Below are 48,219 nucleotides of genomic sequence, written 5' to 3'. Positions count from 1 at the left end.
CTCTGCGCCCACCGCGAACTTTGCGGGAGGAACATCCACACCGCAAATTCGCTCTGGTGCGGTTCATTTATCCCACTCCCCTCATCGCCAATAGCGCCGTCCCATAAGCCGCTTCCATATTCACAGACTGCACCATAGGAACTTGCAAAATCCGCTCCCTAATCGCCGTCCATGTAGGATTCACCGCACCACCACCAGCAGTATAAACTTGGGTTAATCGCTCAGCTCCCAATTCTTGCAATAATTCATACCCTCTGGCTTCTATCCGAGCAATGCTTTCTAGCAACCCATGCAAAAATTCTACGTTGCTAGTTGGACGCGGTTCCAGTCTTGGCAATAAATTTGAGTCATTTATCGGAAAGCGTTCCCCAGCTTTCAACAAGGGATAGTAATCTAACTCGCTAACTTTTGAGCTATCAATTTCACAACTCAAGCTTTCTAATTCGGCTTTAGTAAAAAATTGCTGTAGCACTGCACCTCCTGTATTGGAAGCACCGCCAGTCAGCCACAAATCCCCGAAGCGATGGCTATAAATCCCGTACCTCGAATCTTCCACGCGGGTATGACTCAACAGCTTCAGCACCAGTGTTGAACCAAGCGAAGTCACTGCTTCACCAGGGAGTTTGGCACCACTAGCAAGAAAAGCTGCAATACTGTCAGTTGTCCCAGCACACACCATGCAATCTCGACGAAACTCGAATTGATCTGCAATCTCAGAGCGTAATTCTGCAATCGGAGTTCCAGGAGTTATGACTTTTGGTAGATGAATTTTTATTTTTAAGTTTTCTAGCCATTCTGGGTATTTCAACTCTTCCACGTCATAACCCAGCTTTAAAGCATTGTGGTAGTCAGTAATACCCAACTGCCCATGCAGCAGAAATGCTAACCAGTCTGCTTGATGCAGGAAATATCTGGCTTGAGCAAAAGATGGCAATTGCGACATCCACAGAAGTTTAGCAAGACTAGAAGTAGCACTTAATACTGTATGATTTGCAGGTGCTATGCTTCTTAATTCCTCCATCACCACTGCTCCCCGTGCGTCGTTGTACATCAGCGGTGCGTCTACAGGTTTCCCCGCAGCATCACACAGTAGAACTGTGGAAGACGTACCGTTGATCGCAATTGCTCTTATTTCTCGCCGCAATTCTTGAGGAATTCGCTCAAGCAAGGTAAACAAAGCTTTCTGCCAAGAATTTGCCAACTCAGATACTTCTGACTTCTCAAAGGGAAATCGCCCCTCCGCTTGAATACAACCTTGCTCGTCAACAACCACCGCTCTTGCACCTGACGTGCCAAAGTCTATTCCCAAATAAAAATTCATTTTTTATAATTTTTGCTTATATTTTATTCTCACTAATGACTAATAACTAATGACCCTTACGGGTTCGCCCTATGGCTAACGCCACGCCTTACGGCGAACGCCAGTCGCCTGACGCCACATTCTTCAACGGGGGGAACCCTCCGCAGTCGCCACAACGGGGGGAACCCCCGCAAGGCGCTGCTCTCCGCACAGAAGTGGCTCCGGAGGGTTTCCCTCCCGCAGCGCTGGACTCACCAGTTCCCTACGGAGGGAAACCCTCCTGCAGTGCTGGCTCACTAATCACTAGTTATTGTTTCATCTTGTAACAACCTATTTCCTTATCTTGGCAAAACAGTGAAAAGTAGTAAACGAAATGTTCAATATCTTTTGAAATTGAGAGGTTTCAAACAATGTCTATTTCAGATACCCAAGTGTACATTGCTCTAGTTGTCGCGCTGATTCCAGGCATTCTGGCTTGGCGTTTGTGTACAACACTTTACAATTCATAAGACCCTGAAGAGCTGAGTAACCTGGTAGTACGGGGTACAGTTCTCGGACTTTTGCGGTATTGTCGTAAATTGTTCGAGACTGTATACGTATAAATGCCAGGTTTTTTACTTGACAGATGATCAGTGTACCAAGTCCGAAAAAATTGAAGTAATATGGCAGCTAAACAAAACTGCAAAAGACGCAGGTGTGCATTTGGCATGCGTCTACTCATTTAGCGAGGTTCTTTTTATCACCATGAACGCATTTCAACCCTCTAGACTTCCGGTACAACCACCACAACAGCGTCGAGTCACTCCTCGACGGAAGCGGCATCTTCGTCAACGCTCTTATCAAGTGATGGCACTGGAAACTACGGCAAAGATAGCTGTTAACGTTGTCATTTCAACAGCAGCAGTCTCTGCTCTCATGCAGCTTTTACCTTATCATTGGTCGCAGCAAGAAAAATTACGAACAATCCGCATTGATGTCAATCAGATGGAAGAACGTGTATATCAGTTGCAGGGAGAATTTAGTCGTAACTTCGATCCGCGCCAAGCTAAGATGATTATGCAAGAACAGGGCTATCGATTTGACCCTAATCAGCGTCAGGTCGTGTTCCCAAAAGATACTATAGAACATAAACAACCAGAATCAAACTAATTCCCTTCCTTGTAATTGTTATTCCATAAACAAATTTGGAATTTGGTAGTAAAGCTAAAAGCTGATAGTTCATAGCTAGTCGCTTACTATCTAGGAGCTTGACTAAATAGCCAAATACTTTACTAAACTTTTTCATAATTAGTCATAAAGAGAAGTTTGACACAGTTGTAGCTTTCTGATACTTTAGTGACAATGCTGAAAACCAAAGCCCAAAATCATCTGGTTTGTAAACCACAGCTGATTCAAAACTAGCAAGCCTGTAAAAAGGTCGAACTGGAGATCACGATTCGTTAAATTTGCTGAAAATAATGGATGAACAATAGCTAAAAGCTTCAAGAAAAATTGCTCGGAGTCAAAAAAAATAGGCTGGGCTACACCCGAATTTACGCCTGTAGGACGGCAGGTGCTACAACGGGGGGAACCCCCGCAACGCACTGCCTCACAAGAAGGAGCCGACTCCCTTGGTAGAAGCAGGAAGCAAACCCTCTAAAGTTTCCTTTAGTTGAATGACTAGGTTTGAAAAAGTTTAGTCAAGTTTTGTATAGCAGCTATATAGTTATCATCTATTAGCCATTACACCGTTATCAGGATGTTTCTCACTCTGTGTTTCATACAGAGGCTATGCCAGTGACGATGAATGCAATATCTACCAGGTAGGATGCTGCGTTGGTAGCAACTCGTGTAACCAATTTTCGACTTGTAAACGTAAGTGTGAACCGGACTCTCCCGTTTTGAAGCTAGGATAAGGCAGTTGAGTCAAGGCGCGACGATAATCGGCGATCGCACAATTCCAATCTCCCCAAAGATGATAAGTCCTACCTCGTTCTGCTAGAACATGACCTTCTAATTGATTAAACAGCAGAGCAACCTCAAAATTTTCAATTGCCTCTTCGTATTGCCCTAAATCACGCAAGGTTATACCTCGGTTTATCCACGCCCTAACGTGGCTTGGGTTGAGATCTAAAGCCCGATCATAATCAGCAATTGCTTCTGCTAACTCTCCACATGCGGCATAGTAATTTGCCCGGTTATTATAAGCACTGGCTAATTTCGGATTAAGTTGCAATGCTGTGTTATAATCGCAAAACGCTTTTTGCGTTTCACCACTTTGAAAATAAATTAGCCCTCGATTGTTGTAATCAATAGCGTTGTGCGGATGACGATGAATTAATTGATTCAACAGGGCGATCGCCTCAATGTAATGCCCTTGTTGGGCTTTTGTTATAGCATCCGAGCGCAAGTAGGTGTCCCCAAAAGATTTACTGCTACCGTTAGTCCCTTGCTCCTGTCGTACTTTTGTAGTGTGTGAGACACATGGGTTGCGGTGATTTTGTTCGCCACCAAATGGGAAAGATGAATGAGTGTTCATATATTACTACCTGAGCGGCTTGCTCTGTGAGATCAACTTATAAGGTTCCAAGCTTCTGTGGTTTTCTAACTGTGTCACTTGTTAAGGTGTCTATGAGTCATTCATAAGTAATGCCACAAGCCCTTATAGCATAAGAGTTTACGGCGACCAGAGCCAGAGGTTGCCTGATCTGTGTTTAACCAGATAAACGTAAAGCATACCCAATAGATGCTTGAATCTAATAATTGATACGTCTTCCCCAAGGCAAATTCCAGATAATATAAAGATTAATTTAGTAGACTATTCAAGTAGCGTAGGCAACAAATTGATAAAATGCCAGAATGCCCGCATAAAAAAAACTCCCCAACTCAAGTGTCAGAGCACAGAAGAACAAAAACACCTCTTATGCTGCGTTGCGGAATTTTAAATTCTCTCTGTTTTTGGAAGTTTTGATAAAATATTCTTATGACAACCGTTACCTCCTACTCCAATGCTCCTGATTTAGCAGCCGATGATTACATTGTGATCGGATTGGCAACTTGCTTTGTCAAAGAAGATGGAGAAGTATATCAGATCGAGGTTATAGAACCTATTGCCTCTGCATCACTGGAAACACTTGTTAAAGGTATTCCTACCTCCTTCAAGCTTGCTTGCGCCACAACTTTGGGATCTGTGCTGGACGAAGACAAATCTCAGATTCCTGCGGAATTTCCCCAGACTGCTCAATTTGGTGATGATTTTGTTGAACGGGCGATCGCCGCAGCTCGCACATACAAGCGTCGTGAAGCTGCTAAATCTCTGATACCTTTGGGCACAACTTATACAGATTTTAAATATTCTACTGAACGCAAGCGGGTGTTAAATGTCTCGCGAGTTGTCACCAAAGAAGATAACGTCAAACAGCACCCCAATACTCATAAAGTTCTTTAATCGGTTATTTACTTTCAGTCTCAGAAATCACAATATAATTACTGATGACTGATGGTTGTTAACTGTTTACTGATTTGCTCATGCTAAAACTTTATGGCGGCGCACGTAGTCGTGCATCAATTGCTCAGTGGTACTTAGAGGAACTAGAAATTCCCTATGAATTTGTCAAGCTTGATATGCAAGCAGGTGAGCATCGTCAGCCTGAGTATCTGGCAATTAACCCAATAGGCAAAGTCCCAGCAATTGTTGATGGAGATTTCCAGCTTTGGGAATCTGGGGCAATTTTGCTATATTTAGCAGACAAGTATGGTAAATCTGCCCACTCTCCAGAGGAACAAGCCCAATTAGCTCAATGGGTGTTGTTTGCCAATGCGACTTTGGGACCAGGAATTTTTGGGGAAGAAAACCGAGAACGAGAAATGCCGAACTTGATGACTGTTTTGAATGGAATTTTCGAGCATCAACCTTTTTTGCTGGGTAATGAATTCACAGTTGCTGACGTGGCTGTAGGTTCTATTCTCTCTTACATTCCCATCCTGCTCAAGTTAGATCTAAGCCCCTACCCGGCTGTATTAAACTACATGAAACAGATATCTGAACGTCCAGCTTTTAAAATAAGTATAGGTGGGCGTAAATAATCACTCGCTTACGCTCATATTCACTCATTAGCTGAGTCCAAAAAATAATGTGGAATCAGCTAATGAAGGGAAAGCGGATGGCTAACGATAATTTGTAAACTGCAAAGCAACCGGAAAATCTTCTTGCTTTAGGCGTTGGATGACAGCTTGTAAATCATCTTTATTTTTAGCAGTCACACGTACTGCGTCGCCTTGTATTGAAGGTTGTACTTTCTTAAATTCGTCACGAATCAACTTAGAAATTTGCTTAGCATTGTCCTGATCAATGCCTTTTTTAAGTTTGATTTCTTGACGAACCCGGTTTCCACTAGATGATTCTACTTTGCCAAAATCAAATATTTTCTGCGAAAGATTGCGCTTTGCTGCTTTTTCCCGCAGTATGTTGTGTACGGATTCTAAAGTAAAATCACTGTCGGTGTTCACCGTTATACTTTCTTCACCCAACTCAACAGTTGTTTGAGTATCTTTGAGGTCGTAGCGACTTTTAATATCTCGTACAGCTTGGTCAATAGTGTTGACCAATTCTTGTCTGTCAAAATCGCTCACAATGTCAAAGGAATACGTAGAAGCCATAGAAGATTCTAGATTTTAAATTTTGCATTTTGGATTGGTAATTGATTTTTATTAGTTGTTAGTGGTTATGGAATTTTTTACTAACCAATAAATGATTAACCACTAACTAATGCTCATTTGCTCATTAGCTATTTGCTTGAATGATGCTCAGGACAATAAGACTAGCAGATCCAAGGGAGCCGATGCCAAACATGAGCGAGCGTAAAACGGGTATATTCAAAATATAAAAAATGGAGTATAGCAACCTAGCTACAAGAAAAGCGATGGTAGCCGCTACAGCTAGGGGAGAAAAAACACCCGTTACGTATGCCATTAATGCTGCGGCCGAAAAAATCATAAACGCTTCATACGAGTTTTGGTGTGCCCAAGTTGCTCGTTGAGCGTATGGTGGTAGCTTATCAAACATGGCGCGGGGAGCAGACAAATCATACCCAACACGAACACGGGCATAAGCTACCACTAAAAACGGTAGATAGATGAGTGCTGCAGCAGCTGCAATAGAGTACAAAAAAATAGTCATTAGTCAAATACAAAAGTCAATGACACATGATTAATCAAAGTAGAATAATGTCACCACCTTTCTTTGTTCTTCTGCATCTTTACAAGTTTGCAGCAGGATGCCGCTGTCGTGAAATGCAAAACATATCAGTTGCTGGCAGCGGGAGACAATCTCCTTGTTGCACAAGTAACTGGCTTCGGCAAGAGACATATGATCCTTGCTAGCATTTTCCACTAGATGCATCACCTTTTCTAATTGCTGACGCGATTCATGAGGTTGGCGTTCTAAACTTTGAGGTAGAATCACCGTTAACAAATTCGGATCAGCCCGCATTGCTCCCCTAATAGCAGCTGAATTTGTACCCGTAGCGCCAGAGGTGATCATTCGATTACCGGATAAAACCAAGGCGTAGGTCATCATCTCAATTAGATTCTGATGGGTAATGGGGACATGACGGGAACCCAGCAAGGCAATTCGCTTAGAACCTGTTTGCTGGATTGTCGCCAGTTCTTGCGCTAATGTATCGACGTTGATAAGGTCTGTTGACTGACTCAAAGACGGACAAAATCAGATTAAACGACCTAGCTATTGTAACAGACGTAGGGGAGTTCTCTGTCAGCGATTTGTCATGTAGTCATGCTATTTTTCTATTTGCTTAACTTAATAGCCCAATTGCTTGTTCACACCAAGCAAGCCAATATGTTTCATAACTTATGCCATTGAGTAGAGTCAGGTACTGAAATTTTGCTTGTTCTGGCAGTTGTTGAGGATTTTTGAAGTATTGTTGCTCTAAAACTTTGTATGTAGACAATTTTTCTTGGTGGCTGTGACGATGACGCTCTAACTCTTCCAAAATTGTCTGCTTTTGAGCAACATAACCGCTAAAAATTTTCACCAGTAAATCGTCTTTTATTGGTGTGGGTTCACATGGCTGTGCAATCCACTTCTTAAGCTGCTGTTTACCCTCTTGTGTAACTTGGTAAAGCTTTTTATCTGGGCGTCCTTCTTGCGGTATTGTCTCGGAGGCAATCCAGCCTTGAGCTTCGAGTTTAGATAACTCCCGATAAATTTGCTGGTGACTTGCTGACCAGAAAAAGCCGACTGAACCATCAAATTGCTTGGCTAAATCATACCCACTACAGGAATGATCCACCAGAGATGCCAATATTGCGTGAGCTAAAGCCATAGGAATTCTCCTTGACATATGCAACTTTTTGAATATATTTTATTTATATGCAATTAGTTGCATATTTACAAGTTGCATACAAAGCTCCTCAAAACTCTCAACACAAAGGAAAAACGTCAAATGGTATTAGTTTCAGTCACACGCTTGCATCTGGTGTCACCTCGTTATTTTCCAGGCTTTTTATGGCACACTGCGCTTTCATCATGGCAAATCGTTAACATTCCTGGGTTTTTGGGCGGTCAACTTATAGGTGACAAGCAGGCAGGCGCTTGGACTGTGACGCTTTGGAAGGATGAGTCAGCAATGCGACAGTACCGTAACTCTGGGGCACATCGCCAAGCTATGCGATATCTGCCCCGTTGGTGTGATGAAGCCGCAGTTGTTCACTGGCAGCAAGAAGATACAACTTTACCTGAAGCCTCAGAAGCTTACCGCCGAATGGTGTCTGAGGGACACTTCACCAAAGTGCTTCAGCCATCAGATAATCAGCAAAAGCGGCAAATTCCAGAACCAGCATCACCAAAGGGAGTACCACTACATCCCAGAAAAAAAAGTAAGGGTACCGCATCCCAGTACGATACCCCTACTCTCGATCTTCATGACTGAATCGAACTTAGTGTTAAAAATTTTCAAGATATCGCCGCAGCTGGATTTAAATTCAGCAAAGCAAGCAAGCGATCAAGATCAAAATGTTGAGCCATGAGATGGCGAATGCACTCGACTTTTAGGGGTTCATGGACACGAACTGTACCAAAAGTGCGGTCAATAATTTCCACAGTTGTTAAGGTGTCTAAATCAACTGATAAGATTGGGATTTCAAGTTCTTCTGCTCGATTGAGGATGAAGGAGGGAGGAGGTAATTGTCCGGTGAGGATTAGGCATTGGGTGGAAGTTTCCAAAGCCGCTTGCTGAATTTCTACGCGATCGCCCCCTGTAACTACTGCCATATTCCGGCGCATAGCAAAATACTTTACTGCTGCATTCACATTCATCGCCCCAATTGCCAAACTTTCCACCATCAAATCCAGGCGATCGCCACAACAAAGAACTTCAGCCTTTAACTGGTTTACCAGTTCGCGCACGCTAACACTGCATAACAAAACACTTTTCGGTAACATCCCCAGCACAGGGATATCCTGCTGTTCTAAAAACGGACGAATAGTGGTGTTGACGGCTTGTAATTGTTCTGCAGGAATATCGTTGATCACAACACCAACTAAGCGATCGCCCAGACGCTGTTTAGCACACAACAGCGCTTCAACTAAAAGCAGCGATTTGTAGCGGGCTACCAAAAGTACCGCAGCATCCACCACTTCTGCTACTTGCAGCAAAGACAAATCAAACAAACTGCCTTCTTCTAAGTTACCTGGACCTTCTAGCAAAACCAAGTCGCCGACTTGTATTTCCGAATATTGCTGTGCTAGCAAGTTTTGGTAGTTGGTTTTGTCTAACCCTTGCAAACGTTTTTGCACGGCGACTTCATTTAAAGCCAGCATCGTGGGTGCAACGCGGTTTTTTGGTAAGTTGAGATTGTTAGCAATAAATTGAACATCCTCCTCAACCATCGTTCCTGCAGATTCACTTAAACAAGTACCTAGCGGTTTGCCATAGGCAATGTCCAGCCCGTTTTGTTGTAGTTGATAAGACAAACCTAGGACTGTTGCAGATTTACCACAGTAAGCCTCCGTAGATCCAATTAATAAATACTTAGCGGATTTTGGCACGCATGCACTCCTACTTTACAAAAGTTTAGGTAACTTTCAACATTTAGCAGTCAGTTTGATTTTAGCTGTAGATAGCCTATCCACAAAACTTACGGACACGCTGCTTTGGGATTCGCACAATTTTTCTATAGGAGGCACAAAAAAGCAAGGTATACGAGCTTTGCCGGTACCGCTCAAGGGAACTCCTACTCAACCATAGGAATGATTGCTCAACTTAAGGAAATGTTGATGCTTCTAACAACAGCTTTTTTTTACGGTAGCATAGCCAAAACCGACAATGATAGAATGACCTGGTCAAAATAGCGTATAATACTTCACTCAATACGCAGAAGTTTGCGGTAAAATACTTGAGAAAAATCAGTGACGTGATAGCGTTCGTAATTTTCTATGAATTCAATTAAAAAATTAATAAACTCAAAGCTTGCCATCATGACTTCATAACTCAACTCGGCGTTGCCATCAAACTGCATTCGGCAACGAGTTAAGTCTGAGGGCAGAGTCGCAACATTCCAAGTGGCGACAAAGGGAATGTTATCACTGCCTTCTATCTTGCGGTATCCCTCCAAAACACCCTTTTGATAAAGACTAATCGCATGAGCTAAGAAGTTACGCTTGTTACCCTGAATGTAGGGCAAGTAGACGCTTGCTTGTTGTTGAGTAGCGGGGTGCAATTGTTCAAATGACATTTTATAAATACTCCTTAAGTAAGTTGACTCTTTGCGTAGTTTAATGATTTGTGTCAATAGTATTCCTAAAAAATGTTTGTTTAGTATCCATTGAGGTGACGAGAATAATTTTTGTCTTTTGACTTTTCAGTTTTGACTTTTTGTTTAAAGATGTCCTAAATAACACTTAAGTGCTTTTACCCTATGGCTCCACTGGTTGCAAACTACTACTTAACCTACCGTTGTAATGCTAGATGTCATTTTTGTAATATTTGGTCACTCGAACCTGGAAAAGAAGCAGATTTTGAAACAATCAAGCACAATTTGAACGATTTACGCCGCTTGGGAGTCAAATATGTGGACTTTACAGGTGGTGAACCACTCCTGCGGAATGATGTGGGAGAAATTTATACAGAGGCGAAACGTCTGGGTTTTGCCACCAGTATGACAACAAACACCATTCTGTATCCGAAGAAAGCTAAGGAAATTCGGGGATTAATAGACTATTTAAATTTTTCCTTAGATGGTTCAGATGCTGAGACTCACGATCAATCTCGGGGAGTCAAAATTTTTGACAACTTGGTTGAGTCGGTGGCGATCGCCAAGTCTTTTGGAGAATACCCTGTACTCAACCACACTGTCACCGCTCAGAATTACCAGCGGATAGAAGAAATTGGAGAATTAGGCAAAAAACTTGGTGTTCGGGTTTGGCTAAATCCAGCCTTCACAGCATACGAACACTACAACTCGAACAAAAATCCGACACCAGAAATGGTAACGGCAATAGAAGTCACTGCGAAGAAATATAACAATGTCGGTTACAATAAGGCTGCACTAGCTTTTATTGAGGCTGGGGGCAATGATACAAAAAATCCCCGCTGTAAAGCGGTAGATGCTGTCATTGCTATTTCTCCTAACGACGAATTGCTGCTACCTTGCTACCACTTCGCTCAAAGTGGAGTTCCCATTAATGGGCGACTTTACGAACTGTATCGCGAGTCTGAGGAAGTTGAAAAATACCGCCAGTCTCAAGGTAAGCTCAAGGTATGTGAAGGATGCACAGTTTGGTGTTACCTAATACCCAGCTTCTTTATGGGTGTAGATAAATATTGGTGGTTAAATCAAGTAACCTATGCCAGCGAATTCCTGGCCCGAAAACGATTCTTACAACGAGCTTGATCCGCTCAATTCCCTATTATCTGATCTATCTGGTTCAGAGGAGTTGGAAGAGGAGACATCCGTAAGCGTGTTTCCTCCATCCCGGTTTCAAGGTCGTAGACGCAAAGCCGCTCTAGTTTTGACGATAGTCTGGAGTGGTACTATCGCTCTGCATTTAGTTTCTTGGGGGAGTTTGTTTGTATTGGGACTGACCACTATCATAGGATTTCATGCCTTTGTGGTAGTGTTCGCCCGATCAAAACCCCACCCAGAAGAAATGCAGGGAGATTTGCCATCTGTGTCTGTGTTGGTGGCAGCAAAAAATGAAGAAGCAGTTATAGGCAGATTAGTCAAAAATCTTTGTAATCTAGATTACCCAGAAGGGGAATACGAAGTCTGGATCATTGATGATAACAGCAGCGATAGGACGCCGCAGTTACTATCAGAACTAACCCAAGAATACGACCAACTCAAAGTACTGCGACGAAAGCCAGAAGCAGGAGGAGGAAAATCAGGAGCGTTGAATCAGGTGTTAGCGCTGACAAAAGGAGAAATTTTGGCGGTATTTGATGCCGATGCCCAAATTTCACCAGATTTGTTACAGCGTGTCATACCGTTGTTTCAACGAGAGAACGTAGGTGCCGTGCAGGTACGAAAGGCGATCGCCAATGCCAAAGAAAATTTCTGGACAAAAGGTCAAGCGTCAGAAATGGCATTTGATACATTCCTACAACACCAACGGACTACGAATGGTGGTATTGGCGAACTACGGGGTAACGGTCAATTTGTCCGGCGAAAAGCACTTTTGGGTTGCGGTGGCTGGAATGAAGAAACAATTACCGATGATTTGGATCTGACACTGCGCTTACATCTAGAAAAATGGGAAGTGAAGTGTGTATTCAACCCAACGGTAGAAGAGGAAGGTGTGACTAATGCGATCGCCCTTTGGCATCAACGTAACCGTTGGGCAGAAGGTGGATATCAGCGGTATCTGGATTACTGGGATTTGATTCTCAGAAATCGCATGGGTACGCGTAAAACCTGGGATCTATTCGTGTTTATGCTGATTCAGTACATTTTACCCACAGCAGCTGTGCCAGATTTATTGATGGCGATCGCACGACATCGTCCGCCCATTTTTAGTCCAGTGACAGGCTTGACAGTAACGATGTCAATGGCAGGTATGTTTGCTGGTCTAAGACGTATACGTCAAGACAATAAATTCCAAATATCTACTTATTTTCTGCTGCTCTTACAGGCATTGCGTGGCACATTTTACATGCTCCATTGGATAGTAGTCATAAGTAGCACAACCGCCCGGATGTCAGTACGTCCCAAGCGGTTGAAATGGGTAAAAACAGTACATCAAGGCAAAGATGAAGAATGAACGTACTGACCAGTTAGCAGTTAGCAGTTGTCAGTAGTTATCAAAAAGAACTCAGGAGGAGCGCTAGCCATGCAGGAGGTGAGTCCAGCGTGCTTTTGGTAGGGTTTCCAATGCCAGATACCTCTGTCGGGAAACAAGGACTATGGCACAAAATGCCACGCTGCTTTGAACAGTACTGGCTCCTCGTTCCGGCTCTGGCAAACCCGACTTAGGTGTCTGGCGTTCCGAAGAAATGAATATTACGAAAAAACTGGCTTCGTGAATAACTGACTCTTGAGTATAAATGTTTAAAACCCTCTCCGTGTGGGAGGGTTTTAATTTGGAAGAGGTCAAAATCCTGTCCCAAATGTTTTATTTTGACTTCTAAGTTGTGACTTCTTCTCCAATTTGTTCAGTGTTGACTGTTCACTGATTTAAAACTCATCATCAGCTTCTGGTTGATCTTCACACTCACTTGGGGTTGTTGAAGTTGAGCGTTCTGTGTCATGTGTCAATGGGATGACTTCTCCATAAAAGAACTGTGCCAGATTTTGTGCGGCGGCTGTGACTTCATCAACTTCCCAATCGGGTGTGGACGCGGATGGTTGAGTTGGGGACGGTGGATCACTGCGATGAGTTGTGTGTGAACTTTCCACCGCAGGAGTATTTGCTGGATTTGGGGATTTTGTTATCGGTGGTTTGGTTGATTTGGGAACTTCTGGAGAAGGCGCGGATGGAGGTTCATAACTCGGACGAGTCGTGGGCTTTTTTTGACGAGAAGTTTGAGGTCGGGCAGAAGTTGATGTCGTTGCTATTTCTAGGTTTATCTTGACTTCGCATTTAAAAGTTTTCTTAAATGCTGCTGCGATTATGGGAAGATCTAATTGTACTTTTTTATACCATGCTTTTGGAATAGCAACACGAGCTACAGTACCATCAAATTCTACAAGATAGCACATTTGACGAAATAGCTCTCGTGTTGAGATTGGTTCGAGATTACTCAGCACTTCTTGCCAAACCTGAGTTAAGTCTATTTCTGTGCTCTGACTAACTTCCTGTGTTTGGGATACTGAAATAGGTACTTCTATTTCAGGCTGTGGTTTTGGAGGATTAGGAGAAATCGGGGTTCGTTGTGGTGATGAGGGGGTAGCAGGAGTTTTTGGTAAGGTATGGGTTTGGTCAATTTTAACTGGTTCTACAGTTTTTGAATTGTTTTCTGGTGCTGATACTGAAGGTGGTTCACGGCTTGTAATTGAGTTTTGTTCACTTTTTCCTAAAGATGGTGAAACTGTAGGCAGCGAAATCGTTGGTACGGAAACTGCGCCTCTACCGTTTTGCGGAACTGAGATATGAGCTGAGGGTAACAATCCCAGCAACGTCACCTCTAACCACAAACGCGGTTGTGTGGTGTTTTTTAGTTGCACTTCAGCGGTTCGCAAGTGTTGCTGTCCCACCAAGATTGTGCTGATGTCAAAGTGTTGGGCAAAATCAATCAGTGCTTCCCAAGTTTGGGGAGTACAAGCAACTAAATCGTTGCGATTAGAGGCAGTTTTGGCGATGAGTAAATCTCGGTAAAATGCAGCGAGATTTTGGAGAATAATCAAAGGTTCTCGACCGCGATCTAAGATTTGACGAGCGCAATCTAAAACAGCTTCTGGGTTGTTAGAGGCGATCGCATTCAGCAAGAAAAGTAAATCGCGTTCGCTAACTGAACCAACCAAATCCCAAACTCGCTCAGGTATGATTTCACACGACAATAAACTTAACTGATCGAGCAGACTTTCTGCATCTCGCAATCCGCCTTGAGCAATTTGAGCTATTAAGGTTATCGCTTCGATAGTAATATCAATATTTTCTTTGTAAGCAATGTGACTCAAGTGTTTCGTCATCGCTTCTAAATCTATTCTGCGAAAGTCGAAGCGTTGACACCGAGAAATTATCGTAGGTAAGACTCGTTGCGCGTCAGTTGTTGCTAGTACAAAGACAACCTGTTTCGGTGGTTCTTCGAGTGTCTTTAGTAGCGCATTGAATGCTTGGGTACTGAGCATGTGACAGTTATGGACAAGTAACCCGTTAGCAACAAAGTTATGATTATCCTCAACTTCGATATCATAGACTCGCTCAATTTCACCCAGATGAACAGATTCAACAGTTTCTAAACTTGTAATCCATTGTGGGAATTGAATATCTTTGAAGGTCTGAGATCCATTTTTTACTGCTTGCACCCACGTTAATGTAGCAGTATGTCTTGTCTCCGTTACTTCTGCTGTAAACTTTTGTTGTTGAATACCCCATTGCTGCAAGCCAATCGCCAAGGATTTGATTTTCTTCGGGAGAAAATCCCTCTGTGTGTAATCTAATCCTTGGACTTCCTGAAGTGGTAAAACTGAGTGAGCCGTCGTCCATGTACCACCAAGCAAGTCCTTCTGGAGTAACTTGATTGAGCCACTCCATCGAAACCCGTTTTTTATCCCCACTGGGTTTGACGATATCAAAAACTTCCCTGAGTTGAGGATGGCAGGATGTGTTGCAATAGACCGCGATATTTCCAGAACCGTAGCCTCTGTTAGGTGCTGAGAAAAGTTTTGGTCGGAGTACTGCAAGGCGTTGGGCTTTGTATTCCAACCATTTTTGCTGCTGCTGTCCATGTCCGAAAGCCAATCTAGGGAATCTACTGAATTTATTTGGGTAAGTGACGGAGCAATCTCCCAGTAGCGTTCCGTAAATAAGTCCCAGTGTTTCTGGTTGGAGAACTTCGGCATTGGCAAGGAAATGTTCTGTTCTAAGTTCCCAAATTCCGTGCCCTTTCTTGTATGGATGTCTTTTCCAGTGAGACTGCATGCTGCCAAGTCCTCTACCTTTTTGTTGTAAAAAGGCAGGGATATCAAGTTTTTCTGTGCAACCACAGGCACATAAGGGACGGAGTAATTCAGCTTCTTTAAGGATGGATTCCAGATCGTATGTTTTTTGCCCGTAGGTATTACCTTTAAATTGGTGCCCAGGAACAAATCTCCGAATGCGTCCATCTGTGCCAAATTTGTAGATGAGAGTACCGCATCCACATTCACAGGGGATAGTATCCTCATTCCTTCTTTTACGTCTTTTGCTGGTATCCATCCCTGGTCTGTTTTAATTAAATGATTGCCCGTACATTTGATTTCTCGGTTAGTTGTTCTAATAACCAGAGTTTGACGTTCACCCTGATCTAGCCATCTCAGAACTTTCTTGAATTCCCACTTGAGGGATGAATCATTATAACTGAGAACCCTTTTACCTTTAATATTGGGATCATCAATTCTAACAAGTCCCCTATCAGTCAAGACCAAAGAGTCTCCAGTCAGGCACTCATCGATAACATAAACTTTGTACCGACACTGTACGGGAGCAAATTGCGCTCTTTCTATTATTTCGCGAATATTATCAACACCAGTGTTGCTGGCAGCGTCTATTTCAATAACATCTAAAGAATAGCCCTTAGTAATTCCCTGACAAACATCACACACACCACAGGGTTGAGGCGTGGGTTTGTCACTTTTGAGACAATTAAGCGATTTTGCCAAAATGCGAGCACTGGAAGTTTTCCCTGTACCCCTGGGACCGGTGAACAGGTAGGCAGGGGCTATTTTGGCGGCGCGGATAGCGTTTGTTAGGGTGGTAGCGATCGCCTCTTGTCCCACCAGTTCAGCAAAACTCTTTGGGCGATACTTGTGGTGCAGGGGTTCGTAAGACATAGATGAGGATGTCAATGCCTTTGATGGTTAATAACTAGCACCCATGACTTTGGGTTAGATCATTTTAAATTTATGACGTAACTTCAGGTATTGATGATTCTTTTTTATAGTACAAATATACCATACAGCCAAGAAAGTCTAGCTTGGGGATATCATCCGACTTGATGCTAATTTTCTTGACTAAAGTGAGCGAAAAATTTTGTGTCTGTATATTCTACTCGATATTCGTAAAACTTCAGAGTGTAGTTGACAAACGTCTAGCAGGTTGTCCTTAGACACCGCTACAATCTATGATGACCACCAACACTTACGGGTGCGGGAGATGCTCAAGCGGTTAATTCAATGGTTCAAAAAGTTTTTGCAACGTTTGTTTGGCTCAAATCAGAGTCCAGCTAAAACACGGGAAAACGTTCATAAAGAACCGCCTCCACCTTTAAGCGATACAGATTTGGAATTTCTGTTTACAGAACTATTAGAAGGTGTGTATCAAGCACGAGGACAAGCATGGGCGCAGAAATGGCTAAATAATATTGAACATCGCGTCCCAGAAGAACGTTGGGTGCAGTGGTTGGAACGTTTTGGTGCAAGATTGTTAGCATCACCCACACCCAATAACGAATTAGCTTCGCGAATGGTACAACTAGGTGAGTTGGAAATTGGAGAAGTGGGAAACGTCGCCTATGATATTGGGATGCAGTTGTTAACGCGCACAGCTGCCGAGCCAATCTGGGAGTATACTGGGCCAGATGCACTCAAGCAAACTCCTGTAACGACACAAACTCAAAATCAGCAACACGATGATATGGAAGAAGAAAATCTTCCAGAAGGAGAATACCAAAGTGTTACTTTAGATCAGTTATTTGTGCTGATACAGCAAGACGAGAATTTACGCAAGCAAATTTGCGAGCAATTAGGAATGGAGACAGACGATCCACAAATAATTATCCAAGCTTTGCTTGATCAATTCCAAGCGGCGAATGAATCTACTACAAATCAAGCTGAATCGTAATTCAATCCTTGACGATCAAAGTATTTTGTAGATGAAAATACCAGATTTTAGACATCTGGGTAAAATTTTGTGTACGAGTTTTTGACTTAAGTAAAAATACTTAAGTAGTAAACAATTTTCCTTATGTGAGTGTTAGTATGGTATGTTATATTTTCAACTGACTGTGCGATCGCTCATTCAATTGTTATAGGTTTTTAAGTCAACATAACTTTTTAACACTGTGCTCGCTAAAATCTGATGATGACCAATCTAATCTCCAATAATTGCCGAAATGCTCAAGTGGCTACTTAAGTGGATTAAGAAGTATTTGAAGTTCTTTTTCAAGAAAAAGCAGACTCGTTCTGTATATCGCGCAGAAGAACAAAAGATGACACCTCCACCCGCATTGACAAATGCGGATTTAGAATTTCTATTTACCCAACTGCTGGAAGGTGTGCATCAAGGAAGAGGGCAACAGTGGGCGATTAAATATCTACAAAGAATGGAAAAGCGTATCTCCAATGATCGCTGGATAGATTGGCTACTAGATTTTGGGGAAAGATTGTTAAAATCGCCAGCACCAAATAACCAATTAGCAGAACAAATGGTGCAACTAGGCGAGTTGGGTGTTGGGAAGGTTGGAGATTTATCTTACGACATTGGCATACGATTGTTGACGCGAAACTTAGACAATTCGTATTGGGAAAGTGATCAAACACAAGATACGCAAACCATAACTGATACAACAGTGCGAACCCAATTAGAACAGGGGTTGACACAAAACAAAAGCATAGAGGATTCAGACAATATTTCTGCAGCGATGCCTGCACCCTTTTTCAATCCTCCACAAGAAGAGTATATCAACAATCAAGAACAATTTATATGGCAATTTGATCAACCAGGTGTTGATTTGCTAATACCAGAATCTGCCTGGACTTCATCAGATGAGCAAAAGGAGGAAGAATCCTACTACTACGGGGTAGAACAAAGCGTGCAAGCAGGTTCACAAAGTCCTACAACCCAAGATTTTTCCGATCTTCAGTCACCAATTGCTGTCAGGCTGGATGAATTGCTAGTTAGGTTAGAGCAGAGTACAAGTTTAGTTGAGGAACTGGCTTCTGGGTTAGGCTCTCAAAGCGAAGCATCAATAAATACAACTTTACCAAAAAATCAACAAAAAACGACTTTAGAACAAGCAGAAGCTTGGTTTTACGAAGGTCTTAACCAAGCTAAAACAGGTGATTTATCAGGAGCAATTGTATCTTACAACAAAGCTATAGAAATTAATCCCAACTCGCAGGAATATTGGTTTAACCGAGGGCTAACACTATTTTATTTAGGAGAATTTAATGATGCGATCGGATCTTACGACGAAGCAATTGCACTTAAACCAGACTTTTATAAATGTTGGTATTACCGAGGCGGGGCATTAGGTGAACTAGAATGCTTTGAAGATGCAATTTTGTGCTTTGATAAAGCTATAGAAATTAAGTTTAATTACCCAGAAGCTTGGTCTGGCAGAGGTATAGCATTGCAGAGATTAGGGCGTCCATCGGAAGCCGTTGCCAGTTACGATAAAGCAACCATACTGCAACCACAAGACCAAGATAATTGGTATTATCGAGGTCTGGCATTGGCGCAGGATGGACGAAATAATGATGCGATTGCCTCATATGAGAAAGCTTTAGAAATAGAAAATGACTTTTACTTAGCTTGGTACAAACGAGGTGTGGAACTTTCTGATTTAGGAGAATTTGAAGATGCAATTGCCAGCTTAGAACAAGCAACAGAAATTCAAAGCGACTTCTCGGAAGCTTGGTACGCTTTGGCTGGTGCGTTGGAAAAAGTAGGAAAACATGAAGATGCGATCGCATCTTACGAACAAGCAGCTCAAATCAATCCAAACTCTCATGAAGTCTGGATTGATAAAGGTGTGGTACAGTTCAGTTTGGGACGCTGGGATGATGCCATTTCATCCTGGGAAAAAGCTTTAGAAATCAAACCCGACTACTATTTAGGCTGGTTCAACTGTGCTGTGGCGTTGGACAATCTCGGACAGCGTGAAGAGGCAATTGCTTGTTATGATAAAGCGATAGAATTTTATCCTCAGTTTGAATTAGCTTGGTACAACCGAGCTATGCTGCTATTTTCTTTGCAGAGATTTGAAGAAGCGATCGCCTCATATGATAGCGCTTTACAAATCAAACCTGAGTATTGGGAAGCCTGGATCGCCCGAGGGAATGCAGCAGAAAGTGTCGTTTCTAGGAATAATTCACACTTGAGTCCAGCACAGGTGTATGAACAAGGGCTTGAAGAGAAATTAGCAAGCTATGAACAAGGGCTGAAATATGTTGATCAAAATACACAGCCAGAAGGTTGGGGCAGATTGCATCTCGCGCTTGGCAATGCCTATTACGATCAAGGTAAGAGACATTCTACACCCTCCTATTATTGGCAACAAGCCGTCACTGCCTACAATCAGGCGCTTCATACTCTCACACCAGAACCCTTTGCTTTACTACACCTGGAGGTTTTGCAAAACCTGATAAAAACACTTGTAGCTTTGGGGCAAACTTCCCAAGCGCAAGATTTTCATCTATATGGAACAGATTTCGTACAATTCTTACTCAGCGAAACGACTCAATCTGATCAAGAGAAAAAACAGTTAGCACTCAAGTTTGCAGGTTTTGAACAGTTAGCAGTTGATATAGCTGTGCAGTCTGGTGAGATAGCGCAAGCTATAGAAATAGCCGAACGTGGTAAAAATGCTTGTTTAACTTGGCTTCTGTATGGTTGGACAGATGAAATCAAACCACTTAGCTATCAGTCAATTCAGCAGCTTCTTAATCCTACAACTGCAATTATTTACTGGCATATTAGCCCTTGCGCCTTACACACATTCATAATTAAATACAAGTCTCCAGAACCTATTCTCATTTTTAAACCCGTACTTGATAGGGTGATTGATGAAGTGCCTTTACCCGAGATGGTACAACGCTTGGTTGAATTTGAAGATTGGCTAAAAGATTGGAATCAACAATACAGCTCATATCAACAACTTCAAACTAACGACGCATCAGACAAAAGTGTCCATCCATGGCAAGCAGAAATGGATAGATGGTTATTGAATTTGAAACAAATCCTCAACATTTCTACAATTGTGAATGAGCTTGAGGACATCACCAATCTGATTTTAATTCCCCACCGCGACTTACACAGATTTCCTCTTCACGCCCTTTTCAATCTTTCCTCTGTTTGGGAAGAAGAATCCTCAAAGCAAAACAATTATACATGTACTTATCTACCTAGCATCCAAATCGGGTTTTCTTTCAAATCCCAACAACTCTTGCAGGTTCAAAACCAATCATTACTCATTGTGGAACCCCAAGAAAGCATAAATTATCCGACACCACAATTTGCTGAACTTGAATCTGAAGCTATTAGCCAGATGTTTACTTCTTGCAGACGCATTCAAGGCTTACAAGCTACAAAACAACAGATAGAAAATGCTCTATCTGAAAATTACAATATTTTTCACTTTACAGGCTATGTAACTGACAATTTAAATCAGCCGCACAAATCAGAATTTCTATTAGCAGGTGAAGAGAAATTAACTCTAGAGGAAATCTGCAAAAAGCCAATTGCAAGTTATAACCTTATGACTCTTTTAACTTGTGAAACAACCATGACTAGCAACCAGAATATCACGACTGAATATGTTGGAATAGTCACTGCTTTTCTTAGTCAAAGAGTTAATCATGTCTTGAGCACTGTGTGGACTGTGGAATCAGCTGCTACTACTTTGGTTATGATAGAGTTTTATCTGCGGCTTCAACAAAATAAATCAGCAGCCAAAGCATTGGCGGAAACAACCGCGTGGCTTAAGGAACTGACTGCTGGTGAACTGAAACAATGGTATGAAGAATTACTCAACCAACTACCTCAAGAAGGGCAAAAAATTAGGGCAAGTTTAACAACAGAATTACATAGAAGTCGTGAAATGTCAGCCGAAACCAAGCTCTATAATCACCCTTACTACTGGGCAGCTTTTAAAATTGCAGGTAAGTTTTCTTTTTAAACAGTTCCCCTCAATAGCGGAAACGATTCTGACGCTGCTTTTGCTTGGCAACTGCTTTGCGTTTACGTTTTTGAAGGGGTGTTTCAAAGTGACGGTGTTTCTTCACGTCCGGAAAAATTCCTGCCTTGGAAACTTCTCGCTTAAATCTGCGGAGGGCTGACTCAATTCCTTCATTTTCGCCAAGAATCACTTGGGTCATTATTATCTCCTCCTTAAATTGATTAAATGAATAAATGGTCGGATAAATTTGAGGAACGTAAGTTAAGCTGAAGCGCAAAAAAGGGCAGACTCTTTGTCTGCCCTTGAGACTTTAGAGTTAAATTCTTTATCGCAAAGCTTAATTAGTAGCCGCCGCGTCCGCGAGAAGAGTATCCTCCTCTATCTCTATCTCCACCGCCACCGCCACCGCCGTATCTACCACCACCGCCACCACCACCAGATGAGCCTCTGTTCTCTTTGGGCTTAGCCTTATTAACCTTGAGGTTACGACCCATCCACTCAGCGCCATCTAGAGCTTCTATTGCTGCAGTTTCATGTGCCTCTTCTGCCATTTCTATAAAAGCAAATCCTCGCACACGACCTGTTTCCCGGTCTACTGGCAATTGAACACTTTTCACCGTCCCATATTCTTCAAAAACCCGTCTGAGGTCATCTTGCTCAACTTGGTAAGATAAATTACCCACGTAAATCGACATGAAACATCTCCAGAATCAAATGTTGTAGAAAGTTAGATTCGGAGAGACGCTTGTAAATAGATAAACACAAACTACACAACCGAATATAATTCCTCGTTAGTAATGTTAGCATAAAATAACAAGATTCTGTTGCCCATATGAAAAAAGTTCAGAAATGTTCAAATTGATTAACAACACAAGCTCTTGGCTTCCCAAGCCCCTTGCTTTGCAGCAGATTTAGCACCTGATTGTTGTGACAATAGTTATCACAAATTTGCGGATCACTACTATACTAAAGGGTGTTAAGGTACACAAGCCACTTGCTCGATTCGATGAAAAAGTTCTACATTCAGCTTATACACAGCAGGATAGTAAAATTTAATTCTCTCAAGTGACGCAAAAATTGTGCTCGCGGGAGAAACTAAAATTTCTGTGAGTATGTCATTCAAAAAACTTTTTCTTTCTTGCTGTGAATCATAAAAATTAAAATAATCAGCTAAACAAAATGCAGCTAGTCTTTGGAATCCTTGATTGATGAGATAATCACGATTGAGATTTTCATATTGGTCAATAGCTGCAACGCTTTCCTCAACTTTTGTACAAATTTCTTGAATATCTAAATTATCTGGTTCTAGATCGGTAGCTGTTTTGAGGAATTGAAAAGCTGCTCTCCACATATCAAAGTTACTAGATTTTGCAGCAATGTTTGCGATTTCAATTCCCATGTTAGCAAATCTACTAGCAGCGTATTGTCGAATGTCTGACTTTTTCGGTAGTAAGGATATAATTCTCCTGCCTAAGATTTCTATTTTTTGTACTTCACCACTGTAAAAGTGAATGCGGCAGATAAAGAAAAGTGCTTCAAAGTCATTAGAATCAGCTTTCCCATCAGCACCAATAGCACGTTCTGCCCAAGTAAGTGCTTCAGAGTAATTTTTTTGGTCAAGATAAGTTTCCGCTATATCTAAATAGGGTGCAGAATTAAATGGTTCTAATTTGACTGCTTGCTCAAAGCAGTCACGAGCATTATGATAAATTGGAATTTTACTAAAATCTTCATTATCGGAACATTCAGCTTGCAGTTTGTAAGCAGAACCCAAGTTACTCCAATAAAGTGTCACGTCTGGATTAGTTTTCGTTAGTGCTGTGTAGATTTTCACAGCAAAATCCCAATTTTCAGTGTGAATGTAACAAAGTCCCAGTAGATGACGAGCTATGTCAATTCTTGGTGCTAATACAAGAACTTGCTTAAGTAAAGGAATGGCGTTTGACCACTCTTCTACCTGCATTTTATTTTGAGCTTGCGAAATCAGCTCTTTAACTTGTTCGCCATACTTCTGCATGGCGTCATAATTTTCTCGTGATTTTGAGTCGAAGAGCGTGTTATACGCTATCCGAATTTGTTGAAACCGTTCTGGATCTTTTTCTGGAGAATACTTACGAACTAACTGAAAATAAGCTCGTTTTATTTCATCAGCAGATGCCTGAGAGGAAATTTCCAGGATATGATAGAGTTCATATACCATCTATGATTATTCCATGTGATTTTCTAAATCAAACAATAAGTCCACAAGGCGATCGCCTGCTTTTTGAATTTCTTGAATATTGTCATTCATGAGAGCTTTTTTGAGTTCCATAACAATATCAGATAACGGCGATCTTTCTTGAGGAGGTATTCCAGCCATATACCTTTCTGCTTTATTAATAAGTCCTTCGTATTGTCTTGCTTTGGCATTTTGCTTCCACAGTTCTTTGAGACGAGAAGCAGCATCAGCTATATCTTTGTTAGCCATGCGCTTGGCTGAAGAACCGTAAGATAGCTCTACACTTTTATTAATATTAGGAATAGTCGCTTTCAATTTAGCTATCCCATTAATGTCATAAGAAAATTCCACTTGCACTGCATAGGGAATACCATCAACAGCTGGAGGAATATCTGTGATCTCTGCTTCTATTCCTGTGTCAATAGCTTCATTTGGTAGCTTTGCTCTCCCTGTGTTGTCTTGATAGAGACGAATTTTTAACCGCTTTTGATCTGGTTTCAAAAGAGTGTAAGTTTTCAGAGTAGAATAAGGAATCGTTGTATTGGGTTGGATCAAAGGTTCATAGGTAAGCATATACTGTCCGCCAACGTAACTCACCACTTCAATACCCAATCCAAAAGGAGCTACATCGGTGAGAATAACACCGGAATCCTCACAGAATAAACCTTTCGCAAGAGCAGCATGAATAGATGCACCAACACCCACAGCTAAGTCTGCACCAACATCAAGTGCTTTGCCTTGTTTACCAAACATCTCGACGACTAATTGGCGAACAGCAGGAATGTAAGTTGTTCCACCTACAAGTAACACTCGATTGATTGTACTGGGGTGCAGATTTTTGGCATTTAGTGCTTGATGGATGCAGTCTTGCGCCTTTTGCAGTAGAGGTGCGATCGCCTGCTCAAATTCTTGCTGCGTCACTTCCACCTCTAAGTCAATAAATTCACCATGACTTGCTGCAAAATACGGGATTCGTACATCATACGATTGTTGTGTAGAAAGAACTTTTTTAGCTTTTTCTGCAGCTTCTTTCAGTGCACCATGAGCTTTTTGAGAAATTTCTGCCTCAGGATTTTCTGTCTTAAATTTTCGATGAAGTAATCTTATCATTGCTTCATCGAAATCTTTACCCCCCAATTGAGGATTTCCGAAACTACACTTTACATCAAGAACACCTGCAACCATTTCCAGTACAGTGATATCTAATGTACCACCGCCAAAGTCAAAGACAACAAGCTGTTCTTCAACATCAATATTTTTGATTCCAAAAGCTAAAGCTGCTGCTGTTGGTTCATTTATCAGGCGAATAATTTTTAATCCTGCCAATTCACCTGCATTGAGTGTAGCTTGTCGAGCCGCATCTGGAAAGTTGGCTGGAACAGAAAGGACGACTTCTCGAATTTCTATTCCTAGTGCAACTTCCGCATTTTCCTTAAGTTGACGAAGAATTAAAGCAGAAATTTCTTCAGGTCGATACTCTTTCTCTAGCAGTTTTATTGTTTCTCCAGTTCCCATTTTCCGCTTGATTTCACGAGACCCTCGATTTGAGACATCAACCCAACTCCTGGCATTTTCTCCCACTAAGATTTCACCTTTTTTATTAATAGCAACAATTGAGGGAATAATCGCCATTTTTGTCACAGGATCAGGAATCGGAAATGACTCATTATTTCGGTAGACGCAAATTTCAGATGTCGATGTTCCTAAATCAATTCCGATAGCATAATTTTTTGTCATTGCCTAACTAATTCCTTTCTCACTGTAAAATTTATAAGCTGTCATGCTAAAACAAGTGCATACAGTCAACAGGCAGGATGTTTGATTAACAAGCTATGCACTTTTCTTTGTACCTCCTGCAAAAAAGTAACAGGCGCTCATCCAAAGCGTATGCCTAGAGCATATTTTGATTTTTTCCTGTTATGGTGCTAGTTATTTTGCTACAACAACCTTTGCTTTCTCAAGAACTTTGTCACCAATTTTGTAACCCCAACTGATACATCTAACGATATTGCCTGGTATTATATCTGATTCTTCCTCATCAATTGCTTCATGAAATTTTTCAGAAAGAGATTCTTTTTCTTGTGGAATGATACGCTCCATTCCTAAATTCATAAAAATTCCATTATAACCATCTAATATTCTATTGATTAACAGTTTGTGTTCATCTGTTTCGTAATCAACTGCCCTCTCTAATAACCGAAAAAACTCTATGGCTGACTGTTCCCAATAGTTAATCTTTCGTTGCAGTTCCCCATTCTTCTGACGCTGCTCCACAAGCATGTTTTCCACAGAGTTCTTAAAATCGTTCAGTTCTGCCAATGTGTATTCAAGTTTTTCATTTAATTCTTTAATCGCAGCAGTATTATCTAGAATTGCGTTAGTATTTGTGTAAGAAGCACGTTGTATTTTTATTTGTTCAGATACATATTCATTTAAAGATTCTTTGATAGATTTTTCTAGATTATTTTTCAAGAGATTATCTAAATAGCTCTGTAAATTATCATTGAGTAAGTTCTGTAAAATTTTCTCTAATTCTTGAAAATCTTTATTGTTATTGTGACTGAAGCTCATCTCATTTTACCAATAATAAAAATTATGTAAAGTTTCTAACTGTTCAATCAAATATATGCTAGTGCTAATATTAGCTAATTGATCACAATGATAACAAAGCAGTTCGCTATAGCAATCCTAATTGATTTGCCCTACGGGCACCACTGGCGTATGCCTAGGGCACGCTACGCGCTCCGTGAAACTTTTATATATATATGTGTTTCTTGGCGTCCTAGCCTGCGGAGGCGTTTATGTCCTGCGGACACGCACTCGTCGCACTCAAAGAACGCACTCGCGTGTCGCCAAGGGCGGTTAATATTTATAAATCCAATATAGGAATTCGGTTTTATTTATGAACTTACTCGTGTAGACGCTTAACATCAGAGCAAATATACATAATGTAAGGTCTTTAGTGTATTGCAAATTGAAAATCGCTATGATTCATTTGGTCAAGGGATTTACAAGTGATACTATGTTAGAGTCATGGCTTAATGCTCGCTCTCAATGAACAAACCACTGAATGAAGCGCTTTCTCTTGAGATTGCCCAACGTGTAAAAAGCAAAGCTAAAACTCCGTTTGATAATGCTTACAGAGCAGCATTAGCGACTGAGGGAGCAATTTACGTACAAGGTTTTTTAGTTTTTGCTGGCAAGCCATACAAACCCATCGAACACGGTTGGATGGAATTGGAAGATTGTATTGTCGATCCAACATTAGCGTACCTTAACAAGAATGCTCAACAACTTTGCTACTTTACAGCACAACGTTTCACCGTGAAGGAACTAAAAGCAATCATAGAAGAATCTAAAGAAGATTATCCAGAAGATGATCCATTGCCAATTTATGGTGATCCACCTTACGAGTATTACGGGAATGTGATGTTGGGTGCTAAGGATTACTTAGAGGCTTATCAAGCAGCAGAGGCTAAGTGCAGAGAATTGAATCAGAAAAATGCTGATAAAAATTAACGCAGTCCTACTTCAATTCGATTTACCATCACTGCCAAAATATTCTCTATAACCGCAAATTTTGTCTCCCCGCACATCAAAGGAAACTGCTACCCGATTTTTGTAAAGTTCTCCAAACAACGTTCCCTCATCGCGGAACTCAAACACGACTGTTATCTCGTTACTTGTAACGTGCTCTAAAATGAGTTCACCTCTTAATGATTCAGCAATATATTGGAAAAATTCTCTAGCTTTTTCTTTTCCCTGATGTAAACCGTGATATTTCCCAATAGGAAACCAGAAGCTAAAGTCTTCTGTGAGCATATCCAAGAAGTGATTCCACTGGCCTGTTGCTAAACCGTGTTGGAAGTGTTCAAATGCTTGATGAGCAACTTTTAAAGTATTTTCTGACTGTTGTGTCATTGTGACTTCCTGTGTACTTCTAAATATATGATTGTTTTTTAAAACCTGACGACGACTTTGCCACAATTTTGACCACTAAGGAGGTATTCGACAGCAGCAGTAATGGATTCTATGCCGTGAAATGGAGTTGAGTCAACAGCAACTTTTAACTTGTTTGTGTAGAAGAGATTGAAGAGGCGATCGCGTCCCTCTGTCATATACTCTTTATACAGAGGCATAAGAAACCCCCGCACCGAAGCTGCTTTCCAAAACAACTTGTGATAAATTCGCGCTTGTGTCACTTGTTCTAAATTCTTGCCATATTCGGAAACGAAACCAACCACGACTAAACGTCCGCGAACTGCTAAATTATCCACACAAGTATCAAAGACTTGTTTACCCACACATTCAAAAACTAGGTTAACGCCATTGGGATATTCTTGCTTGAGGACTTGATTGAGGTTTTGTGTGCGGTAGTTGATGATGTGATCGCACCCCAACTCCTCCAGTAACTCTACCTTTGCATCAGTTCCACAAGTACCAATCACATGGTTACCCGCTAACTTCGCCAATTGTACCGCAATGTGTCCGGTTCCACCCGCCGCAGCTGTCACCAAGACAACTTCTTGGCTTTTCATTTCCCCCACTTGTTCTAAAGCTACCATTGCTGATACACCAGTGGGCATCAAGGTTAGCACCTCTGGCGTTGCTTCGCGCACCTTAACAGCTAAGTTGGCATTTATCGCCTGATACTCGCGATACCCTCCACCACGCACAGTAGTGACTACAGCATCACCAACTTGGAAATCTTTGACATGATTTCCGACTGCGACGACTTCTCCCAGTGCTTCCACTCCTAAATCAAAGGGAGGAGTTAAGTTAATGTAGCTGACATCACCTCGGCAAATTAAGGTGTCAAATCCGGCGTTGATTCCAGCGAATTTGTTGCGAATGAGAATTTCATCAGGTGCAGGTTCGGGAATGGGGAGTTCTACGACTTCAATAGCTGATTTGAAATCTTGGGCAAACTGTTTTGCAACCAGTTTTTTATAGGTTTTTGAAATCATTTCTTATACGTGAGTCATGTCTTATCAGCCATCGTTTTTCAAACAACCAAATACCTGTTTTAAGCTGCTTACAATTTCTATGCACCAGGAGATGCATATGACAAGACTGTTCCAAGTTTTGATAAATCCCTATCAACTCTTACGAAGAATAAAGCACCATCCTCAGTCTTGTGCCTAGGAAGAGTGCTAAAGCTAGGACTATAGCCAAAGTGATTCTTCCCGAATCGGTAATCTCCTATATCACAGTATCCAACTAAACCATATGCTTCTTCATTATAAGATTGAATCATTTGATACTTGCCGTCATAATGTGGCAAGACAGTAAGGAGCCATGTTCCACCCCCGTTACCATCTTTCCTTAGGTACTTCTTTTTTGACACTTCAAATTGAACTGTATCTGTCTTGCCCCACGGTAGCAATTTACTATCCAATCCTGGAATGAAGTCACCTACCCTAGCATCTAGATGATTTTTTTGTGCATTTTTATACTTCAATGGAATAGGACCGTTCTCCATCCAGAGGATTTCTGCTTCCTCACCACCTAGCACTTTCCAAGATCCAACGTTGACTCCTGCGGGGATAAAGGAGTAACCATGCTTGCTGAGTTGCCACTCGCCCAATTGGATTACACCCTTAAGCACAAAAATCTCCAGATCGGCTGTGAATATACCAGACGGTGCCTCAAACTGGGGCGGTAGCAACACTTTTGAAGTACATGCACCACAGTCATGCCACGTGAGTAACTTACGTCTTCCGGATACTACGTTCTCTGGCATTCCACTAATTCGCCACCCGTCTTCTTCTGGCACAGTATTCGTGTCAAAGAACTGGTACTGGCGAGGTACGTACTCTTTAGAGATTGCTGTGCGCCTTCCCGATAGATTCATACGCCCTCTACCGTCTCCACCCCAATCTTCCGGTACAGAGGCTATATGCAAAAAGTCATCAGCCTCTTCTTCATGTGCACAATCGTATTTATTTTCCATGTATTTTCTTCCTAATTGCCACTAATATCGTTACATTGTTGATTTCATCTCGTTACTGGGCTGCTGCCTCTAGTATATTTTTTAAAAACTTTTCTCTTCTAAAAATTCGATGACTACCTTCGATATTTCTTCAAATCTCTGGAGCATCATGTATGTAGTTCCGCCTTCAATCTCAATCACTTTTGCATGAGGAATTGCTGTTAAAATCAAATGGTGATTGTCTGCATTTGCTAAACCCAGCTGTTCCAACTGTTTTATACCTTCAGTTCCCCATAGAATTAGGGAGGGACATTTTATTTGTGTAAATCTTTCTTGCGTCTTTAAACAGTAGTTTGCTACAGCCCAAACGGCATAGAAAGGATAGCCAAAGCCTTTTAAATCATCTAAAACTAACCTGTGATTTAATTCATTAGATTCTACAAACTTTGCACGGGCTGCCCATCTTTCCATCAGGTGGGATCCGTCAGTTTTTATTTGAAAACCTTCTGAAAATTGCTGTAATAGGGCTGCTTTTCCTTCTTCACCTAAGACAATGGGATCAGATAAGACAAGTTTTTCGACTCGTTCAGGATATTCTGCTGCGACTTCTCCTGCTACAAAAGCACCTGTTAGGTGTCCCAAGATGGTTGTAGTTTTTATGCCTAATTTGTCTAAAAGCAAAATGACGGTTTTAGCGTAGTCCTCTATCGAGTACATTTTGGGGGGTTTATCTGAATCACCATAACCCAGCAAGTCCATAGCAATGACGCATCGATTTTTTGCCAAAATAGGCATTAAGTCTCGATATTCGTTACTACTCATTGGCTGCTGATGTAGTAAAAGCAGAGGACTTCCCTCGCCACCAATGCGGTAGAGAATCTGCCCATCTTCGGTGTCTAAAAAAGCTCGCTTGATTGGTTTGTTCATATCCCCCTGATAAATTTAAGTTTTCATCTCGTTACCAGGTGAAACCTGGTAACGCCTTGCTAGAGGCTCTGCCTCTAGTATATTTTAGGAGGCACAGCCTCCCTGAAGGCATTCCCAGGTTCCACCTGGGAACGAGGAGACGAGGAATTACGCCAGTCTGCGTTTAATTTCCTCCGCCAAATCTTCCAACGCGACTTCCACCTGCTCACGTGTTCTCAAATCTTTGAGAGACACCTTTTGTGCTGCTGCTTCTTCAGAACCAATTATCACACAAAATGGAATTCCTTGTTTTTCAGCCAATTGAAATTGCTTGCCCAAAGGTCGCTGTTCAAAATTCGTAACAACATTAATTTTAGCCTGACGCAGTTTTTGCGACACATTCAAATAAACAGGCATCAAATCATTTTGCATATTGACTACCATAACTTGCGCTGGAGTAGCTGCGAAGGTATTGAGAATACCAGCTTTAATCAACCGACTAATTAAGCGAGTTAAGCCAATAGAAATGCCAACACCTGGCATTTTTTCATCCAAAAACATCCCTACTAATTCTTCATATCGACCACCAGAACAAATGCTACCCAAAGCTTCATGTCCTATTAGGGTTGTTTCGTACACTGTACCCGTATAATAATTCAGACCGCGAGCAATGGATAAGTCAATACAGAAACGATTTTCTGGAACTCCAAGATTGCGAACACCAGAAATAACTGTTTCTAACTCTGTGACTCCAAGAGCAAATTCCTCAGCTTCTGGTGTTGACGTTGTTAAGTATTTGAGTTTATCTAGAACTTCATCTACAGTGCCATCTATATGAATAAAGTAGATGATTTTTTGAGTAGTATCTGCTAACACTCCCTCTTTTTCTAACTCGTTTTTTACCTTGTTCTCACCGACTTTATCCAAAGTGTCAATAATCCCAATACAGGATTTAATTTTTTCTTCCTCAACTCCTACTGATTTAAAGAAACCAGTGAGAATTTTACGATTGTTGATGCGAATCAGAAAATCACCGATATTAACTGCGTCAAAAATTTCGGTTATAATCGCAGGCATCTGAGCATCATAGAGCAAACTCAGTTCACGACGACCGACAACATCAATATCACACTGACGAAACTGACGAAATCGACCATCTTTTGCTCTTTCTCCACGAAACACCATATCCATTTGATAGCGAGCAAAAGGAAAGCTCAACTCATTTAGGTGACGAGCAATATACGCTGCCAAAGGAACTGTTTGATCAAATTTTAAAGCTCTTGCTTCCGAACCTGTTTCACCCGCTTTATCTTTTTCTGCCTGACGATTTGGTGGCAAAATAGGGTTAAGACCATAGATAATGTTGTCGCCTTGATTGCCCTTTGCTTGCAAAACTTCCAAGCGTTCCACAGCAGGAGTTTCTATTGGTGTAAATCCGTAGTTTTCAAAAACTCTCCGGATGGTATCTAGTAAATAAAGTTCCAAACGCTTTTCGCCAGGAAGAAATTCTGGAAAACCACTTGGGGTCGAGAAATTTATTTTGTCACTTTTTGCCATGCCTTTGCCTTGCTAATTTTAGTTAATATGTAATTGAAGAAAGAAATTAATGGGTAACAGTCCAAAATTTTATCAAGTACAGATAAGCATTTACCAATGACTCATAAAATTTAAAAAGGTTACACGCTTCAGGTGCGTTAAACTGCTTAACACACCTGAAGCATTGAAGATCCATTTTACAAATTCTCTGCGATCGCTCAACCTCTTATCTTAGCCGTTCCTCTTGAATCAGGGTTCGCTTGAAAAGTTGATGGTTCTTAAACCAGTGCCAAGTGCGGGCGCGATGATTATTGCAAGGACTAATCACAATCATTTCATACAAGTACATATCTGGCACGGTCTTATAAGAGAACCACAAAATAACCGTTGCATCATCCACTTCCCAAGCTTTTCCGTCAATACGTTCCGTGTCAAACCACAGCGCTTTGTCTCGGTAAGTTCCCGGAAACTCATACTCCTCATGTTTCCCATCAGACCACTTGTAACGATTGATTTGGTAGTAGGAATGGGAACCGTCTTCTGGAAATTGGCAGGTTAAGTGAGATTCATATTTATCAACAATTTTTCCCTCTGTATCAACCACTGTATACGTACCTACCCAATCTCCTTCGTGGCGAGTAAGTACAGGCATTTCTTCTCGAATCGCAGACATAACACAACTCCTTTGTCTTTGCAGATAGCAATTAATAAAGATTTTAAGCAACAAGTAATACTAAGTTGCATTCATACAGATAACTTACTCTTTTCTCTTTTCTCTTCCTCTGCGCTCTTGGCGTCTTGGCGGTTCGTTTAGTAAATTCTATCTCTGAATACAACTCGCTATAAGCAACAAGATTTAAATCGAGATTGCTCTAACATCTTTTGAGATAACGTCCACTGGGTGAACCTACAACCTGTCCATTATTGTAAATAAGATTTCCACGTAAAAACGTACTTTTTACCCGTCCCGTTAACTCCACTCCTTCAAAGGGTGTGTAACCTTGTTGTGACTCTGATTCAGCAGCACGTACCACAAAAGTTTCATTTGGATCTACCAGTACTAAATCAGCATCGTAGCCAATGGCGATATCCCCTTTTTGTAACAAACCAAAGCGTCGCGACGGATTCCACGATAACAGCTTAGCCATGTGATTGTACGACATTCCCCGCTTACTTCCTTCACTAAAGACACCAGAAAGTAAATATTCAGTACCACCAAAACCAGACTTTGCCAACCAAATATTATTTGGGTCTTTAGCACTTCTTTTTTGTTCAGCAGAACAGCAAGCATGGTCACTGACTATCCAGTCTACCTGATGGTTGAGTACTGCTTGCCATAAGTATTCCACATCGGCACGCGGACGAATAGGAGGGTTTACTTTTGCCCAAGTAGCGGTGGGGGTATCAACATCTAATAGCAAATGTCCGACGGTAACCTCTCGCCGAAAATTGATATGGGGAAAAGCAGTTTGCATAGTCAAAGCTGCTTCCATAGCTTTGCGCGAACTCAGGTGCAACAAATTGATATTTGCACAGTTCGTCTCATGTGCTAAATAGGAAGCAATACAAATAGCTAAACCTTCGGAATGAGGGGGACGCGCTGCACTGTAAGCGTGCAGTCCGCTAAGATTAGAATTATTTTCAACTATTTTGGTATAGGCGTTGAGAATTTCAGCAACTTCGCAGTGTAAACTTAAGCTAATAGTTTCTCGTGCTTCTGGATGTTCTTCCATCAAGCGACTTAAACGGCGCATAATAAATTCAAAATGGGCGAAGTCGTAACGTTCCTCTTTATTAATCATTAAAAAGAGGTTTTGCTGGTCTGACAAACCATGCAAACCATAACCGCCATAAAACATGAATATTTTGAACGAAGATACACCATGTTCTTTAAATAGTAGGGGTATTTCGTCGATATGCTGACTAGCTATAGGTGCGACGTGATAGCCATAATCAACAAAAAAATGACCTGCAGATAACGCTAATACTTCTGGAAAAAAATCGTGGTAAGAACCACCTTTGTTGAGATAATACTGTCCTGTACGAATGTAATTAAGACTAGTTGTGACTCCTCCCATTGCGGCTGCTTTGGTTTCAGTCACAGCATCTTTGTCCAGGGGTTGATAGATACCGATGTGCATATGGGCATCTACGACCCCAGGAAAGCCCAGCAAGTTTTTGCCATCCAAGACCTCTTTGGCTTGCTCTGGGCTAATATTAGGAGTAATAGTAGCAAATTTTCCATCCTTAATTCCTAAATCAAGTAGTTCGACAACATCATGACGGGGACGAACTACTCGTACATTTTTGATTATTTTATCTAATATGGGAGCTTCAGACACACTAGACCTCACACTAAAATAAGTACATAACTCAAAAGTTTAAGAATATCAACACAGATGATTTTATTTGATTCAACCGTTGTATAAGTTTATAACTCTAACTCTAGGCATGGTCTTTTAACTAGTGATGGATAAATACTCTGCTTTAATCAGGAATTCCAATATCGTACTGGGACGCAGACCAAATTTGCTCACCATGTAATGTTTTTTATTCAATCTTCTTTAGGAGAAAAGATAATGGAAAGTTTTAATGAGTATCATCTAGAGCCAAAACAATTTCCTTTTTTGAACAGCTTTCAAGATAACTGGCAAGTTATTAGAGATGAGTTCACACACTTTATTAAACATGCATCTAATGAAGAGTTACAATTTGCTTATGATGTTTTAGGACCTAAAAGTAAAACAATTCAAACCAAAGGAAATTCAAAATATAGTGCTTTTGGAATTTTATATCAAGGTATCTTCATTGAAGAATATATTCAATTTCATCAAATACAATATCCTAATTATAGCCAAAATGATGCATCAGCAAAATCACTTGCATTAAGAGATAAATATTTTCCAAAGTTGGCTAATGTAATCGAAAAAGTCAACTTAATTGATGATAATGTGATTAGAAATGTCTATTTTGGGACATTTCATCCGGGCTTGGATATCAAACTGCATGTGAACGATAACCCTCATATGAATCGTGGCTATCTAGGATTAATCGTGCCACCAGGGGATATAGCTATGAAAATATGCCATGAACAACTTTATTGGCATGAAGGAGAATTCATGGTTTTAGATCACAGCTATCCACACTGCCCGCATAATTACACCAATTATGACAGAACTGTCTTGGTTGTAGACTTTTTTAAAACGGATAAGCCTAGACAAGAATTGATCCAATTTGAAAAAGAGCAAGTCACACAACGTATGCAAGATAATCCTTACAGTTTAGGTGTTTTTGGTAAAAGTGATAAAGCCAAAATTGAAGATTTTATCAAGTATGGTTTAGCTCATCAGTTAGAGTGGGATAAAGCTTTAGGGGCTTAATCTTCACAATGATTGGAAAAACTTATTGCATCCCACATCCTACACTGGTCAATATTTTGTACATTAATATTTGATAGTGAAGCACTCATGCTTCACTATCAAATAAACTTGTTGCAAAAGTCAGGAAGTCTTGACAGGGAACTTTTAACAGAACCTCGTAAAATCTCACTTTTACAAGAAGTGTAATATTTTGCGATACGCATCGACGGTGTCTTCCCTTGAGGCGGCGATAAGCCGGAGGCTTGACGCTGAGTCCTGAGCCCTATGGCTAACGCCACGGCTTGAGGCCGTTCGCGTTCGCGTAGCGTGTCCCCTTGGGACTCAGCGTCTCCGTTCGCGCAGCGTGCCCGAAGGGCATAGGAGATACGGACACGCTGCGCAAATGCGTATCGCACCTGCGGAGTGCGGGCTTCTACGTGTTAGACCCCATGAGCGCAGACGCTCCAGAATTAAGATTTGCTGAATTCTTTTGCAACAAAAAAGGAACCAATATTTATGGTACTCGCCCGTACCGCAAATCATCATCCTGTCGTCTTCATTGATGCCAACGTAGACGACTCCCAAAGTCTAATACTCGGTGCAGTAGCAGAAGCTGAAGTGATTGTCCTAGAAAATCACAGTGATGGAATTGCACAAATAACTGCAGCACTGGTTGGACGCAGCGATATTTCTAGCATTCACATCGTTTCTCACGGTGCGCCGGGATGCTTATATCTGGGTAATAGCCAGCTAAGCCTGGACACCATTGATTCTTATCGCTCACAACTGAAAACTTGGGAATCTGGTTGCATCCAACTCTACGGATGTAACGTCGCCTCCGGGGATGCGGGTGCACAATTTGTTGCTCAACTACACGAATTGACAGGAACAAGTATCGCCGCCTCTTCTAAGCGAGTCGGAAATACAGCATTGGGTGGGAGTTGGCAATTACAACAACACATCGGAGAGTGTGACGCAACGAATGCGTTTACACCCAAACTGATGCAGAGCTACTCTGGGGTATTTGCTGTCACTTTTAGCACTCCTACTTACTATGGAGTGGGGTCAAATCCCTTTTCTATAACCACAGAGGACTTCAATGGTGACGGGCTGCCCGACTTGGCTGTGGGGAACTATGGCTCCGACAACGTTTCAGTGCTGTTGAACAACGGTAGTGGCGGTTTTGGTACTGCAACCAACTTTGCGGTCGGGTTACGTCCGAGATCTGTGACCACGGGGGACTTCAATGGTGACGGGCTACCCGATTTGGCTGTGCCGATCATTGGCTCTGGTGGAGGTACAGTTTCCGTGCTGTTGAACAACGGTAGTGGCGGTTTTGGCACTGCTACCAACTATCAAGCGGGGTTAGGTCCGATATCCGTGACCACAGGAGACTTTAACTCTGACGGGCTACTCGACTTGGCTGTAGCGAACAATAGCTCCAACGACGTTTCAGTGCTGTTGAACAACGGTAGTGGTGGTTTTGGCACTGCCACCAATTTTGCGGTGACGTCAAGTCCCCAATCCGTGACCACAGGGGACTTCAATGGTGACGGTAAACTCGACTTGGCTGTGGCGAGCTATAGCGACAGCAACAACGTTTCAGTGCTGTTGAACAACGGTGATGGTGGGTTTGGCACTGCTACCAACTATCAAGCAGGGTCAAATCCTTATTCCGTGACCACAGGGGACTTCAATGGTGACGGCAAACTCGACTTGGCTGTGGTAAACATTTCTTCCAGTAACGTTTCAGTATTGTTGAACAACGGTAGTGGCGGCTTTGGCACTGCCAGCAACTTTGCGGTGGGGTTAACTCCCAACACCGTGATCACAGGGGACTTCAATGGTGACGGTAAACTCGACTTGGCAACAGCAAACGTTTCTTCCAGCAACGTTTCAGTATTGTTGAACAACGGTAGTGGCGGCTTTGGCACTGCCATGAACTTTAGGGTTGGGCCAAACTCAGGTCCGATATCCGTGACCACAGCTGACTTCGACTCTGACGGCAAACTCGACTTGGCAACGGCGAACGTTAACTCCAAGAACGTTTCAGTATTATTGAGTAGCATCATCAACAACCAACCTCCAGTTGCCGTTGACGACAGCGCCACCACTCGCCAAAATACTGCTGTGACTCTTTCTGTAACCACCCTGCTTGCTAACGACACAGACCCGGATGGCAACCCTTTAAACCCTTTAATCATTACTGCTGTCGGCAATGCGACTAACGGTACTGTGAGCTTAAATGACAATGGCACTCCTGATTATACGAGTGATGACGAAGTTATTTTTACTCCCAACAAGAATTTCAGTGGCAACGCCACTTTTGATTATACCCTCAGCGATGGCAATGGTGGCACTGACACTGGAACCGTCACAGTTGCTGTTGGCCAAAACATCAACGGTGGTAATGGCAATGACACTTTACTCGGGGGTAATGGCAATGATCAACTCGACGGTGGTAATGGCGATGACACTTTACTCGGAGGTAACGGGGATGACCTACTTGTCGGTGGCAACGGTAATGACTTCCTCAGAGGTGGTAACGGGGATGATATCTTAGCTGGTGATGCTGGTGCGGATACTTTCGTCTTGCAGAAGAACAGTGGTGTCGATATAATTACTGATTTCAACCGCAGTGCTGGTGACAAAATCGGTTTAACAGGGGGTCTAACCTTTAAGAATTTGACGTTCTCTGGCAACAATATTCTATCGGATAATAGTATCTTAGCAACCCTAACGGGAGTTAATACGATGACGCTAACTGCAAGTCAGTTTGTGACTGTGTAGAAGATTGGACTTTGGACAAAAAAGAGTGGTTCGCGTATAATTTACGCGAATCAAACGAAAGTCCGTGACTTCTCAATTGACTGTCTCTGTAATTTCAATGCTAGAATTGGTTGCCCCAGCTACTGAGAACACTGGCACTTTTCCAAAGAGGGCATCTGCATAATGGTTGACACATCCTTCAATCAGGTTCACATTTTGAAACATATCGGCGATCGCCTGATTGACCACTCGCCCTTCTTGTGTCTCTCCCTTCCCACGAATTCCTATCCAGTATTGAAACAAATTAGATTCGTAGTAGTTTCTGTTATCTTCTACAAAATTTCTATGTAAATAATCCCCTTCACGAGTAAAGTTGGGTTTAATCATAATCTTTTATGGGTTGTGCAAATTTGTACTACCTTCTAAATTACAATATCGCGTATAGAAAGCCGATGAGATAAAACGATGACCTTAAGTAAAAAGACAGGAACTTCCCTCAAAGCAGCGGTCTTATTTGAACTGGGATGATCCAACTGAGCGCTCAATAGCGTTAGAAACCATTCTCAACGCTTTAGATAGACTGGAGTTGCAGTTACAAAAAAAACTGAATATTCGGCGCTAAATGACGCTCAAGAAGTACTCGAAGTGGCGCGACAAATTCAACTGCAAAATGTAACTATTGATGAAATTGGGCAACCAATACTGAGTAAAGGTGTAGCTAAAGCTCGTCGCATTTCAATTGAAGACCCACCAGATATGCGTCATGGACGTAAAGTCTGTCGGGGGAAGCAACCCAAGCGGCGAGCTTTACGTAAAAGTCGCTCACAACGGTTTGATGGCTATAAACGTCATCACCTACTAGTCGGAAACCTCACGGAAGCCTGCTAAAAAAATCTATTGTAAATTTTTGTAACCTTTCCCACAGGATTTGGATAAAAGCCACAATTACCATCCGATAGTTTTTAGAGGAATACGATTCTCGCCAATGAATAATTTATGAACGAGCAACAGCTTCAAGAGCTAGCTCTACAAGCCCAACAACACGCCCTAGGGACAACAATTAGACGGATAACTTTATCAAAACTAATCGATGATATATACCGCTCAGGCAAACTTTGCCACCCATATAAAGGTCAATTTTCAGGAGTTTATGAACAAATTTATCAGGAGGCTGTACAAGACCTATTTTTGTATATCTGTAAAAATCTTCATAAGTACGACCCGGAACGGGCTTCATTTATGACTTGGGTTAATATGTTATTAAGTCAACGTTTTTTTAAAGAGGCTATTCCCAAAATAATTGGTAAAGCCAATGAAATTAATGTCGAAAGCTCTGTCTTAGAAAACTTGGAAGATTTGGTATTTGACGATAGCGAGAACGAGGATAATTATATCTTTGCTTTTAAAAAAATCAGACGATATATAGAGATAGACCCAAAAGGAATTTTTAAACAAGCACATATCAAAAAATATCCGCAAGTAAATTTCCAAGAAATTGCTGTTAAAAGATGGTCAGGTATATCTTGGAAAGACATTTCCGAAGAATTGAATATTCCAGTGGCAACATTAAGTAATTTTTATCAGCGAACTTTAGAAAAATTTCGCGACGAATTTAGAGATTTATGTGGTAGTGAAGACTTAACGAGTGAGGAAAAAAACTATGAGTGACATGGCAACTATTTCTACATTTACTGGTCCGATATCAACCGTCGCTCGCAGGCTGGCAGAAAAATGCTCAAGACAGCAAGCTACCCCAGAAAAAAGCCAGCAGGTTTTGCTTAATACCTTGTCTGTATCTTTTGTGAATTTCTATCTAGATTGTATGGGGTTTGAAACTGACACTTATGCGAGTGACAGTTGGAATCCGGTACAACAAACTCTGATGGATGTAGCTGATTTATTGATTACAAATTTGGGGAAGTTGGAATGCCGTCCGGTATTAGAAAATGCACAGTTTGTTTATGTGCCACAGGAAGTCCAATCAAACCGGATTGGCTATGTTGCTGTGGAAATAAGTGAAGATTTACAATCAGCCAAGTTGTTAGGATTTGTCAAGGAGGTATCAATTGAATACTTACCTATTAATCAACTAAATCCTCTAGAAAATTTACTGAATTATTTAGAATCTCTACAATTACAAACAACTAAAGACAAGAGTCAAAATTTAGGTTTATCTAATCAAAATTTGGGTTCATCTAGCCAAAGTGTTGTGAACTTCAAAAGATGGTTTGAGAATATTTTTGATTCAGGTTGGTCAACAATTGAATCTATATTCTTAACTGAACCAGTTTGGCAATTTAGAAGTGCTGAAGATGGATTAAAAAACTCTGTTGAACGGGCTAAATTGATTGATTTTGGGATAAAAGCCAACAGAGAATCAGTAGGGATAGTTGTTAAAGTCAGTCATGACGAAAGCAACTGTGACGAGATGAAAATTATTGTGGAGTTACACCCAACAAATGGTCAAGAGTACTTGCCATCTTCTCTGCATGTGATGATTTTAGATGAAGAGGGAACTGCTGTTATGGAAGCTAAAGCCAAAAACGATAACAAAAAAATTGCATTGGAGTTTAACGCTGCTGTGGGGGATAATTTCAGCGTCAATATAGCTTTAGAAAATGTCAGCGTAGTAGAAAATTTTGTTGTCTAGAAAATTACCAAGCCCCTTCCGGGCGGGAACAGGAAACTCTTAATAGGGAACAGTGAAAGGGTTTTTGTATTCGCAATGTATTTAGAGAACTAGCCATTTCTAAGGCACCCGTTCCAGAAAATTGTATCTCAGAAAGGAATATTGCCGTTATACCATTTCACGAAATACTTGATACAAATGATTTTTCTACAATTATTTCCCCCTGCACCCTGCACCCTGCCCCCCTGCTGTCCATTTGTATCAATCTTAAAGTGAAACGGTATTACCCGTGCTTCTTTCTTTGTATATCAAATTACTATGAAATTTTGAAACGATTGCTAGACAAAAAACTATATTTTATGCTTTTACCTTCAGCATCCAAAATTTTGTTTGGCCACAGTCTAACCTGACATTAATGAAAGCGATAGGTTGCAATTCAAGTTTAATTTTTGCGTAAATTTCTTAGAGAAAGTGTAGCTTAAATAGAAGCACTCATTTTTTTGCGACCAATGACAAAATTAGTTGTCTTAAAATTAGACGGCGATTTACAACAGGGTGTAAGGGTAACGCTTTCAATTGCTTTTGAAGGTATTAGTCCTCATAAAGAAGTCACTGGTAATCTACCAACAGTTACAGAATTGCAGACAACAATTGACCAATGGCGATCGCACTATCGAAGCTTAGGAAGTCCAAATCGCGCTCTCAAAGCTAAAAAAGTTACTTACGATGGTTCTATTACTGGCAAATACGAAGACTGCAAAAATTCCGCAACTGAGTTACAAAAGCGACTAAATAACTGGCTGCTTTCGGAATCTTTTCGCTCCATCCGGGAGAGTTGGTTAAAAGAATTACAAGAAAATGAAATAGTACGGATACTAATTCGCACATCTAGTCCACAATTACGACAAATACCTTGGCATCTTTGGGATTTGGTGGAAGAATACCCCCATGCCGAACTGGCTTTGAGTGCAACCGATTATCAAAAAACTATAACAACGAAAACTCCTACCTACAGAGATAAAGTCAAAATTCTGGCGATTTTGGGCAACAGTACTGGTATTGATGTGGAAACAGACCGCAGGTTACTCAATAGTTTACCGGATGCCGATGTCACCTTTTTAGTACAGCCCCAACGTCATGAAATTAATGACCAATTGTGGGAAAAACCTTGGGATATCCTGTTTTTTGCAGGTCATAGTCAAACTGTAGGAGATAGGGGTCGCATATATATTAATGAAAATAAAGAAAGCTTAACTACTGATGACCTCAAATATGGCTTGAAAAAGGCGAAGAGCAACGGGTTAGCCGTGGCGATTTTCAATTCCTGTGATGGTTTAGGATTAGCATCTGAGTTAGAAACGCTACATATTCCCCAAATTATTGTCATGCGGGAACAAGTACCAGATGAAGTGGCGCAGATATTTTTAAAGCATTTTTTAGAGAATTTTGCTTCGGGTAGTAAGTCCTTATATCAAGCAGCCAAGGAAGCCAGGTTAAAGTTGCATGGACTTGAGGATAAATATCCCTGTGCTTCTTGGTTACCAGTAATTTGTCACAATACAGGTGCAACCCCACCAAATTGGTTAGACTTAGGTCGCCGTCCCACCGATATTATTCCCTATCGTGGTTTATTTGCCTTCCGGGAGGAAGATGCACAATTCTTTTTTGGACGAGAAACTTTCACCGATATGTTGGTGGATGCAGTACAAAATCAACCCTTGGTAGCGGTGATTGGTTCTAGTGGTAGTGGTAAATCCAGTGTGGTGTTTGCAGGTTTGGTCAAACGTCTGCGAGATGCTGGAAATTGGCATATTGTTGACTTTCGTCCCGGTTCCAGACCCTTGTTTAATCTGGCAACTGCCCTTGTTGACCAGCAAGAATACTGTTTTGATAGAGCTTACCTTGAAAAAGCAGGGGAGCGCTTAGCAGGGAGCAGGGGAGAAAAGGAGCAAGGGAGCGGTAAGCGGAGCTATCCCGTAGGGAATCGCCCACAAGGAAATTCTCAAAAAGAGTCCCAAATCACCGAACCTGTACTTAGCCGCACTGAACGCTTGCGGGAGATTAGAAACCTTGCCAGCGACCTGGAACAGTATGAAAATGGGTTGCGGGATGTGGTGGATGATATCCTCAAACTTGACCCCAGCCAGCGTTTGTTGCTAGTTGCTGACCAATTTGAAGAACTTTACACTCTTTGCAGAGATACAGGAGAACGCCAAACTTTTCTAGATAGATTACTCGAAGCAATCTATAATTGTCGTAATTTTACTTTTGTCATCACTCTTAGGGCAGATTTTTTGGGACAAGCATTATCTTATCGTCCCTTTGCCGATGCCTTACAGTATGCAGACTTAAAACTTGGTCCGATGACGGATGAGGAATTGCAAGCAGCAGTAGAAAAACCTGCGGCGTTGCTGGGGGTGACAATTGAGGAGGGGCTTGTTGAGCGCATTCTTTCCACTATTAGTGTCGAACCGGGGAATTTACCTTTATTGGAGTTTGCCTTGACTCAACTGTGGGCAAAACAACAAGATGCCCAGTTAACCCGTGCTGTTTACAAGGAAATTGGTGGAGTAGAAGCAGCATTAGCTTGTTATGCTGACCAAGCATATAATCAGCTTAACTTTGAGGAAAAAGAAAGGGCACAGCGAATTTTTATCCAACTGGTGCATCCAGGGGAAGGAGCGGAGGATACCCGTCGTGTAGCTACCCGTGCTGAGGTGGGTGAAGAAAATTGGGATTTGGTAACTCGCTTGGCTAATGCTCGTTTAGTAGTTACGGGAAGGGATGAGAAAACGGGTTTAGATACAGTAGAGGTTGTTCATGAAGCCTTGATCCGCAGTTGGGGACAATTACATCAGTGGATGCAGCAAGATAGGGACTTTCGTCACTGGCAAGAGCAATTGCGGGTAGCAATGCGTACTTGGGAGAGTAGCGGTAATGATGAAGGGGCGCTGTTGCGAGGTAAGCCACTGGTAGATGCTGAATATTGGGAAAGACAACGTTTTTTAGAATTGAGTCCGGTGGAGAGGAGTTTTATTGGGCTAAGTGTGGAATTGCGCGATAGGGAACAAAAGCAGCAAGAACGCAGAAGACGGCTGACTTTTTCTGGACTGGCAGCGGGTTTGGTGTTAGCTTTGGGTTTAGCTGGGCTAGCGGGTATAGGCTGGGGGAATGCTGAAATCAGTCAAATTAATGCCTTAACCCAAAGTTCCGATGGGTTTTTGAGTTCAAATAATGGGCGAAAAGCTGTCGAATCAAGCGTAAAAGCTGCTATAAAAATGCGAGGTAAATTCTGGGTAGATGCGAATACACGCACTCAGGTAAAACTGGCATTATTAAATACAGTTCACAATGTTGCCGCACCTAACACCTTGGGAGGACACGCAAACTGGGTTAATGGCATCAGTTTCAGTCCCGATGGCAAGATGCTAGCTTCTGTCAGTAATGACAGCACGGTGAAACTGTGGGATACCAGCACCAGCAAAGAAATCAAAACCCTTACTGGGCATACAAACGCGGTTAATGGCATCAGTTTCAGTCCCGATGGCAAGATGCTAGCCTCTGTCAGTAATGACAGCACGGTGAAACTGTGGGATACCAGCACCGGCAAGGAAATCAAAACCCTTACTGGGAATACAAACGCGGTTAATGGCATCAGCTTCAGTCCCGATGGCAAGATGCTAGCAACAGCCGGTGTTGACAAGACGGTGAAACTGTGGAGGCTGGATTTTGATTATTTACTCAACGAAGGGTGCAATTTTATGCGCGAGTATTATAAAACCAATCCCCCTGATAATGAGAGTGACAAGCACTTGTGTGATGGAGTTGGTAATAAGAAGTAGTGAGGGGCTGTAATTTTTGACAATTCAATTGAACTTTAGCGTAGTCAAACTTTTATTTGGGGTATTTCAAACTCTTTTAGGCAGTTTTTAAAATCAATCTATTATCAAGGCAATATCAACAGCATAACAGTACCTTTAAAGGTACTTTTTTTATGTAATTCTATCGTCAGAAAAGTACCCATTAGGGTAATACCATTTCATCTAAATGTATGCTGAAGAAAATACCCCAACAAACTTAGGATATTTTATAAAGTTTTGTTAAAACTCTGCTGCATTTCAGATAAAGAGGTTTTTTATTCACCGAGTAATGTGTAGAGCAACCTCGAATTTCTCTCATCATCAAACTTGTAATGTCAGGAAATGAGCGCATGAACACACACACATTAGATTTACTTTTACCGATACGAAAAAAGCTCGATACTATCGAAATCCAGAATTCAAAATTAGCGCGATTATTGTGCCGAGTAATCCCGGCTTCTTGCCCATTTGCAAGTGACATCAAACTGTTTGGGAACTTAATTATCCATATACCACCCTTGTGTAAGCTCAATCCTCTGTATGAGCAGTTAATTGGTTTACGTTTCCGTGCCCTAAACTACCTTGCTCACTTAAACTCGAACACTTCATGGGATGAAAACGGTGTGAGAAAAAGTAGGCTGAATCGTTGACATAGTGTCATTAATCCATAATCTGACAATGCCAAACAAAAAAATCAGGTAGCAAAGTTGACTCTTTGTTTAGTCAGCAGTCAAGAAAAATGATTGCTATAGCAAAGCGCTTGAGCGCTTCGTCATGCTCAAGGTATTCAAAAAATCAATATTAGGATAACTATTAGGAAAACTATGAACAATATTTTATTAATTGATGAACATCCTGAAACCAAAAACCTCTTAATGAAATGCTTGGAAACAGCAGGGTGTGTTTGGCTCATGCTCGAAACCACAAATCAAACCTTAAAAATTAGGACAAATAATGATGAAACTTCCAACTCAAGCTCAACCTGTTGTCAGAAAAGTTAGCAGAGCAACGATACTCGGCGGTGGTATAGTTCCAAGTCAAGACTGTGAGATGGAGTGCTTCCGCAAGTGTCTCCCAAAAGCATTAAATTGTGCAGTACGCGAAGGAGATTGCGGCTTTTCAGAATGTTTGACAAACTGCAAGAGGATTAAATGCCCGTAACTGCTCGCCGCAACACAGAAGTGCGATTAGAACTCGACATCAAACAATCATTTATAAATACCAAGGAGAAACAATCATGACTACTACAAAGATTCAACAATTTCAAGGAACCTCAAAAGAAGGGGATTTTCAATCTGCTCTTGAGGAAGCCATTAGTGTAGCGTTCGAGGCTTTGCAAGGGAACATATCAGATTTTCGCATTGCATGGAAACTCGTTGAAACATCAGGTAGCAAAGGTGGATTGTTAGGAGAGCAAACGATTACCGTGACGATAGAAGCCCAACCACAGTAGTGCGATCGCTGCTTTCGTAGTGCGTTAACGAAAATAATGGAGGAAAAAAAGATGGAAACTTTACATGGGCTTGTTCTCACCGACATTAGTGCAACCATCACAGTCACTAGCAACGGTTGCACTAAAAAAGATGACTTTAAAATCGAACTCACAAAGTCATTGCCTCCCATCGCGACCTTCATCCGAGTGAAGCCTGATAATTGTGATGCGGTTGCACACAGCATTGACCTCGTCTTCTCTCTCAAAGAAGTTGGGGCTGCTGAGTTCAAAGTGGCTAACCCATTTGTACCTGGTCCGGCAAAGTAAGGCACTCGCTCATGTAGGACGATTGATAAGGGAGCGATCGTTCATGGATGAAGAATGAGGTTCAAACGATCTGAAAAGTTAGAATTAACAAACGCATTGCTATTTGAGAGTGAAATTATCTCAATTATCGAGTGCTAAAAAAAGTAGATTTACTAAGTTGTGAATTATTACAGCAGTAAGTAATTGTTTCGGCAGTTGCTCACTGCTGCTTTTTTATAAGATTTTTCACATTCATCTATTTCTCCTGATTGAATAAACTACAAATTATATAGATAGAAACAAATTATCAACGCCTAAAAATAATTAATTATCGCTTCTATGAGTCAATACGGTTCAGTTAAGGCTGAAAGTCATGTAAATTAAATATTGTTGCAAAGAATGGAGATAGAGTGTGGTACATCTCAAAGATTTTTGCTTGATGTCTCCTAGGATACAAAGTAATGATGTACTCAAAGCGATAGAAACAGCCATCCCAGCAACGGCAATCGAGCAGGCGATTCCTAGCCCCTAAGAGGGGCGGCACTCTCGGACGGAGAGCTACGCTTAACGCCAATACAGAAACTGATGATCAACGAAGGCGTTCGTTACCAGCGGGCTTGGTGGTTTGTCTGATAATTGCAATGAGCCTATGGTCGTCAGATTCGATGCGAGATGTACTAAAGAATTTAATAGACGGTCTTTGTGAGGCATGGGTGAAGGTGGGCAAATATTGGCGTATGCCGTGCAAATCAGCAATTACTCAAGCACGACAGCGACTAGGAGCAAATGAGAAAATACGGTCACCAAGAGACTTTCAAGTCTGTTAAGCGTTCGGGTGTTCCTTGTTCCCTGCTATAGGAGCAAAACTTGACTCCACTAGCTCTCCTTCTATTAAACAAGCTACCCAAAGTTTAACGGTTTTATCCCAACTACCACTCGCTAGTAGCTCACGATCTGGGGTGAAAGCGATTGATTGTACTGCATGAGTGTGTCCAAAAAGAGTGCAAATTTCTTTACCTGTATTAAGGCAAAGACATCAGATGCGATACGCGCCCCTTGCGTCTGTTGATCTGCGCGATCATGTGTTTCAGTTACTGAGAACATTAATCGTGAAAAGACTTAACACAAAAAACGTCTTCCTCTATTAGACTTATCTTTTTATTCTAATATCCATTTCAATAGGAAGACGTTTCCATTATCTTGCGACTTTAAACTATGTATAGTTTTCATATGTTTGACAAGGATGCGGTGCATTTACTAGCTTTTTTGAGTATTTATTTCATACGTTTTTTTGGTTCATCATCGTAAGGGATGCATCTATTATCTTTTTCCTGACTTTAGCAAAAGTTCTACATAGGTAATAAACTCTAGGATATTGAGGCACTAGCAGTGGATAACTACTAGTGCTTTTTTGTGATTATTTTTGTTGAATCAGTTGTGACAATTCGTCTTACTTAGCGATATTTCCATCTAATGGAAAATCAATAACAACAGGCTGATGATCGTTTGACGATGGAGTTGGTTCTGATGTGGTTGTTGGTTGTGATTTCGCCTGCAAAGGTATTGTCTTTTCATCAAGTTTCGCAGTTTGATTCCATAAAATCATGGAGAGTAGCCCATCAACTAAGCTATTAGTGCTGCCATTGTTACCACCAACTAGAACATCTGGAATGAGGCGGACATTGCGATCGCCTATAATCTGCATCATCTAGGAGTCATAAATCATTTGTGAACAACAAGATTCCTGACTTCTAAAACAAGTCGTAGGTTGGGTTGAACGGAGTCAAACCCAATAATATCAAACGTCTGTTGGGTTTCGCTTACGCTCTACCCAACCTACCATTCTACTTCTTCCCTACAACGCCAGGTGCCTCAAGTCGGGGAACCCGGACGCCCTTCGGGTATCTCCTGCGGAGACGCTACGCGTAAGTCCCAAAGG

At 41.5% G+C, this 48,219-nt stretch carries 44 protein-coding genes and 3 pseudogenes; 22 read left to right on the top strand and 25 right to left on the bottom strand.

Translation table 11 applies throughout. From position 1 onward, the window contains the following. Positions 1 to 67: 67 nt before the first annotated feature. Positions 68 to 1,321: an FGGY-family carbohydrate kinase gene (locus AC5590_RS21100; protein ID WP_169265386.1), complete on the bottom strand. Its 1,254-nt coding sequence runs from the start codon at positions 1,319 to 1,321 to the stop codon at positions 68 to 70. A gap of 71 nt (positions 1,322 to 1,392) precedes the next feature. Here AC5590_RS21100 and AC5590_RS21095 point away from each other — a divergent pair, with 71 nt between their 5' ends. From AC5590_RS21095 to AC5590_RS21085, 3 genes are all read left to right on the top strand, one after another. Further along, positions 1,393 to 1,626 carry a hypothetical protein gene (locus AC5590_RS21095; protein WP_171977741.1) on the top strand — a complete coding sequence of 78 codons (234 nt, stop codon included), beginning with the start codon at positions 1,393 to 1,395 and terminating at the stop codon, positions 1,624 to 1,626. Between the two features lie 84 nt (positions 1,627 to 1,710). Beyond that, a complete protein-coding gene (psaM, locus tag AC5590_RS21090) occupies positions 1,711 to 1,809 on the top strand; it encodes a photosystem I reaction center subunit XII (protein ID WP_169265385.1) in 99 nt (32 codons plus the stop codon). A gap of 235 nt (positions 1,810 to 2,044) precedes the next feature. Beyond that, the gene (locus AC5590_RS21085; RefSeq protein WP_169265384.1) at positions 2,045 to 2,449 is read left to right on the top strand and encodes a slr1601 family putative cell division protein; all 405 of its coding nucleotides are present in this window, start codon (positions 2,045 to 2,047) and stop codon (positions 2,447 to 2,449) included. A gap of 646 nt (positions 2,450 to 3,095) precedes the next feature. On the opposite strand, the gene AC5590_RS21080 is transcribed toward AC5590_RS21085, so the two are convergent. Continuing rightward, the gene (locus AC5590_RS21080; protein ID WP_169265383.1) at positions 3,096 to 3,818 is read right to left on the bottom strand and encodes a tetratricopeptide repeat protein; all 723 of its coding nucleotides are present in this window, start codon (positions 3,816 to 3,818) and stop codon (positions 3,096 to 3,098) included. A gap of 444 nt (positions 3,819 to 4,262) precedes the next feature. On the opposite strand from AC5590_RS21080, the gene AC5590_RS21075 reads away from it, so the two are divergent. Further along, positions 4,263 to 4,727 (top strand): hypothetical protein, encoded by a 465-nt coding sequence (locus AC5590_RS21075; RefSeq protein ID WP_169265382.1) that lies wholly within the window; start codon positions 4,263 to 4,265, stop codon positions 4,725 to 4,727. Between the two features lie 80 nt (positions 4,728 to 4,807). After that, the gene (locus tag AC5590_RS21070) at positions 4,808 to 5,365 is read left to right on the top strand and encodes a glutathione S-transferase family protein (protein WP_169265381.1); all 558 of its coding nucleotides are present in this window, start codon (positions 4,808 to 4,810) and stop codon (positions 5,363 to 5,365) included. 81 nt (positions 5,366 to 5,446) lie between these two features. On the opposite strand, the gene AC5590_RS21065 is transcribed toward AC5590_RS21070, so the two are convergent. The 4 genes from AC5590_RS21065 to AC5590_RS21050 all read right to left on the bottom strand — a co-directional run bounded on the left by AC5590_RS21065 (position 5,447) and on the right by AC5590_RS21050 (position 7,623). Then, positions 5,447 to 5,938, bottom strand: a complete 492-nt coding sequence (locus AC5590_RS21065) for a YajQ family cyclic di-GMP-binding protein (RefSeq protein WP_169265380.1) — start codon at positions 5,936 to 5,938, stop codon at positions 5,447 to 5,449. A gap of 124 nt (positions 5,939 to 6,062) precedes the next feature. After that, the gene (locus tag AC5590_RS21060; protein WP_169265379.1) at positions 6,063 to 6,458 is read right to left on the bottom strand and encodes an MAPEG family protein; all 396 of its coding nucleotides are present in this window, start codon (positions 6,456 to 6,458) and stop codon (positions 6,063 to 6,065) included. Between the two features lie 30 nt (positions 6,459 to 6,488). Continuing rightward, on the bottom strand, positions 6,489 to 6,992 hold the full coding sequence (locus tag AC5590_RS21055; protein WP_169265378.1) for a DNA recombination-mediator protein A: 504 nt from the start codon (positions 6,990 to 6,992) through the stop codon (positions 6,489 to 6,491). 100 nt (positions 6,993 to 7,092) lie between these two features. Then, a complete protein-coding gene (locus AC5590_RS21050) occupies positions 7,093 to 7,623 on the bottom strand; it encodes a PadR family transcriptional regulator (RefSeq protein WP_169265377.1) in 531 nt (176 codons plus the stop codon). A 120-nt stretch (positions 7,624 to 7,743) separates the two neighbouring features. Between AC5590_RS21050 and AC5590_RS21045 the strand changes: the two genes are divergently transcribed. Continuing rightward, positions 7,744 to 8,229, top strand: a complete 486-nt coding sequence (locus tag AC5590_RS21045; RefSeq protein ID WP_169265376.1) for a DUF3291 domain-containing protein — start codon at positions 7,744 to 7,746, stop codon at positions 8,227 to 8,229. A 23-nt stretch (positions 8,230 to 8,252) separates the two neighbouring features. Here the strand turns inward: AC5590_RS21045 and AC5590_RS21040 are convergent, their stop codons facing one another. Beyond that, complete coding sequence (locus tag AC5590_RS21040) at positions 8,253 to 9,347, bottom strand: DRTGG domain-containing protein (RefSeq protein ID WP_169265375.1); 1,095 nt, start codon at positions 9,345 to 9,347, stop codon at positions 8,253 to 8,255. Between the two features lie 314 nt (positions 9,348 to 9,661). Then, positions 9,662 to 10,033 carry a type IV pilus biogenesis protein EbsA gene (ebsA, locus tag AC5590_RS21035; RefSeq protein WP_169265374.1) on the bottom strand — a complete coding sequence of 124 codons (372 nt, stop codon included), beginning with the start codon at positions 10,031 to 10,033 and terminating at the stop codon, positions 9,662 to 9,664. Between the two features lie 183 nt (positions 10,034 to 10,216). Between ebsA and AC5590_RS21030 the strand changes: the two genes are divergently transcribed. After that, positions 10,217 to 11,191 carry a radical SAM protein gene (locus tag AC5590_RS21030; RefSeq protein WP_169265373.1) on the top strand — a complete coding sequence of 325 codons (975 nt, stop codon included), beginning with the start codon at positions 10,217 to 10,219 and terminating at the stop codon, positions 11,189 to 11,191. Further along, positions 11,145 to 12,557, top strand: a complete 1,413-nt coding sequence (locus AC5590_RS21025; protein WP_169265372.1) for a glycosyltransferase family 2 protein — start codon at positions 11,145 to 11,147, stop codon at positions 12,555 to 12,557. The genes AC5590_RS21030 and AC5590_RS21025 overlap by 47 nt, the downstream gene beginning before the upstream one ends. Before the next feature lie 63 nt (positions 12,558 to 12,620). Here AC5590_RS21025 and AC5590_RS21020 read toward each other — a convergent pair whose 3' ends face one another. Further along, positions 12,621 to 12,890, bottom strand: coding sequence for a hypothetical protein (locus AC5590_RS21020; RefSeq protein WP_172195323.1), 270 nt, complete (start codon positions 12,888 to 12,890; stop codon positions 12,621 to 12,623). A gap of 80 nt (positions 12,891 to 12,970) precedes the next feature. After that, positions 12,971 to 16,267 carry a DNA polymerase III subunit gamma/tau gene (gene dnaX, locus AC5590_RS21015; RefSeq protein WP_169265371.1) on the bottom strand — a complete coding sequence of 1,099 codons (3,297 nt, stop codon included), beginning with the start codon at positions 16,265 to 16,267 and terminating at the stop codon, positions 12,971 to 12,973. Positions 16,268 to 16,589: 322 nt separating this feature from the next. On the opposite strand from dnaX, the gene AC5590_RS21010 reads away from it, so the two are divergent. Both AC5590_RS21010 and AC5590_RS21005 read left to right on the top strand, forming a co-directional pair. After that, positions 16,590 to 17,276 carry a hypothetical protein gene (locus tag AC5590_RS21010; protein ID WP_169265390.1) on the top strand — a complete coding sequence of 229 codons (687 nt, stop codon included), beginning with the start codon at positions 16,590 to 16,592 and terminating at the stop codon, positions 17,274 to 17,276. Positions 17,277 to 17,643: 367 nt separating this feature from the next. Beyond that, a complete protein-coding gene (locus AC5590_RS21005; protein WP_498823789.1) occupies positions 17,644 to 21,333 on the top strand; it encodes a tetratricopeptide repeat protein in 3,690 nt (1,229 codons plus the stop codon). A 10-nt stretch (positions 21,334 to 21,343) separates the two neighbouring features. Here the strand turns inward: AC5590_RS21005 and rpsU are convergent, their stop codons facing one another. The 5 genes from rpsU to AC5590_RS20980 form a co-directional block, all read right to left on the bottom strand. Further along, positions 21,344 to 21,532: a 30S ribosomal protein S21 gene (gene rpsU / locus AC5590_RS21000; protein ID WP_048867264.1), complete on the bottom strand. Its 189-nt coding sequence runs from the start codon at positions 21,530 to 21,532 to the stop codon at positions 21,344 to 21,346. A gap of 142 nt (positions 21,533 to 21,674) precedes the next feature. Further along, positions 21,675 to 22,028 carry an RNA-binding regulator gene (gene rbp / locus AC5590_RS20995; protein WP_169265369.1) on the bottom strand — a complete coding sequence of 118 codons (354 nt, stop codon included), beginning with the start codon at positions 22,026 to 22,028 and terminating at the stop codon, positions 21,675 to 21,677. A gap of 281 nt (positions 22,029 to 22,309) precedes the next feature. Further along, a complete protein-coding gene (locus AC5590_RS20990) occupies positions 22,310 to 23,533 on the bottom strand; it encodes a J domain-containing protein (protein ID WP_169265368.1) in 1,224 nt (407 codons plus the stop codon). A 6-nt stretch (positions 23,534 to 23,539) separates the two neighbouring features. Further along, complete coding sequence (locus AC5590_RS20985) at positions 23,540 to 25,288, bottom strand: Hsp70 family protein (RefSeq protein ID WP_169265367.1); 1,749 nt, start codon at positions 25,286 to 25,288, stop codon at positions 23,540 to 23,542. Positions 25,289 to 25,480: 192 nt separating this feature from the next. Then, positions 25,481 to 26,122, bottom strand: a complete 642-nt coding sequence (locus tag AC5590_RS20980) for a nucleotide exchange factor GrpE (RefSeq protein WP_169265366.1) — start codon at positions 26,120 to 26,122, stop codon at positions 25,481 to 25,483. A gap of 483 nt (positions 26,123 to 26,605) precedes the next feature. On the opposite strand from AC5590_RS20980, the gene AC5590_RS20975 reads away from it, so the two are divergent. Continuing rightward, the gene (locus AC5590_RS20975; protein ID WP_169265365.1) at positions 26,606 to 27,070 is read left to right on the top strand and encodes a hypothetical protein; all 465 of its coding nucleotides are present in this window, start codon (positions 26,606 to 26,608) and stop codon (positions 27,068 to 27,070) included. A gap of 12 nt (positions 27,071 to 27,082) precedes the next feature. Here AC5590_RS20975 and AC5590_RS20970 read toward each other — a convergent pair whose 3' ends face one another. The 7 genes from AC5590_RS20970 to AC5590_RS20940 form a co-directional block, all read right to left on the bottom strand. Further along, complete coding sequence (locus AC5590_RS20970; RefSeq protein ID WP_169265364.1) at positions 27,083 to 27,472, bottom strand: nuclear transport factor 2 family protein; 390 nt, start codon at positions 27,470 to 27,472, stop codon at positions 27,083 to 27,085. A gap of 38 nt (positions 27,473 to 27,510) precedes the next feature. Continuing rightward, positions 27,511 to 28,518 (bottom strand): zinc-binding dehydrogenase, encoded by a 1,008-nt coding sequence (locus AC5590_RS20965; protein ID WP_169265363.1) that lies wholly within the window; start codon positions 28,516 to 28,518, stop codon positions 27,511 to 27,513. Positions 28,519 to 28,595: 77 nt separating this feature from the next. Beyond that, complete coding sequence (locus tag AC5590_RS20960; protein ID WP_169265362.1) at positions 28,596 to 29,504, bottom strand: DUF4437 domain-containing protein; 909 nt, start codon at positions 29,502 to 29,504, stop codon at positions 28,596 to 28,598. Between the two features lie 81 nt (positions 29,505 to 29,585). Beyond that, on the bottom strand, positions 29,586 to 30,410 hold the full coding sequence (locus AC5590_RS20955; protein WP_169265361.1) for an alpha/beta fold hydrolase: 825 nt from the start codon (positions 30,408 to 30,410) through the stop codon (positions 29,586 to 29,588). A gap of 147 nt (positions 30,411 to 30,557) precedes the next feature. Continuing rightward, entirely contained in the window at positions 30,558 to 31,946 is a 1,389-nt protein-coding gene (hisS, locus tag AC5590_RS20950) for a histidine--tRNA ligase (protein WP_169265360.1), read from the bottom strand. 205 nt (positions 31,947 to 32,151) lie between these two features. Further along, positions 32,152 to 32,598, bottom strand: coding sequence for a DUF3598 family protein (locus tag AC5590_RS20945; RefSeq protein ID WP_169265359.1), 447 nt, complete (start codon positions 32,596 to 32,598; stop codon positions 32,152 to 32,154). Positions 32,599 to 32,797: 199 nt separating this feature from the next. Continuing rightward, positions 32,798 to 34,267 (bottom strand): amidohydrolase family protein, encoded by a 1,470-nt coding sequence (locus tag AC5590_RS20940; RefSeq protein ID WP_169265358.1) that lies wholly within the window; start codon positions 34,265 to 34,267, stop codon positions 32,798 to 32,800. Positions 34,268 to 34,504: 237 nt separating this feature from the next. Between AC5590_RS20940 and AC5590_RS20935 the strand changes: the two genes are divergently transcribed. Both AC5590_RS20935 and AC5590_RS20930 read left to right on the top strand, forming a co-directional pair. Continuing rightward, the gene (locus AC5590_RS20935; protein WP_169265357.1) at positions 34,505 to 35,305 is read left to right on the top strand and encodes an aspartyl/asparaginyl beta-hydroxylase domain-containing protein; all 801 of its coding nucleotides are present in this window, start codon (positions 34,505 to 34,507) and stop codon (positions 35,303 to 35,305) included. A gap of 495 nt (positions 35,306 to 35,800) precedes the next feature. Next, positions 35,801 to 38,074, top strand: coding sequence for an FG-GAP-like repeat-containing protein (locus AC5590_RS20930; RefSeq protein ID WP_169265356.1), 2,274 nt, complete (start codon positions 35,801 to 35,803; stop codon positions 38,072 to 38,074). A gap of 72 nt (positions 38,075 to 38,146) precedes the next feature. Here the strand turns inward: AC5590_RS20930 and AC5590_RS20925 are convergent, their stop codons facing one another. Then, positions 38,147 to 38,440, bottom strand: a complete 294-nt coding sequence (locus AC5590_RS20925; RefSeq protein ID WP_169265355.1) for a hypothetical protein — start codon at positions 38,438 to 38,440, stop codon at positions 38,147 to 38,149. A gap of 258 nt (positions 38,441 to 38,698) precedes the next feature. On the opposite strand from AC5590_RS20925, the gene AC5590_RS20920 reads away from it, so the two are divergent. The 9 genes and pseudogenes from AC5590_RS20920 to AC5590_RS20880 all read left to right on the top strand — a co-directional run. Then, positions 38,699 to 38,941, top strand: a complete 243-nt coding sequence (locus AC5590_RS20920; protein WP_169265354.1) for a hypothetical protein — start codon at positions 38,699 to 38,701, stop codon at positions 38,939 to 38,941. A 108-nt stretch (positions 38,942 to 39,049) separates the two neighbouring features. Further along, positions 39,050 to 39,721, top strand: a complete 672-nt coding sequence (locus AC5590_RS20915; RefSeq protein WP_169265353.1) for a sigma-70 RNA polymerase sigma factor region 4 domain-containing protein — start codon at positions 39,050 to 39,052, stop codon at positions 39,719 to 39,721. Further along, positions 39,714 to 40,703, top strand: a complete 990-nt coding sequence (locus AC5590_RS20910; protein WP_246162860.1) for a DUF1822 family protein — start codon at positions 39,714 to 39,716, stop codon at positions 40,701 to 40,703. Before AC5590_RS20915 ends, AC5590_RS20910 begins: the two co-directional genes overlap by 8 nt. A gap of 488 nt (positions 40,704 to 41,191) precedes the next feature. Continuing rightward, positions 41,192 to 44,524 (top strand): nSTAND1 domain-containing NTPase, encoded by a 3,333-nt coding sequence (locus tag AC5590_RS20905; protein WP_211178464.1) that lies wholly within the window; start codon positions 41,192 to 41,194, stop codon positions 44,522 to 44,524. 350 nt (positions 44,525 to 44,874) lie between these two features. Next, positions 44,875 to 45,192, top strand: coding sequence for a Mo-dependent nitrogenase C-terminal domain-containing protein (locus AC5590_RS20900; RefSeq protein ID WP_246162862.1), 318 nt, complete (start codon positions 44,875 to 44,877; stop codon positions 45,190 to 45,192). Between the two features lie 174 nt (positions 45,193 to 45,366). Then, entirely contained in the window at positions 45,367 to 45,543 is a 177-nt protein-coding gene (locus AC5590_RS20895) for a hypothetical protein (protein ID WP_169265351.1), read from the top strand. A 236-nt stretch (positions 45,544 to 45,779) separates the two neighbouring features. After that, entirely contained in the window at positions 45,780 to 45,995 is a 216-nt protein-coding gene (locus AC5590_RS20890; RefSeq protein ID WP_169265350.1) for a hypothetical protein, read from the top strand. Positions 45,996 to 46,046: 51 nt separating this feature from the next. Beyond that, positions 46,047 to 46,301, top strand: coding sequence for a hypothetical protein (locus AC5590_RS20885; RefSeq protein WP_169265349.1), 255 nt, complete (start codon positions 46,047 to 46,049; stop codon positions 46,299 to 46,301). A gap of 536 nt (positions 46,302 to 46,837) precedes the next feature. Beyond that, a pseudogene (locus AC5590_RS20880) lies at positions 46,838 to 47,065 on the top strand (transposase domain-containing protein); the annotation flags it as partial. Between the two features lie 119 nt (positions 47,066 to 47,184). Here the strand turns inward: AC5590_RS20880 and AC5590_RS20875 are convergent. Beyond that, positions 47,185 to 47,307, bottom strand: a pseudogene (locus tag AC5590_RS20875) (WD40 repeat domain-containing protein); the annotation flags it as partial. A 423-nt stretch (positions 47,308 to 47,730) separates the two neighbouring features. Then, positions 47,731 to 47,988, bottom strand: a pseudogene (locus AC5590_RS20870) (flotillin family protein); the annotation flags it as partial. Positions 47,989 to 48,219: the final 231 nt, after the last annotated feature.

Source organism: Brasilonema octagenarum UFV-OR1 (assembly GCF_963888615.1).
Lineage (GTDB): Bacteria > Cyanobacteriota > Cyanobacteriia > Cyanobacteriales > Nostocaceae > Brasilonema > Brasilonema sennae.
Note: the sequence above shows the minus strand (reverse complement) of the source record. Positions and strands in the feature narration are given on the sequence as shown.

Bases quoted from the DNA above. Each gene is read 5' to 3' on its own strand.
- AC5590_RS21100 (WP_169265386.1), bottom strand. From the start codon at position 1,321: ATGAATTTTTATTTGGGAATAGACTTTGGCACGTCAGGTGCAAGAGCG.
- AC5590_RS21095 (WP_171977741.1), top strand. From the start codon at position 1,393: ATGGCTAACGCCACGCCTTACGGCGAACGCCAGTCGCCTGACGCCACA.
- psaM (WP_169265385.1), top strand. From the start codon at position 1,711: ATGTCTATTTCAGATACCCAAGTGTACATTGCTCTAGTTGTCGCGCTG.
- AC5590_RS21085 (WP_169265384.1), top strand. From the start codon at position 2,045: ATGAACGCATTTCAACCCTCTAGACTTCCGGTACAACCACCACAACAG.
- AC5590_RS21080 (WP_169265383.1), bottom strand. From the start codon at position 3,818: ATGAACACTCATTCATCTTTCCCATTTGGTGGCGAACAAAATCACCGC.
- AC5590_RS21075 (WP_169265382.1), top strand. From the start codon at position 4,263: ATGACAACCGTTACCTCCTACTCCAATGCTCCTGATTTAGCAGCCGAT.
- AC5590_RS21070 (WP_169265381.1), top strand. From the start codon at position 4,808: ATGCTAAAACTTTATGGCGGCGCACGTAGTCGTGCATCAATTGCTCAG.
- AC5590_RS21065 (WP_169265380.1), bottom strand. From the start codon at position 5,938: ATGGCTTCTACGTATTCCTTTGACATTGTGAGCGATTTTGACAGACAA.
- AC5590_RS21060 (WP_169265379.1), bottom strand. From the start codon at position 6,458: ATGACTATTTTTTTGTACTCTATTGCAGCTGCTGCAGCACTCATCTAT.
- AC5590_RS21050 (WP_169265377.1), bottom strand. From the start codon at position 7,623: ATGGCTTTAGCTCACGCAATATTGGCATCTCTGGTGGATCATTCCTGT.
- AC5590_RS21045 (WP_169265376.1), top strand. From the start codon at position 7,744: ATGGTATTAGTTTCAGTCACACGCTTGCATCTGGTGTCACCTCGTTAT.
- ebsA (WP_169265374.1), bottom strand. From the start codon at position 10,033: ATGTCATTTGAACAATTGCACCCCGCTACTCAACAACAAGCAAGCGTC.
- AC5590_RS21030 (WP_169265373.1), top strand. From the start codon at position 10,217: ATGGCTCCACTGGTTGCAAACTACTACTTAACCTACCGTTGTAATGCT.
- AC5590_RS21025 (WP_169265372.1), top strand. From the start codon at position 11,145: ATGCCAGCGAATTCCTGGCCCGAAAACGATTCTTACAACGAGCTTGAT.
- dnaX (WP_169265371.1), bottom strand. From the start codon at position 16,267: ATGTCTTACGAACCCCTGCACCACAAGTATCGCCCAAAGAGTTTTGCT.
- AC5590_RS21010 (WP_169265390.1), top strand. From the start codon at position 16,590: ATGCTCAAGCGGTTAATTCAATGGTTCAAAAAGTTTTTGCAACGTTTG.
- AC5590_RS21005 (WP_498823789.1), top strand. From the start codon at position 17,644: ATGACACCTCCACCCGCATTGACAAATGCGGATTTAGAATTTCTATTT.
- rpsU (WP_048867264.1), bottom strand. From the start codon at position 21,532: ATGACCCAAGTGATTCTTGGCGAAAATGAAGGAATTGAGTCAGCCCTC.
- rbp (WP_169265369.1), bottom strand. From the start codon at position 22,028: ATGTCGATTTACGTGGGTAATTTATCTTACCAAGTTGAGCAAGATGAC.
- AC5590_RS20990 (WP_169265368.1), bottom strand. From the start codon at position 23,533: ATGGTATATGAACTCTATCATATCCTGGAAATTTCCTCTCAGGCATCT.
- AC5590_RS20985 (WP_169265367.1), bottom strand. From the start codon at position 25,288: ATGACAAAAAATTATGCTATCGGAATTGATTTAGGAACATCGACATCT.
- AC5590_RS20980 (WP_169265366.1), bottom strand. From the start codon at position 26,122: ATGAGCTTCAGTCACAATAACAATAAAGATTTTCAAGAATTAGAGAAA.
- AC5590_RS20975 (WP_169265365.1), top strand. From the start codon at position 26,606: ATGAACAAACCACTGAATGAAGCGCTTTCTCTTGAGATTGCCCAACGT.
- AC5590_RS20970 (WP_169265364.1), bottom strand. From the start codon at position 27,472: ATGACACAACAGTCAGAAAATACTTTAAAAGTTGCTCATCAAGCATTT.
- AC5590_RS20965 (WP_169265363.1), bottom strand. From the start codon at position 28,518: ATGATTTCAAAAACCTATAAAAAACTGGTTGCAAAACAGTTTGCCCAA.
- AC5590_RS20960 (WP_169265362.1), bottom strand. From the start codon at position 29,504: ATGGAAAATAAATACGATTGTGCACATGAAGAAGAGGCTGATGACTTT.
- AC5590_RS20955 (WP_169265361.1), bottom strand. From the start codon at position 30,410: ATGAACAAACCAATCAAGCGAGCTTTTTTAGACACCGAAGATGGGCAG.
- hisS (WP_169265360.1), bottom strand. From the start codon at position 31,946: ATGGCAAAAAGTGACAAAATAAATTTCTCGACCCCAAGTGGTTTTCCA.
- AC5590_RS20945 (WP_169265359.1), bottom strand. From the start codon at position 32,598: ATGTCTGCGATTCGAGAAGAAATGCCTGTACTTACTCGCCACGAAGGA.
- AC5590_RS20935 (WP_169265357.1), top strand. From the start codon at position 34,505: ATGGAAAGTTTTAATGAGTATCATCTAGAGCCAAAACAATTTCCTTTT.
- AC5590_RS20930 (WP_169265356.1), top strand. From the start codon at position 35,801: ATGGTACTCGCCCGTACCGCAAATCATCATCCTGTCGTCTTCATTGAT.
- AC5590_RS20925 (WP_169265355.1), bottom strand. From the start codon at position 38,440: ATGATTAAACCCAACTTTACTCGTGAAGGGGATTATTTACATAGAAAT.
- AC5590_RS20915 (WP_169265353.1), top strand. From the start codon at position 39,050: ATGAACGAGCAACAGCTTCAAGAGCTAGCTCTACAAGCCCAACAACAC.
- AC5590_RS20910 (WP_246162860.1), top strand. From the start codon at position 39,714: ATGAGTGACATGGCAACTATTTCTACATTTACTGGTCCGATATCAACC.
- AC5590_RS20905 (WP_211178464.1), top strand. From the start codon at position 41,192: ATGACAAAATTAGTTGTCTTAAAATTAGACGGCGATTTACAACAGGGT.
- AC5590_RS20900 (WP_246162862.1), top strand. From the start codon at position 44,875: ATGTCAGGAAATGAGCGCATGAACACACACACATTAGATTTACTTTTA.
- AC5590_RS20895 (WP_169265351.1), top strand. From the start codon at position 45,367: ATGAACAATATTTTATTAATTGATGAACATCCTGAAACCAAAAACCTC.
- AC5590_RS20890 (WP_169265350.1), top strand. From the start codon at position 45,780: ATGACTACTACAAAGATTCAACAATTTCAAGGAACCTCAAAAGAAGGG.
- AC5590_RS20885 (WP_169265349.1), top strand. From the start codon at position 46,047: ATGGAAACTTTACATGGGCTTGTTCTCACCGACATTAGTGCAACCATC.